This window comes from Paracoccus sp. NSM, from assembly GCF_052379855.1.
In the GTDB taxonomy this organism is placed as follows: Bacteria; Pseudomonadota; Alphaproteobacteria; order Rhodobacterales; family Rhodobacteraceae; genus Paracoccus.
The window spans coordinates 1-54,155 of record NZ_JBQTCG010000009.1 but is presented as its reverse complement, the minus strand read 5'-3'; the positions used below and the strand labels follow the sequence as shown (position 1 = coordinate 54,155).

Below are 54,155 nucleotides of genomic sequence, written 5' to 3'. Positions count from 1 at the left end.
AGCGTCGATCTGGCGCGCCATGCCGAGAGCTGGGGCTATCACCGCTTTTGGCTGGCGGAGCATCACAACATGCCGGGCATCGCCTCGGCCGCGACTTCGGTGCTGATCTCGCTGGTCGCGCAGGCGACCGAGCGGATGCGCGTGGGTGCGGGCGGGATCATGCTGCCCAATCACGCGCCGCTGAGCGTGGCCGAGGCTTTCGGCACCCTGGCGACCGTCTTTCCGGGGCGGATCGATCTGGGTCTGGGTCGCGCGCCGGGCGGGGACGGGGCCGTCATCCGTGCCTTGCGCCGCGATCCGTTGGCCGACAGCTTTCCGCAGGACGTGGTCGAGGTGATCTCGTATCTGGGGGACGAGCGGCCCGGCGCCGCCGTTCGTGCGCTGCCCGGAGAGGGGACGCATGTGCCGGTCTGGATCCTGGGCAGCAGCCTTTTTGGGGCGCAATTGGCTGCGCATCTGGGCCTGCCCTATGCTTTTGCCAGCCATTTCGCGCCCGACGATCTAGAGCGCGCGCTGGAGGTCTATCGCGCGCATTTCCGCCCTTCGCGCCATGCGGCGCGGCCTTGCGCGATCATGGCAATCAACGTTTTTGCCGCCGATGATCAGGCCGAGGCCGAGCGGTTGCGGACCACGATGCAGTTGGCCTTTGCCCGGCTTCGCAGCGGGCAACCGGGCAAGCTGCCCCGCCCCGTCGATGATATCGACGCGGCGATCGGCGCGGGGATGCGGCAGGCCGTGGATCGCGCCTTGCGGATCAGCGCGGTGGGGGATGAGGCTGCCGTGCGGCGCCAGCTGGCCGAACTGATTGCGCGGCACCGGCCCGACGAGGTGATCCTGACCGGGCAGATCCATGACCATGCGGCGCGGCTGCGCAGTTTCAAGATCGCGGCCCGGATCCTGTCCGAGATGCCCGCGGCGAAGGCCGCCTAGCCAGCGCAGATCTGCTGGAGCGCGATCCATTGCGGGTCGGTCAGCAGGTTGGCCGGTGCCACATCACCTTGGCGTATCGGGTCGCGCTCGATCAGGGGCAGGACCGATGCGCCGGTGGGATCGATGCTCAGGGCGTAGGGTTCGGATGGCAGGCCGCGATCCCCCACAGCCTGCAGCAGGGCTGGGCTGTCGGGCCGGGGCAGGGCCTGTGACAGGAGTGTCTCGCCATAGCCCTCCATCGCCTCGCGCGGCAATGCTCCGAGGGTCCAGAGCCGCAGCACCGCGCCGAGGCCCGCATGGCGCAGCGCGTCAAGCCGTATCTGCGTCTCGGTTTCTGCCAGCGAGGCGGCGATCAGGTGCACCGCCGGGCCTTCGGGCGCGGGCGCGGCCAGAAGCAGGTCACCCCCCAAGACATAGACCCCGCCGGGCAGCCGCCTGGCGCCGTTCAGCGGGCCGGGAATCACCTTGATGACCGCCTCGGAGCCCACGAGGCGCGGCGCCAGCCAATCCAGCACCGCCTGTCCCGAGGCGCGCGTGCAGACCGCGCCGCCGCTGCGTTCCATATCGGCCAGGACGGCCAGACCGATCTGGCGCGCCTGCGCGGGCGGCGCGATGTTGGCGGCGTGGCGGATCAGCGCGTCGGGCAGCCAGAAGACCGCGCCTGCGATCATCACCGTCGCCGCCAGCAGCGTCAGCACGCTTCGCAGGCGCCCCGGATGGGCGCGATGGGCGGCTATGGCATCCTGCACGCGTTCGATCGCGTCGATCATCAGCGGATCGTCGATTTCGACGATCTCGTCGGGCGTGTCATGGGTGGGGGTATAGATCGCGGGCGTCTGGCCGGGATTGAGCCTGGCGACGGCGGGCAGCGACCAATGCGTCAGGGGGCGGTCGGATTTCGGGTCGGAGAGCGTCAGCGTCGCCTCGCCGACTGACACGATCACCTCGCGCAGGCGCGCATCGGGCGTCTCGCGCCACGCGCCCTGGGCTTCGAGCCGTTGGAACTGTTTCAGCGCTGTCATCTGTCCCGATCTGCCCTGCCTTCGCCAGACCATAGCGCCGGGTCCGGGGGCGTCAATCGCGCCCCGGCGCCCGGATCGGTGCTGCAAGGGTCAGAGCGCGTCGGCCTCGGCGATGCGCATGCCCTTTTCGCGGGCGAGGCCGCGCATCCGGTCCTGAAGTTTCTCGAAGGCGCGAACTTCGATTTGGCGGATACGCTCGCGCGAGACGCCGTAGCGGGTGGACAGATCCTCAAGCGTCATCGGTTCGTCGCGGAGGCGGCGTTCCATCAGGATGTCGCGCTCGCGTTCGTTCAGCGCATCCATCGCCGCGATCAGCATCTGGCGGCGGGCGTCCAGTTCCTCGGATTCGGCATAGGCGCTGGCCTGGTCGGCATCCTCGTCCTCCAGCCAGTCCTGCCATTGCGCGGCCGATTCGCCGTCGCCCGAACCCACCGTCGCGTTCAACGACGCGTCGCCCCCCGACAGGCGGCGGTTCATGTCGATCACTTCCTGTTCGGTGACGTTCAGGTCATGGGCGATCTGGGCGACGTTCTCGGGGCGCAGATCGCCCTCTTCCAGCGCACCGATGCGGGATTTCGCCTTGCGCAGGTTGAAGAACAGCTTTTTCTGCGCGCTGGTCGTGCCCATCTTCACCAGCGACCAGGACCGCAGGATGTATTCCTGGATCGATGCGCGGATCCACCACATCGCATAGGTGGCCAGACGGAAGCCCTTTTCCGGGTCGAAGCGCTTGACCGCCTGCATCAGGCCGACATTCGCCTCGGAGATGACCTCGGCCTGTGGCAGGCCGTAGCCGCGATAGCCCATGGCGATCTTGGCGGCCAGCCGCAGGTGGCTGGTCACAAGCCGATGCGCGGCCTCGCTGTCCTGGTGATCGGCCCAGGCCTTGGCCAGCATGTATTCTTCCTCGGGTTGGAGGAGGGGGAACTTGCGGATCTCTTGCAGATAGCGGTTCAGCCCCTGTTCTGGGCTGGGCGCCGGAAGGTTGCTGTAACTTGCCATCATTCGGGCCTTTCAAGGATCGAAAAGAACGCCACGGATCGCGCATCGGTTCCCCGACGGCAAGGCCGTGTTCAGGATAGATTGAGCGATTTCGACAGGTTTGTAATCCCAAATCGGCTCACGTTAACGTCAAGCTTCCGACGCCCCCCTCAGCGCAGACAAAAGATCGCCCATGTCCTGCGGCAGCTTGCTGTCAAAGGCCATGTCCTGTCCCGTGACCGGGTGGGTGAAGCCCAGATGCGCCGCGTGCAGTGCCTGACGCGGAAAGGCCGAGACCGCCGCCGCCGCCGCCCCGAGGGCCTTGACCGAGGCCTTGCGCGCCCCGCCATAGACCGGATCGCCGATCAGCCCCAGCCCGGCATGGGCCATATGCACCCGGATCTGGTGCGTGCGCCCGGTTTCCAGCCGGCATTCCACCAGCATGGCCGAAGGCGGCGTGCCGAACGCCTCCAGCAGGCGCGCCCGCGTGACGGCATGGCGGCCCTTGTCGAAATGCACCGCCTGTTTCTGGCGGTCGGTCGGGTGGCGGTCCAGATGGGTGGCGATCCGCAGGACATGGCCGGGTTCGAAGCTGACGCCGCGCGTGCCGCGCAGGCGCGGATCGGCGGGGTCGATCACCCCATGCGCCAGCGCCAGATAGAGGCGACGGGCGCTGTGCGCCTCGAACTGGGCGGCAAGGCCGTGATGGGCGCGGTCGGATTTCGCCACGACCAAGAGGCCCGACGTGTCCTTGTCGATCCGGTGGACGATGCCCGGCCGTCTTTCGCCCCCGATCCCCGACAGCGATTCGCGGCAATGGGCCAGAAGCGCGTTCACCAGCGTCCCCGAGGGACTGCCCGGCGCCGGATGGACGACCATTCCGGCGGGCTTGTCGATCACGATGAGGTCATCATCCTCGTGCGCGATGGTCAGCGGGATCGCCTCGGGGCGGGTCTTGACCTCGGCGGGGGCGGTCAGGGCGATGCGGTATTCCTCGCCCCCCGTCACGCGGGCCTTCACGTCGCGGGCAAGGCCCGACGGGCCGGTGACGGCGCCCTCGATGATCAGGCGCGCAAGGCGCGAACGCGACAGGGCGGCTTCCTCTGGCACAGCCAGCGCAAGCGCCTTATCAAGCCGTTCGGGCGGGTTCTCGGGGATCGTGACGACAAGGATGGACATGGGACGGGACGATAGCGACTGGAAGGCCGAGGCGAAAGCGGTTCCGGAACTGCGCTTTCTCAAGACGCTGGTCACGGGCCTCGCGCTGGTGATGGGGATGGGGATGATCGCGGTGGTGGCGCTGCTATGGCTGCGTCTGGGTCAGCCCGTGCAGGCCGAAATGCCCGAACTGCCCGACGTCGTGCAGCTGCCCGATGGGGCAAGCCCCGCTGCCGTCACCTTTGCCCGCGATTGGCTGGTCGTGGTGACCGAAGCAGGCGAGATCCTGCTATACGACCGCGCAGGGGTGCTGCGCGGCCGGATCGAGGCCGATCAGGCGCCCTGATCGGCGCTGGCGGGCTTTTCCAGCGCGTCCAGCCGGGCCTTCAGCTCGGCATTCTCGGTGCGGGCCTTGATGGCCATTTCGCGCACGGCCTCGAATTCCTCGCGGGTGACGAAATCGCGCTCGGCCAGCCAGCGGTCGATCCAGCCCTTCATGGCGGTCTCGGCCTCGCTGCGCGCGCCCTGCGCCACGCCCATCGCGTTGGTCATCAGCTTCGAGATATCGTCGAAAAAGCGGTTCTGCGTCGTCATGGCTGGCCTCTTGTCCTGAACTTGCCCTCTATATGGTCCGGGGGCGCGCGCGGTTCAATGCGGCTTTCGGTGCCGCCTTGCGGTTGACATGGCGGGGCTGGCCGATAGCGTGCGCCCGAATTCCGAGCCCGAGGCCCCATGATCCCCTTTCCGCAGATATCCCCCGAGATCTTCACGCTGAACCTTGGCGGGCTGTCGCTGTCGCTGCGCTGGTATGCGCTGGCCTATATCGTCGGGCTGATCCTTGGGTGGCGGCTGATCGTGTCGATGATGCGCCGCCCGGCGATCTGGGGCGGCCGCGCGCCTTGCGCGCCCGAGCAGGTTGATGACCTGCTGACCTGGGTGATCCTGGGGGTCATCGTCGGCGGCAGGCTGGGCTTCGTGCTGTTCTACGATCCGGCCTATTACCTGGCCAACCCCGCGCAGATCCCGATGGTCTGGCAGGGCGGGATGAGCTTTCACGGAGGCTTTGCCGGGGTGATCGTCGCATCTTGGCTCTGGGCGCGGCGCAATGGCGTGGCGATCCTGCCCCTGGCCGATGCGATGGCGGTGGTGGCACCCATCGGCATCTTCTTTGGACGGCTGGCGAACTTCATCAATGCCGAGCTGTGGGGCCGCCCGACCGACCTGCCCTGGGGCGTGATCTTTCCCGGCCCCGCCGCGCAGGATTGCCCCGGCATCATCGGCCCCTGCGCCCGCCATCCGAGCCAGCTTTACGAGGCGGGCCTCGAAGGGCTGCTGCTGGGCCTGATCCTTCTGCTGCTGGTCCGCGCAGGCGGGCTGCGCCGTCCCGGTCTGGTCTTTGGCGTGTTCCTTGCGGGCTATGGTCTGGCGCGCATGTTCGTCGAGATCTTCCGCGTGGCCGACGCGCAGTTCATCACGCCCGACAACCCGCTTGGCCATGTGATCGGCGGGCCGGTCATCGGGCTGACGATGGGGCAGGTCCTGTCGTTGCCGATGGTCCTGATCGGGCTGGCGCTGATCTGGCAGGCACGACGCCGCGCGCCTGTGGGCGATCGCGGCGCATGACGCCTCTGGCTGGGATCATCGCGGCGCGCATCCGCGCCACGGGGCCGATCACGTTGGCCGATTACATGCAGATCTGCCTGCTGGACAGCCGCCACGGTTATTACGCGACGCGCGATCCCTTTGGCGCGGCGGGCGATTTCACCACCGCCCCCGAGATCCACCAGCTTTACGGAGAGCTTTGCGGTCTGGCTCTGGCGCAGGCCTGGATGGATCAGGGCCGCCCCGCGCCCTGCCTGCTGGCCGAACCGGGGCCGGGGCGCGGCACGCTGATGGCCGACATGCGCCGCGCGATCCGCGTGGCGCCGGGCATGACCGAGGCGGCCGAGATCGCCCTGATCGAAGCCTCGCCTCATCTGCGGCAGGTCCAGCGCGACCGTCTGGGGCCGGTCCTGCATCTTGACCGGATCGAGGATCTGCCGCCCAAGCCCTTGTTCCTGATGGCGAACGAGTTTCTTGACGCGCTGCCGATCCGGCAGTTTCAGATGACCGCGGACGGTTGGCGCGAACGCATGGTCGGGCTGGGCGGGGATGGCGCTCTGGCGATGGGGCTGGGGCCGGTGGTCGATCTGCCCCGCACGGGCCAGCCCGGCGATATCGTCGAGGATTGCCCCGCCGCCGTCGCCGCGACCGAGGCCATCGCCCGCCATATCGCGCGCCACGGGGGGGCGGCGATCCTTGTCGATTACGGCGGCTGGGACGGGCGTGGCGACACGTTCCAGGCCCTGCGCGGCCATGCGCCCGACGATCCGCTGGCCCATCCGGGCGAGGCCGATCTGACCGCCCATGTGGATTTCGCGCCTCTTGCCGCCGCCGCGATCCGGGCCGGGGCGGTCGCCTCGCGGATGGGGCGTCAGGGCGACTGGCTGCTGACGCTTGGAGCCGAGGCACGGGCGCGGCGGCTGGCGCAGGCGGGCGACGCGGGAGCGATGGTCGCGCTTCGGCGCTTGACCCACGCAGACGAAATGGGTCACCTGTTCAAGACCCTTGCAATCTGGCCGAAAGGGGCGCCTCCGGTCCCCGGCTTCGAGGCGCTGACACGTCATGCAGACGACGCTTGAGATCCTGACCCATCCGCTGCTGTCGCCGGTCCGGCACGGCTTTTTCACGCGCAAGGGGGGGGCCTCGTCGGGGCTGTTCTCGGGGCTGAATTGCGGGCGGCGCTCGACCGATCAGAGCGACATGGTCCAGGTCAACCGCGCCCGCGTGGCCGTGGCGATGGGGGTCCAGCCCGCCTGTCTGGCGACCGTCAAGCAGGTCCATTCCGCCGATGTGGTCACGCTTGGGTCCGGTGATGATCTGGAAAAGGTCAAGGAAATCAATGCCGACGGCATTGTTACCGCGCGGCGCGACGTGGCCATCGCGGTGCTGACCGCCGATTGTCAGCCGATCCTGCTGGCCGACCCGGCGGCGGGCGTGGTGGGCGCCTGCCATGCGGGTTGGCGCGGCGCGCTGGCCGGCGTGATCGAGGCGACGGTCGCTTCCATGCGCGATCTGGGCGCGACCGAGATCCGGGCCGTGATCGGCCCCACGATCAGCCAGCGCAATTACGAGGTGGGCGATGCCTTCATGGACGAGTTTCTGGCCGAAGACCCTGAATCGGAACGCTTCTTCAGCGGCGGCCCCAAGGGCAGCCCGCATTTCGACCTGCCGGGTTTCGGCCTGAAGCGTCTGCGCGAGGCCGGGGTCGAGGCCGAATGGTCGCGCCACTGCACCTATGCCGACCCCGACCGCTTCTTCAGCTATCGCCGCGCCACGCATGAGGGTCAGGTCGATTACGGCCGCCTGATCAGCGCCATCGCGCTCTGACGCGCAACGCCTGCGGGCGTTGCTTCGCGGCACCGCGCAACGGGCAGGGGCTGCAAGGGCGCGAAGGGCCAGCATTTGCCGGGAAAAGGGCCTCACCGGGCGTACACGGCGGATGCACCGGGTGTGCACAGGACGTACACCGCTTGCGAACGCTGTTGCGTGCGCGCGCGCCTCAGCCCGCGTCGCGGGCGCGGTCCTCGACCACCTCGAAGGGGACGGCGGGCTCGGTCTTGGCGGCGCGGATCACCAGCGAGGTCTTGACGCTGGCCACGTTCGGCGCGGCGGTCAGGGAATTGGTCAGGAAGCGCTGAAAGCTGGACAGGTCGGGCGAGATGCATTTGAGGATGAAGTCGATCTCGCCGTTCAGCATGTGGCATTCGCGGACCATCGGCCAATCCTGCACCAGCGATTCGAAGGCCGCCAGGTCGCGTTCGGATTGCGAGGCAAGGCGCACCATCGCAAAGACCTGCACCTCCAGCCCCAGTTCGCGGGCGTCGATGCGGGCGTGATAGCCGCGGATATAGCCCAGCTCCTCGAGCGTGCGGACGCGGCGCAGGCAGGGCGGGGCCGAGATGCCGACCCGTCGCGCCAGTTCCACATTGGTCATCCGGCCATCGGCCTGCAATTCGGCCAGAATCTTGCGGTCGATATCGTCGAGGCGGGCGCCAGCCATTCCGGGCTCTTTCATTCTGATTGTTCGGGCGTGGCCGGACGCTACAATGCGCACCCTCTCTGCGCAATATTCTTTCGCGCGAGGGCCATCCGTTGAAGTCCCGGCCGTAAGGGGCTACCTGATGCACAAACGGGAAACGGGGCGCAAGATGAGTGACGCTGTGCATGTCAAACTTCTGATCGTGGGGTCTGGGCCTGCGGGTTACACGGCGGCGGTCTATGCCGCACGTGCCATGCTGAACCCGATGCTGATCCAGGGGATGCAGCCCGGCGGGCAGCTGACCATCACCACCGAGGTCGAGAACTGGCCCGGCGAGACCGAGATCCAGGGCCCCGAGCTGATGGTGAAGATGGAGGCCCATGCCCGCGCGATGGGTGCCGATATCGTGACCGACATGGTGACGCGGCTGGATCTGGGCCAGCGCCCCTTTGTCGCCGAATGCGACAGCGGGCGGGTGGTCACGGCGGATGCGGTGATCCTGGCCACCGGGGCGCAGGCGCGCTGGCTGGGCCTGCCCTCCGAGGAGAAGTTCAAGGGTTTCGGCGTCAGCGCCTGCGCGACCTGCGACGGCTTCTTCTATCGCAACCGCGAGGTCGTGGTGATCGGCGGCGGCAACACCGCCGTCGAAGAGGCGCTGTTCCTGACCAAGTTCGCCAGCAAGGTGACGCTGGTGCATCGCCGTGACAGCCTGCGTGCGGAAAAGATCCTGCAGGCGCGGCTGTTCAAGAATCCCAAGGTCGATGTGATCTGGAACCACGAACTGGCCGAGGTGACGGGCGTCGATACGCCGATGGGCGTGAGCGGGGTTATCCTGCGCTCGACCGTGGATGGCAGCACGCGGGATCTGGCGGCGGACGGGGTCTTCGTAGCGATCGGCCATGCGCCGGCCAGCGAATTGGTCAAGGACCAGCTGGAGCTGCATAATGGCGGCTATGTGAAGGTCGAGCCGGGCAGCACGCGCACCTCGGTTCCGGGGGTCTTTGCGGCGGGCGATCTGACCGATCATGTCTATCGTCAGGCCGTGACCAGCGCCGGGATGGGCTGCATGGCCGCGCTGGATGCCGAGCATTATCTGGCGGGTCTGGGCGAGGTCGAGCCCGCCCCGCAGGGCGTGGTGGCGACGGTCTGAGGATCGTTCAAATACTAGGCATTCCGGGTTTGAGATTCGGGATCGGCTGCGCCTAGTCTGGGCGCATGAACGATCCTGACCTGTCATATCGCCTTGGGATCAGGGCGCCTGTCCTGATCCTGCCCGAACCGCTCGCGCCAGCGCGGGCAGGTTGTCCCGTATCCTGCCCGCGCTGCGACGATCCGGTTGCAGAATCCGGGTGGCGCGACGGCGCTGCCGCTGCGGGGATCACTGACGTGTGCGAGAGCGTTCGCGCGCGGGCAGTTCGCCCGCATGGTCCAGCGCGCCCGAGGGTGCGGTGTTGCGCGCCGTCGCATCCATCCCGGCCTTGCCGCTATCGGCATCGGGGTCGTTGGGGTGAAGGGGCGCGCCGTCGTCATCCAGATCGCTGTCGCGGCGGCCTTCATTCGCCATCGCCTGCGCTTTGCGGGTCAGCTCGGCCTGATCCTTTTGCCCATGCGCGCCTTCGGTCACGGGATCGCCATGCTCTCCGCCGCGGCGCTCGCGTTCGTCCATCGCGCGGTCCAGCGCCTCGGACAGGAAATCATGCTTGCTGATCGTGCCGTGATTGCTGCTGGCGATGGTCGCACCGGCGGGGGCCTGCTTGCCGCGCGCCTCGCGGCCCTGACGGTCGCCGATGTCGCGGGCGCGATTGCGCCGCTCGCGCAGGCGCGAGATCAGGTCGGCAAGATCGCGGTCGCTCAGCCCGGCCAGCGCGGGATTGCGCGCCATGTCGGCCAGTTCCTGTTCGTCGCGCGACAGGGCGCGCAATTCTGCAGGACTGGGGGCTTCGTGGGGTTGCGGGTCGCGGGTCATGGCGTGCCTCGTTTTTCGGTGACTTGCCCATCAACGGCCCAGACGGGGCGAAGTTCCTGCAAGGCCATGACGCTTTGCGGCCACAGGTCGCGCCGAGGCGTTTTCCCAAGGTTGAATATCGCTTTCGACCGCGCTAGAGCAGACCCGACGCGCGTGGCCCCGCCGGGGCGCGCGCAATTCCTTTATCCGTGGCAAATATCCGAGTCGAAACGATGACCAATCCGAACCACCTGCCGATCCCCGAGCTTTTCGTCTCGGCCGATGCCGCCCTCGCGCTGAAGGACGAGGCGGGCGCGATGCCCAGCTGGGACCTGACCGCGCGCCAGATCTGTGATCTGGAGCTGCTGATGAATGGGGGCTTCAACCCGCTCAAGGGCTTTCTGACCGAGGCCGATTACAACGGCGTGGTCGAGAACATGCGTCTCGAATCGGGTGCGCTGTGGCCGATGCCGATCACGCTGGATGTCAGCGAGAAATTCGCCGAGGGGCTTGAGCCGGGCACCGATATCGCGCTGCGCGATCAGGAAGGCGTCATCCTGGCGATCATGTCCGTCACCGACAAATGGGTGCCGAACAAGGCGCGCGAGGCCGAAAAGGTCTTTGGTGCGGACGATCTGGCCCATCCGGCGGTGAACTACCTGCACAATGTCGCGGGCCCGGTCTATCTGGGCGGCCCGATCAAGGGCCTGCAGGCGCCGACGCATTACGATTTCCGCGGCCGCCGCAACACGCCGAACGAATTGCGCGCGATGTTCAAGAAGCTGAACTGGCAGCGTGTCGTGGTCTTCCAGACCCGCAACCCGCTGCACCGCGCGCACCAGGAGCTGACCTTCCGTGCCGCGCGCGAGGCGCAGGCCAACCTGATGATCCACCCGGTCGTCGGCATGACCAAGCCCGGTGACGTGGACCACTTCACCCGCGTGCGCTGCTACGAGGCGGTGCTGGACAAGTATCCGGCCGCGACCACCACGCTGTCGCTGTTGAACCTGGCGATGCGCATGGCCGGCCCGCGCGAGGCGGTCTGGCACGGCCTGATCCGCAAGAACCACGGCGCCACGCATTTCATCGTCGGCCGCGACCATGCCGGCCCCGGCAAGAACAGCGCGGGCGTCGATTTCTACGGCCCCTATGACGCGCAGGACCTGTTCAAGCAGCATCAGGACGAGATCGGCGTCGAGATGGTCGATTTCAAGCATATGGTCTATGTGCAGGAAAAAGCGCAATATTATCCCGCCAACGAGGTCCCCGAGGGCTGCACCGTGCTGGATATCAGCGGCACCGAACTGCGCCGCCGCCTGCGCGAGGGGCTGGACATTCCCGAATGGTTCAGCTTCCCCGAGGTGGTGACGCAGCTGCGCCGCACCTCTCCCCCGCGCGCGAAGCAGGGCTTCACGGTGTTCTTCACCGGCCTGTCGGGGTCGGGCAAGTCCACCGTCGCCAACGCGCTGATGGTCAAGCTGATGGAGATGGGCGGGCGTCCCGTGTCGCTGCTGGATGGTGACGTGGTCCGCAAGCATCTGTCGAGCGAGCTGGGCTTCTCGAAAGAGCACCGCGACATCAACATCAAGCGGATCGGCTATGTCGCCTCCGAGATCACCAAGAATGGCGGCATCGCGATCTGTGCGCCCATCGCGCCCTATACGGCGACCCGCCGCGCGGTGCGCGAGATGGTCGAGGCCGGCGGCGCCTTTGTCGAGGTGCATGTGGCCACGCCCATCGAGGAATGCGAACGCCGTGACCGCAAGGGCCTCTACAAGCTGGCGCGTGAGGGCAAGATCAAGGAATTCACCGGCATCTCGGACCCTTACGAGGAACCGTCGAATCCCGAACTGCGCATCGACACCAGCAATATCGATGTGGACGGCGCCGCCCATCAGGTGCTGCTGAAGCTGGAAAGCATGGGGCTGATCGGTCTGGAGTGATCCGCGACCGGTTCTGAAAGACGGCCCCGCCCCGGCGGGGCCGTTCCGCATCGGGGGATTGGCATGGCGGGCTGGCGGTCATCGCTTGAGGTTTACGATCTGGCATCCGGCACCTGCCGGGTGATCCTGCGGACGCCGCGCCTGATCGAGGCGCCGAACTGGCACCCGGATGGCTGGTTCCTGGTCAATGGCGAGGGGCGGCTGTGGCGTGCGGATGCGTCAGGGCTGCGCCCGATCCCGATGGATCTGGGCGAGCGCTGCAACAACGATCACGGCTTTCTGCCCGATGGCCGGATCGTGTTCTCGGCCCATGACGGCAGCGGCGCGGGGATGCATCTGCTGGAAGATGGGCGCGCGACACCGTTGGGCCTGCCGCGCCCAAGCTGGTGGCACGGGGCGCATGGGTCGCACCTGACCTATGCCTGCGTGCGCGGCGGCGACCGGGTGGTGCGGATCGAGGTGCTGGACCTTGAGACCGGGCGCGAGAGGGTGCTGACGCCGGGCATGGCGCATCATGACGGGCCGGATTTCTCGGCCTGCGGCGGCTTCGTCTGGTTCAATTCCGACGCGACGGGCCATGCCCAGATCTGGCGGATGCGCGCCGACGGAACCGAGGCCGCGCAGGTCTTTCGCGACGACAGCGTGAACTGGTTTCCCCATCCCTCGCCCTGCGGGGGGCATGTGCTGTATCTGGCCTATCCGCCCGGCACCGAAGGCCATCCCCGCGATCTGGACGTGGCGCTGTGGCTGATGGCGCCGGACGGAGGGAACCGGCGCCGTGTCGTCAGCCTGTTCGGCGGGCAGGGCAGCATCAACGTGCCCTGCTGGGCGCCCGACGGGCGCGCCTTTGCCTTCATGCGCTATGCGCGCCCGGCCTAGTGGACGCTGACCGGCGTCAATTCGTTCTGTCGTGCCAGCATGAAGGCCAGGCTGCGCTGCTGCACAAGGGCCAGACGTTCGCCATCGGTGTCATGAACGGCATACATGGCGTCCACGCCGGGCAATTGGCTGCGAATTTCCTGCGGCAGGGTCGCGGTCGCGATCTTGCGGATATAGACGATGTTGGTCTGGTTTTCGGTGAATGCGATCTTGTCGTCCATCGTGATCCCCTTACTTGCGGCTGATCGGAATGGTCTGAACCACCTGTTCCGGTTGGGTGCGGCGAAGCTCGACATGCAGAAGGCCGTTTTCCATCGAGGCGCCCGTCACCTCGACACCCTCGGCCAGCACGAAGCTGCGCTGAAAGGCGCGGGCGGCGATGCCGCGATGCAGATAGACGCGCTTGTCGTCGGTTTCGGCGTTGCGCCCCCGGATGACCAATTGCCGGTCTTCGGTGGTGACGCTCAGCTCGGCGTCGGAAAAGCCGGCCACGGCCAGGGTGATGCGGAACCCGTCCGGGGCGATATGCTCGATGTTGTAGGGCGGGTAGCCCTCGGCGCCCTTGGCGGCGCGCTCGACCATGCGTTCAAGCTGGTCGAAGCCCAGCAGATAGGGGTGCGACCCCAGGGACATCTTGGTCATCTCAGCCCTCTCGTCAAAGCGACTGTGCATCCGTGGGCCCCGAAAAGGCGGCCCCGTATGAAAGATATGGAAATCCTGTCAGGGATTTGCAAGATGGCCGACAGGGTCGCGGGGATGTCGGTTTCCATTAACAGCGGCGCAATGTCGCGCTATAATGGGTGCCAGAGGTTCCCCCTTGCAGAGACGTTTCCGATGAACATGCAGCATTCGATGAGCCATGAGGATATCCTGCGCGCCCGTCTGGAGGCGCTGCGCTGCGAGCATCGCGACCTCGATCAGGCGATCGCGGCCTTGCAGGAGCAACAACTGACCTCGTCGCTGGCGCTGCAGCGGCTGAAAAAGCAGAAGCTGGCGCTGAAGGACCGGATCGCCCGTCTCGAGGACGAGATCACGCCCGATATCATCGCCTGATTGCGACCGGCCCGCCGTCGCGCTATGCGGGGTCGCAAGGCGGCAAAGGGGCGCGAGCATGGCGGACATCGCAGGACAGGTCGAGGTCGGAATCATCATGGGCAGCCAGTCCGACTGGCCCACCATGCGCGAGGCCGCGCAGGTGCTGGACGAGCTGGGCATCCCCTATGAGGCGCGCATCGTCAGCGCCCATCGCACGCCTGACCGGCTGTGGGATTACGGGCGCGCGGCGGCGGGTCGCGGGCTGAAGGTGATCATCGCCGGGGCAGGGGGCGCGGCCCATCTGCCGGGCATGATGGCCTCGAAGACGCGCATCCCGGTCGTGGGCGTGCCGGTCCAGACCAAGGCTTTGTCCGGGGTCGATTCGCTCTATTCCATCGTGCAGATGCCCAAGGGCTACCCGGTGGCCACGATGGCCATCGGGGCGGCGGGCGCGGCCAATGCCGGGCTGATGGCGGCGGGCATCCTGGCGCTGAACGACCCGGCACTGGCCGAGCGGCTGGACGCCTGGCGGGCGGCCCTGTCGGCCTCGATCCCCGAGGAGCCGCGCGATGAGTGAGGTCCGCACGATCGGCATTCTGGGCGGCGGCCAGCTGGGCCGGATGCTGTCGGCGGCGGCCAGCCGGCTGGGCCTGCGATGCCATATCTATGAACCGGGTGCCGCGCCCGCGGGCGATGTGGCATGGCGCGTGACCACCGCCCCCTATGAGGACGAGGCCGCGCTGCGCGCCTTCGCCGAAAGCGTGGACGTGATCACCTATGAGTTCGAGAACGTGCCGACCAGCGCGCTGGACCTGCTGGAATCGCTGCGCCCGATCCGGCCGGGCAGGCGGGCGCTTGCGGTCTCGCAGGATCGGCTGACGGAAAAGACCTTCCTCAACGAAATCGGGCTGGCCACCGCGCCCTTTGCCGATGTCCCCGATCAGGGCGCGCTTGCCGAGGCGATTGACCGGATCGGGCGTGCCTCGATCCTCAAGACGCGGCGGATGGGCTATGACGGCAAGGGGCAGGTCCGCATCGGTGACGGCCCCGCGGAATGGACCGGCGCGCCCTCGGTGCTGGAGGGCTTCGTCGATTTCTCGGCCGAAATCAGCGTGATCATCGCGCGCGGCGCCGATGGCCAGACCGCCGCCTATGATCCGGGCCTGAACGTCCATGAGGGCGGCATCCTGCGGACCACCACGGTGCCTTGCGGCCTGCCGGCGCGCCTGACGACGGATGCGGTGCTCATCGCCGCGCGCATCGCCAATGCGCTGGACTATGTGGGCGTCCTCGGGGTCGAGCTGTTCGTGACGCCGGGCGGGCTGATCGTAAACGAGATCGCGCCGCGCGTGCATAATTCCGGCCACTGGACGCAGGCGGGCTGCGCGGTCGATCAGTTCGAACAGCATATCCGCGCTGTCGCGGGCCTGCCTCTGGGCGACGGCAAGCGCCACGCCGATGTGGTGATGGAGAACCTGATCGGCGACGACATGGACCGCGTTCCGGACCTGCTGACGCAGCCCCGCACGCAGATCCACCTCTATGGCAAGGGCGAGGCGCGACCGGGCCGCAAGATGGGCCATGTGAACCGGATCACCGGATGATCCGTCTCGCGGTCCGCGCCGCGATCCTCGATGCGGGGCGGGTGCTGGTTGTGAATGCCTATCCCGGCCACGGGTCCGACCTCTGGTGCCTGCCCGGCGGCGGCGTCGATCCCCATGCCTCGCTGCCCGAGAACCTGGCCCGCGAAGTGGCCGAGGAAACCGGCCTCGCCATCGTGGTGGGGGCGCCCTTCCTGATCAACGAATTCCACGATCCCGAACGCGGCTTCCATCAGGTCGAGGTCCATTTCCGCGCCACGCTGACCGCGCCCGCCCGGCTTACGCTGGCAGATCCCGAAGGCATCGTGAACCGCGCCCGATGGGTCACGCGCAAGGAACTGGCTACGCTGCGCCACAAGCCCGACAGCCTCGCAGCAGCCATATGGTCCACCGATGCGGCAGGCTACGATGCCCTCGAACGCATCGTCCCCTAACCCTTCTTCTTCAGAAAAATATCCCCCAGGGGGTCCGGGGGACGGGACGTCCCCCGCCCTCGCGGGACGCAATCACTCGGCGGCCATCTTTCCGGCGGTTTCGGACCCGGCCTTCATGCGGAAGCCGCGCTCCAGCTGGTCGAAGGGCGCCACGGGGTAATCCCCCGAGAAGCAGGCATCGCAATATTGCGGGCATTTCGTGTTGCGGCCGCCGGCCTCGCCCACGGCGCGGTAAAGACCGTCCAGCGAGACGAAGGACAGGCTGTCCACGCCGATCCAGTCGCGCATTTCCTCGGTGGACATGTTCGCGGCCAGCAGCTTTTCGCGGTCGGGCGTGTCCACGCCGTAGAAACAGGGCCAGGCGGTCGGGGGCGAGGCGATGCGGAAATGCACCTCGGCCGCGCCCGCATCCAGGATCATGTCCTTGATCTTGCGGCTGGTGGTGCCGCGCACCACGCTGTCATCGACCAGCACGACCCGCTTTCCGGCGATCAGCGCGCGGTTCACGTTCAGCTTCAGCCGCACGCCCATGTTGCGGATCTGGTCGGTCGGCTCGATGAAGGTGCGGCCCATATACTGGTTGCGGATGATCCCCATTCCGTAGGGGATGCCCGATTCCTGAGCGTAACCGATCGCCGCGGGGGTGCCGCTGTCGGGGACGGGGCAGACCAGATCGGCCTCGACCGGGGCCTCGCGGGCCAGTTCCACGCCGATCTGGCGGCGCGTCTCATAGACTGAACGCCCGCCGATGATCGAATCGGGGCGCGAGAAATAGACATGCTCGAAGATGCAGAACCGCCCGGTGGAGGGGCCGAAGGGGCGCGAGGTCTCGATCTGGCCCTTCGAGATCACGACCATCTCGCCCGGCTCGATCTCGCGCAGGAACTCGGCGCCGATGATGTCCAGCGCGCAGGTTTCCGAGGCCAGGACATAGCCGTCCTCGCCGACCTTGCCCAGAACCAGCGGGCGCACGCCCAGGGGGTCGCGCACACCGATCAGCTTGGTGCGGGTCATGGCGATGACGCTGAAGGCGCCCTCGATCCGGCGCAGCGCGTCCTTCATCCGCTCGGGGATATTTCGTTGGATCGAGCGTGCCATCAGGTGGATGATGCATTCGCTGTCCGATGAGGACTGGAAGATCGAGCCGCGCTCGATCAGCTCGCGCCGCAGGGCGGCGGCGTTCGTGATGTTGCCGTTATGGGCGATGGCGCAGCCGCCCATGTGGAATTCGCCGAAGAAGGGCTGCACGTCGCGGATCGCGGTGTTGGCCTTGGACCCGGCGGTCGAATAGCGCACATGGCCGATGGCCAGCGATCCGGGCAGGGTCGCCATCAGCTCGGGCTTGGTGAAGTTGTCGCGCACATAGCCGAAGCGGTGGGCGCTGTTGAAGCCATGTTCGGGATCGTGGGCGACGATGCCCCCGGCCTCTTGCCCGCGATGCTGAAGCGCATGCAGGCCGAGTGCGACGAAATTCGCCGCATCCGCCACGCCGATGGCGCCGAAGATGCCGCATTCCTCGTGCAGGCGGTCCGAATCGAAGGGATGGGCCAGGAAAGGTTGCATCGGCTTGGGGCCTCGATGGCTGCTAGCTGTCGCCGGACCTTTAGTCCGATTGGCCCCATAAGTCACGCCCTCGCAAGGCTGCGAGGGCGCTTTTTCGTCACAATGCTGTCGCTTTTGCCTATGCCTCAGTTCGAGGCGGGTGCGGGCGTGGTGGTCGGCAGGGGTGCGGCGGGCGCGGTGCAGTCGCGGACCATCTGTTCGTAGCGGTTCACGATCCAGCCGGGCGCGTCCTCGGGGATGGAATCGTCCATCGACAGGCGCATCCGCTCGAACACCTGGGCCGAGCGTGATTGTTCGACCATGGCGACCTGCTGGGTCACCATCACGCGGTCATAGACGATGAAGGCGATGGCCACGAGAAGGATGCCGCGCGCCACACCGAACAGGAAGCCGATCCCCTGATCCACCCCGCCAAGCGCCGAACGCTGCACGACCGAGGAAAACAGCGGCGTGATGATCGAGAAGATCACCAGCGCCAGCGCGAAGACCACGGCGAAGGCCGCGATCGTGGCCAGTTCGCAGCTGTCCGACATGAAGCGGTCAACCACCGGCAGTTGCGCGATCATCGGGCGCACGGTGGGCGCGAAGATGAAGGCCAGCACGGCGGCCGCGATCCAGCCCAGGATCGCCAGCGATTCGCGCACGAAGCCGCGCGACCAGGCGAGGATCGCCGAAAGGATGATGACACCCGCCACCACCGCGTCAATGATCGTGAAACCGTCCATAACCTTGCCCCTGCGCCGGTTGTGCTTGCTTTTCAGGCGGTTCAGCCGGCGCCGAAGACCTCGCCCACAAATCCCGTCAGATCGGCGATGCGCCTTTGCGCCATGCCGCCCTGGCCCTCGACCTTCTGGGCCTCGGGCAAAATCGCTTGTGTGAAACCAAGTTTCTGCGCCTCTTTCAACCGGTTTTCCGCCTGACCCACGGGGCGCAGCGCCCCTGACAGGCTGATTTCACCGAAAAGCACGGCCTCGGGGGGCAGGGCGCTGTCCTCGCGCGCGGACAGCAGCGCGCCCGCGATGGCCAGATCGGCGGCGGGTTCGACGACCTTCATGCCGCCCGCGACGTTCAGGAACACGTCGAGCCCGGCGAAGGGGATGCCGCAGCGGGCTTCCAGCACGGCGAGGATGGTGGACACGCGACCCGAATCAAGCCCCACCACCGTGCGGCGCGGGCTGGCCAGCGTCGAGGGTGCGACAAGGGCCTGCACCTCGGTCAGGACGGGGCGGGTGCCTTCGATGCCCGCAAAGACCGCGCTGCCCGCGATGGGCTGGCCGCGTTCCGACAGGAACAGGGCCGAGGGGTTCGTGACCTCGGAGAGGCCGCTGCCGGTCATCTCGAACACGCCGATCTCGCCCGAGGGGCCGAAGCGGTTCTTGACCGAGCGCAGGATGCGGAACTGGTGGCCGCGCTCGCCCTCGAAATAGAGGACGCAATCGACCATGTGTTCGACCACGCGGGGGCCTGCGATCTGGCCCTCTTTGGTGACATGGCCGACAAGGATCACGGCGACGCCGTGGCGCTTGGCAAAGGTCACAAGCTCGTGCGCGCTGGCGCGGACCTGCGCCACGCTGCCGGGCGCGGCCTCGATCGTGTCGGACCAGAGGGTCTGGATCGAATCGATCACGGCCAGGTCGGGGCGTTCGGCCTCGAGCGTGGTGAGGATGTCGCGCAGGTTGGTCTCCGCACCCAGCCGCATCGGCGCATCCGCCAGGCCCAGCCGCATGGCGCGCATGCGGACCTGTGCGCTGGCCTCTTCGCCCGAGAAATAGATCGCCTGCCGGCCCGTCCGCGACAGGGCGGCGGCGTGCTGAAGCAGCAGCGTCGATTTGCCGATCCCCGGATCGCCGCCCACCAGCAGCGCCGAGCCGGGAACGAGGCCGCCGCCCAGAACGCGGTCGAATTCCTCCATCCCCGAGCGGCTGCGGGGCGGGGGCGGTTCCGAGGTCGAGAGGTTCGACAAGGGCACGACGCGGCCCTTGTGCGCGCCGAGGCCGCGGCCCGGACCCTGCGACAGGGGGGCCTCTTCGATGATGCTGTTCCATTCCCCGCAGGCATCGCAGCGCCCGGCCCATTTCTTGTGGGCCGCGCCGCAGGCGGTGCAGGTGAAGGCCGATGAGGATTTCGCCATGAGGGCTATGTCGCACCCGGCGGCAGGTGTCGCAAGGTGGATATTTGAGTGAAGAAGAAGCCCTCACGCGGTTGTCGGCTTGATCTTCGACGCGGGCGGGGTCAGGGTCCGCGCGAATTATCAGAGGCTTGAGCCCATGGCCGCGACCAGACCATTCTCGCGTTTCGAATTCATGATCGCCTGGCGCTATCTGCGCGCGCGCCGCGCCGAGGGCGGGGTCAGCGTGATGACCTGGATCAGCCTGATCGGGATTGCTCTGGGCGTCATGGCGCTGATCGCGACCCTGGCCGTGCGGGCCGGGTTCCGGGCCGAATTCGTGGACACGATCCTGGGCGCGAATGCCCATACGACCGTTTATATGGCGCCGCAGCGTGTGACGAACGCCTTTACCGACGATGTCTATATCGTGCCGGGCCGGATCGCCGATTACGAGGAGATGGCCGCCCGTCTGGCCGCCGTGCCCGGCGTCACGCGCACCGCCGCCGTCATCAAGGGGCAGGTCATGGCCAGCGCCAATGACGCGTCCAACGTGGCCGAGGTCTTCGGCATCAGCCGCGCCGATCTGGAGGCGATGGAGCGGATCGTGGACCCGGCGACCTCGTCGGGTGATCTGGCGCGGTTCGAGGAGGGGATCGCCATCGGGTCGGGCATCGCGCGCGAGCTGGGGCTGGGCGTGGGCGACCGGGTGCGGCTGATCGCGCCCGAGGGGGCGCGCACGGCCTTTGGCACGACGCCGCGGGTGAATGCCTATGAGGTCGTCTTTGTCTTTTCCGCCGGGCGCTACGATATCGACCGGACGCGGATCTACATGCCGCTGGCCGAGGCGCAGAGCTATTTCAACCGCGAGGGGGTGGCCGACGAGATCGAGATTTTCGTCAGCGATCCCGAGCGGGTAGATGACTGGACATGGCCGCTGCTGGAGGCCGCCGGAGAGGGCGCGCAGGTCTGGAACTGGCGCAATGCCTCGGGGTCGTTTCTGGCCGCGCTGGACATGGAGGATGACGTGATGTTCGTGATCCTGTCGGTTCTGGTGCTGATCGCGTCGATGAACATCACCAGCGGGCTTATCATGCTGGTCAAGAACAAGGGCCGCGATATCGGCATCCTGCGGACGATGGGCCTGACCGAGGGGTCGGTGCTGCGGGTGTTCTTCCTGTGCGGCGCCTTTACCGGCGTGATCGGCACGGCGGCGGGCGTGGTTCTGGGCGTCCTGCTGGCGCTGAACGTCGAGAACATCATGGCGGCGCTGAACGCGCTGACCGGGGGCGGGGCCTGGCAGCCCGAGGTGCGCGGCATCTACCGGCTGCCCGCCGAATTGCGGCTGTGGGATGTCGGGCGGGCGGTCGGCCTGTCGCTGGCCCTGTCCTTCATCGTCACGATCTTTCCCGCGCGCCGTGCCGCGCGGATGAACCCGGTGGAGGCGCTGCGCTATGAGTGAGGTTCTGGCGCTTGAGGGGGTCGGCAAGACATATGGGCTTGGCGGCCCGGCCCCGGTCGAGGTGCTGCGCGGCCTGAGCCTGAGCGTGGCGCGGGGCGAGGTCGTGGCGCTGGTTGCGCCTTCTGGGGCGGGGAAATCCACGCTGCTGCATATCGCGGGCCTGCTGGACACGCCCGATTCCGGGCGCATCCTGCTGAACGGGCGCGACATGACCGGGCTGCCCGACCGCGAGCGCACCCTGGCGCGGCGGCGGGATCTGGGTTTTGTCTATCAGTTCCACCATCTGCTGCCCGAGTTCAGCGCCGCCGAGAACATCGTCCTGCCGCAACTGGCCGAGGGCGTGGCCGCGCGCGAGGCGCGGGCGCGGGCGGATGACCTGCTGGCGCGGGTCGGTCTGAGCCACCGCGCCGACCATCGCCCCGCGCAATTGTCGGGCGGCGAGCAGCAGCGCGTGGCCTTTTGCCGGGCGCTTGCCAACCAGCCCTCTCTGCTGCTGGCGGACGAGCCGACGGGCAACCTGGATCCCGAGACATCGGACCGGGTCTTTGACATGCTGATGGGGCTGGTCCGCGATACGGGCCTCTCGGCGCTGATTGCCACGCATAACCACGCGCTGGCCGCGCGGATGGACCGGGTGATCGGGCTGGGCGTGCCGGGCTGAGGGCGGCTTGCGGGCTTGCCGCAGGGTGGGCTTGCGGGCATCCTGCGGCGGGCAGAAGAACAGGAACGGGGGATAGGATGCGGGCATTCTTTGTGGCTTTGGGAACGGGTCTGGGGCTTGCGGGCCTGATCACCGCCTGCGCGCCCGAGGTCGGGGCCGGCGGGGCGCGGGCCGATTTCGCGGCCTATTGCGCGGCCTGCCACGGCAATGACGGGCGCGGCGACGGACCTCTGGCCGAGGGGATGGAGCCTGCGCCCGCCGATGTCACGCGGGTCATGCGCCGCAATGGCGGCGTGTTCCCCAAGACGCAGGTGATGGGCCATATCGCGGGCTACACGATGGGCCGCAGCGAAAGCCCGATGCCGCAATTCTCGGAATTGCTGGAAGGGCCGCAGGTCATGTTCGACGACGGCTCGGGCCAGACCGTGCCCACGCCCGCGCGGCTGGTCGCGCTGGCCGATTACGTCCAGAGCCTGCAGCGCTGAGCCGATGCGCCGCCTGGCCTTGATGATCGCGCTGGCCCTGCCGGGGGCGGGGTGGGCGGACCCCGTCCATGTCGCGGGCGGGCCGGTCGTGCCGCTGGCGCTGGCGCCTGCCGACGCCCCTGTGACCGCGCCTGCAAGCGGGGCCGAGCGGTTCGGCACGGTGATGAAATACGCTTTGCCCGCTGCCGCCGCGCTTTGCGCGCATCGCGACGACCGGCTGGAGGATTTCGCCTTGCGCGGCATCCTGCAGGCCGGGCTGGTTCTTGGGCTGAAATCGCTGACGGACGGGCAGGCGATCGGGCGGCGGCCGAATGGCGGCGGGCGGGGCTTTCCCTCGGGTCACGCTGCGGCGGCGGGGTTCGGCGCGGCGGATCTGGCGGGCAAGTGCTGGCCCGACGATCCGGCGGCGGGGGCGGCGGTCTATGGCGCGGCGGCGGCCACGGCGGCAAGCCGGATCGGCGCGGGCCAGCATGATGGCCGTCAGGTCGCCGCCGGGGCGCTGATCGGGATCGGCTTCGGGGCGGCCTCGTTCGGGATCGGCGGGCAGGGCGTCGATTTCAGCCTGGGGATGCGGTTCTAGCCGCTGCGGGGCCTCCGGCCTCTATCTGCTTGCAGCACCGGCCTTGCACGACTAGAACGGCGCAAATTTCCGGGCCGCCTCTGCCGGTGGCCCTTTCAGACATGAGGACGATGATGCAGGTCAAGGAAACCCGGAACGAAGGTCTCAAGCGCGGCTACCAGTTCACGCTGCCCGCCGCCGATCTGGCCGCGACGGTCGATGCCAAGCTGAAAGAGGCGCAGCCCGAGGTCGAGATGAAGGGCTTCCGCAAGGGCAAGGTCCCGATGGCCATGCTGAAGAAGCAGTTCGGCCCCCGCGTTCTGGGCGATGCGATGCAGGAAGCCATCGACGGCGCGCTGCGCAACCATCTGGAAACCTCGGGCGACCGTCCCGCGACCCAGCCCAAGGTCGAGATGGAAGGCGGCGAGACCTGGAAGGAAGGCGATGACGTCGTCGTCAACGTCACCTACGAGGCGCTGCCCGCCATCCCCGAGGTCGATCTGACCGCGCTGAGCCTGGAGAAACTGAAGGTCGAGGCCGAGGAGACCGCCGTGACCGAGGCGCTGGAAAACCTGGCGAAATCGGCCCAGAGCTTCGAGGACCGTCGCAAGGGTTCGAAATCCAAGGATGGCGATCAGGTCGTGATCGACTTCAAGGGCTTCGTCGATGGCGAGGCTTTCGAGGGCGGCGAGGCCGAGGATTACCCGCTGGTCCTGGGCTCGAACAGCTTCATCCCCGGTTTCGAGGCGCAGCTGGTCGGCGCCAAGGCCGATGACGAGGTCAAGGTCGAGGTCAAGTTCCCCGAGGAATACGGCGCCGCCCATCTGGCCGGCAAGGACGCGATCTTCGAATGCAAGATCAAGGCCGTGAAGGCCCCCAAGGCCGCCGAGATCGACGACGAACTGGCCAAGAAATTCGGCGCCGAGGATCTCGACGGCCTGAAGAAGCAGATCTCTGACCGTCTGGAGGCCGAATATGCCGGCGCCGCGCGTCAGGTGATGAAGCGCGCCCTGCTGGACCAGCTGGACGCGACCGTCAGCTTCGATCTGCCCGAATCGCTGGTCGAGGCCGAGGCCGAGCAGATCGCCCATCAGCTGTGGCACGAGGAGAACCCCGAGGTTCACGACCACAACCACGGCGCCATCGAGCCCACCGACGAGCACAAGAAACTGGCCGAGCGCCGCGTGCGTCTGGGCCTGCTGCTGGCCGAGATCGGCCAGAAGGCCGAAGTGACCGTCACCGACCAGGAGATGACCCAGGCCGTTCTGCGCGCCGCCCGTCAATATCCGGGTCAGGAGCGCGCCTTCTTCGAGTTCATCCAGCAGAATCAGGGCGCCCAGCAGCAGCTGCGCGCGCCGATCTTCGAGGACAAGGTGATCGACCACATCGCGGCTCAGGCCAAGGTCGAGGAAAAGACCGTGACCAAGGAAGAGCTGGAAAAGGCCGTCGAGAAACTGGACGAGCTTTGATCCTCTGCCGCCTGCGCGGCTGAATGGCGGACGGGGCTGCATCACGCGATGCGGCCCCGTTTTGCGTTCCTGCGGCAGCACGGCGCGGGCTTGGCGCTTGAGTGTCGCAGGCCGGGGCATTACCTGTCGGGCATGAGCGCGAAACTGCATCTGATGAAGCTGTGTGTCGGGGCCGAGGGCCCCGGCGATCTGGCCGCCTGGCAGGCCAGCCATTTCGGCCGCGCGCCCGCGCTGCACGTCACCCGGATGTGGCCCAAGCGCGATGCCGAATTGCTGGCGGGCGGCTCGATCTACTGGGTGTTCAAGGGCGTGATCCTGGCCCGTCAGCGCATCCTGACGCTTGAGCCGGTCGATGGCGGGGACGGAGTGCGGCGCTGCGGGCTGGTTCTGGACCGCGCGCTGGTGCCCGTGGCCGCCGTGCCGCGCAGGCCCTTTCAGGGCTGGCGCTATCTCGAGGCCAAGGACGCCCCGCCCGACCTGCCCGCCTCGCGCGAGGCCGAGGCGCCGCTGCCGCCCGCCGTGGCCGCGGCCCTGGCCGAGATGGGGCTGCGCTGAGGCTTGACGCTGCGCGGGCCTTGGGTTACGCGGATCATGGTCGCGGGTGTAGCTCAATGGTAGAGCAGAAGCTTCCCAAGCTTACGACGAGGGTTCGATTCCCTTCACCCGCTCCAATCCCCCCATTCCTTCGCGCGCCGGGCCTGATGTGAGCGCCTGTCCCGATCTGTGGCTGATGCGTCATGGCGAGACCCGCTGGAACGCCGAGGGCCGTCTGCAAGGCGCGCATGATTCGCCGCTGACCGCGCGCGGGCTGAGGCAGGCCGCGTGGCAGGCGGCGCTGGTCGCGGATCTGCCGGGCCTGCGGCTGGCCAGCCCGCAGGGGCGGGCCGTGGCGACGGCGCGGATCGTCTTTCCGGGCGGCTTCACCCGCGATCCGGCCCTGCGCGAGATCGGTCTGGGCGATGCGGCGGGGCGGCTTATGGCCGATCTGGCGCGCGAAAGACCGGCCCTGTTTCGGGCGGGCGATCTGGGCTGGTATGACGCGCTGCCCGGCGGCGAGGGGCTGGCCGCGCTCGAGGCGCGGATGGCCGCGTTCATGGCACGCCTGACGGGGCCTGCGCTGATCGTCAGCCACGGGATCACGCTGCGGATGATCTGGGCGCTGGTCACGGGGGCAGGGCGGGGGCGCCTGCACGACGCGCCGCTGGACCAGGGCCGGGTTCTGGCGCTGCGGGGCGGCGTGGCGCAGGTGATGCGCCATCCCGAGGATCGCGGTTGATCACGGGCTTGCCATTCCCCGCGCTTTGGGGTTCGATGCGCGCGTCGGCGGATGGCCCGTTAGCTCAGTGGTAGAGCGTCCCGTTTACACCGGGCCGGTCGGGAGTTCGAATCTCTCACGGGCCACCATTTCCGGCAGTTCGGACCCGCACAAGCAAACGTGATGCACGATCCGCAGGTGGGGCCGCGTTTCTGGTTCCGGCGGTTGACCTTGCCCCTGCGGCTGTCCATCTGTTTCATGCCACCTCCGGCATGAAGTCACGGGGCGGTTGCGCCTGTCCAATGGCCCTTGAGCCTCGAGCCTGAGTAATTCGCAGATGTCACGTTTGAAATCCTCGTCCACGCTGGTGTTTCTGGCGATCCTTGCGCTGCTGGTCGTCTGGATCGGCGGCGGCATGCTGAACCGCACGCCGCCAGAACAGCCCGCCCGGGTCGAGCCGCCGCTGCCCAACGTGGCCGCCCATCTCAGCACCGCCGAGCGCATTCAGCCGCGTGTGGTTCTCTATGGCGATATCGTGCCGAACCAGACCTCGATCCTGCGGGCGCGGACGGCGGGCATCGTCGAAGAGGTCGTGCGTCAGGGCGATGCGGTCGAGCAGGGCGCCCAGATCGCGCGGCTGTCGGCCGATGACCGGCAGGCGGGCGTGGCGCGGGCCGAGGCGGAACTGCGCTCGGCCGAGCGCGATTACGAGGCCGCGCGGCAATTGCGCGAGCGCGGCGTGACATCCGAGGCCGAACTGCAATCGCGCTTTGCCGCGCTTGAGGCGGCGCGTGCGGGGCTGCGTGCGGCTGAACTGGAACTGGACAATACGCGGCTTCGCGCGCCGATCACCGGCACGGTCAGCAATGTCATCGCGGAACTGGGCAGCTTTGTGCAATCGGGCGGCGAGGTGCTTGAGATCGTGAACAACGACCCGCTGATCGCCCGGATCGAGGTGCGCCAGAACGAGATCACATCGGTCTCGCTTGGCCAGCGGGCCGAGGTCGCCTTTCAGGGCGGGCACGAGACCGAGGGGCGCATCAGCTTCATCTCGCCCGTGGCCACGCCCGAAACCCGCACCTTCCGCGTCGAGATCGAGATCCCGAACCCCGACAGCGCCATCCCGGCGGGTCTTTCCGCCGAAATCGCGCTGGCCCTGTCCGAGCAGGTCGCGCATCGCATCTCGCCCGCGCTTGTGCGGCTGGACGATGCCGGGCGGATCGGCGTGATGATCGTCGAGCCCGATGGCGAGACGCTGCGTTTCGCGCCCATCGACATCGTGCAGGCCCGCGCCGAGGCGATCTGGGCCACCGGCCTGCCCGAGAGCGTGCAGATCGTGACGATCTCGCAGGGGGCGCTGAATGACGGCCAGCGGGCGCTTGTGTCCGAAACGCCCGAAGAGTTCCGCAACGTGCTGGGCGGCGGCGCCGATGCGTCGGGGCCCGGACAGGCGAACGCCGATCCGGATACGGCCGAGGCGGATGCGGCGGCGGCGCTGATCGGCGCGGTGGACCCCGAGGCGCCCGCGCCCTCGGCCAATAATTGAGGGGGCGGCGATGAACGGGATGATCGCGGCGGCCTTCTCGCGTTCTCGGACCATCGTGCTGGTGATGGTCGCGCTGCTTCTGTCGGGCTTTTACGCCTATGTGACGATCCCCAAGGAATCGATGCCCGAGGTCGATATCCCGATCTTCATCGTGAACGTCACCTATAGCGGCGTCAGCGCCGAGGACGCCGCCAAGCTCTTGGCCGAGCCGATCGAACGGCAGGTCAACGCGCTGGAAGGGCTGCGCCGCATGACGACCAAGGCCAGCGAGGGCTTCGCTTCGGTCCAGCTGGAATTCCGTCCGGGTTTCGATCAGGACACGGCGCTGCAATCGGTCAAGGATGCGGTGGACGATGCCAGCCCGGACATTCCGCCGGGTGCCGACGGCCCCTTCGTGCGCGAGATCGACATGGCGATGTTCCCGATCCTGACAGTCGCGCTGTCGGGGCAGGTGCCCGAACGGGAACTGATCCGTCTGGGACGCCAGCTTGCCGACCGGATCGAGACGGTCAGCGGCGTCTTGCAGGCCGACCTGACCGGCGACCGCGAGGATCAGCTTGAGGTTCTGATCGACCCTCTGGCGATGGAGACCTACGGCATCTCGCCCGGGCAGCTGTCGCAGGCGGTGCAGGCCAACAACCAGCTGATCGCGGTGGGCAGCTTCGATACCGGCGCGGGGCGTCTGGGCGTGTCGATCCCCGGCACGGTCGTGCGGCTGGACGAAATCATGTCGATCCCGGTTCTGGTCAACGGCCCGACCGTCCTGCGCGTGCAGGACGTGGCCGAGGTGCGCCAGACCTTCAAGGACCCGATCAGCTATGCCCGCATCGACGGCCAGCCCGCCCTGGCCATCGACGTTCGCAAATCCGCGGGCGCCAACGTGATCGACACGGTCGAGGCCGTCCGCGCCGAGGTGGACCGCACCATCGGCGGCTGGCCCGGTCAGGTGCAGGTCGATTTCATGAACGACCAGTCGGTCGAGATGCGCGACCTGCTGTCAGACCTTCAGAACAACGTCATCGCCGCGGTGGTGCTGGTGATGCTGGTGACGGTGCTGTTTCTGGGCACGCGCGCATCGCTGCTGGTGGCGGTGGCGATCCCTGGCTCGTTCCTGGGCGGGATCCTGATCATCTGGACGCTCGGCTTCACGCTGAACGTGATCGTGCTGTTCGCGCTGATCCTTGTCGTGGGGATGCTGGTCGATGGCGCCATCGTGGTGGTGGAACTGGGCGAGCGCCTGATCGCCAAGGGCCACAACAAGTTCGACGCCTTCCGCATGGCCGCGCAGCGCATGGCCTGGCCCATCACGGCCTCGACCGCGACCACGCTGGCGGTGTTCTTTCCGCTGCTGTTCTGGCCGGGGCTGGCGGGGCAGTTCATGTTCTATCTGCCCGCCACGATGATCGCCACGCTGCTGATGTCGCTGGCCATGGCGCTGATCTTCGTGCCGGTCGCGGGGACGGTTCTGGGCGGGGGCGGTGACGGCAACCTGTCCCCCGATCAGGCCGAGGTGCCTTCGGTGATGAACCGCTTTTCCGGCTGGACCATCGCGCGGCCGGGTGCCTCGCTCGGGCTGGCGATCCTGGGGTTGCTGGCGGTGTTCTACGCCTATTCGATGCTGGGCCGGGGGGTGGATTTCTTCCCCGCGACCGATGCCGAACGCGCGCAGGTGCAGATCACCGCGAACGGCAACCTGTCGGTACAGGAGTCCGACCAGCTTGTGCAACTGGTCGAGCACCGTCTGATCGGGCTGGAGGGGATCGACAGCGTCTATTCCCGCACCATCGGTTCGGTCGAGGAACGGGTGCGTGGCAACATGTCCTCGGACGTGATCGGCCAGATCCAGGTCGAGTTCACCGATTGGCAGACCCGCCGCCGCTCAGGCGAGATCATCGACGAGATGCGCGCCCTGACCGCCAGCCTGCCCGGTCTGGGCATCCAGGTCGAGGCCGCCTCGGCCGGGCCGGGTGCCTCGCGCCCGGTGCAGATCGAGGTTTCGGCCCGCGACCGCGCGACCTTGCAGGCAGCCGCCGAAGCGATCGAGCAGCTGATGATCGAGGCGGGCACCTTCGTCGATATCGCCAATGACACGCCGCGCCCCAATCCCGAGATCCGGCTGGTCGTGGACCGCGAGGAATCGGCGCGCTACGGCGTGGACATGGACACGATCGGCACCGCCGTGCGGCTGCTGACCAATGGCGTGAGCCTTGGCACCTATCTGCCCGACTTCGCCGATGACGAGGTGGACATCACCCTGCGCTACCCGCCCGAACAGCGCAATTTCGAGAACCTCGCCAATCTGCGGGTGAACGTCGCCTCGGGGCAGGTGCCGATCTCGAACGTGGTGCAGATCATCCCCGCCCCCGCGCCCGCCGCGATCACCCGCGTCGCCGCGCGAGAGACCCAGACGCTCAGCGCGGATCTGGCGCCGGGCAGCACCCTGAACGTCGAACTGGAACGCATCGGCGCGGCCATTGCGGACCTTGGTCTGCCCGACAGCGTCCAGATCACCTTCGGTGGCGAGATCGAGGACCAGCAGGAGGCGATGACCTTCCTTGTCGGCGCCTTCCTCGTGGCGCTGTTCCTGATGTTCACGATCCTGCTGATCCAGATGAACAGCTTCTATCAGGCCTTCCTGATCCTGACCGCGATCATCTTCTCGATCGCGGGGGTGTTCCTGGGCCTGATGATCCGGCAGGAGCCTTTCTCGATCGTGATGAGCGGCATCGGCATCATGGCCTTGGCCGGGGTGGTGGTGAACAACAACATCGTCCTGATCGACGCCTATAACGAGCATCGCGGCAACGGGCTGGACCCCGACCGCGCCGCCCGCCGCGCCGCGGCCGAGCGTTTCCGCCCGGTGATCCTGACCGCGACGACGACGGTGATCGGGCTGATGCCGATGGTGCTGGGCATGACGATCGACTTTGCGGGGCGCGATCTCTATTTCGGGGCGCCTTCGGGGCAGTTCTGGATCCAGCTTTCGACCGGCATCGCGGGCGGTCTGGTCGTGGCGACGGCGGTGACGCTTCTGCTGACTCCGACGCTGCTGGCCTGGGACGGGCGGCGGCGCCTGCGCCGCGCCGCGCGGGCCGATGCGCGGCGTCAGCGCCGGGGCGGTGCGATGCAGCCCGCCGAATAGGGCCGCAACGAAAAGGGCCGCCCCTAGGGCGGCCCTGTCCGTTTCCGGGTGAGTGCCTTACTGGAAGGCGCGGTCCGTGACGGCGGTGGTGAAGGCGCCTTCGGGCGCGGCCGAGATGACCGGGTCCGAGCCGCCCGACAGCAGCGTATCGACCGTGCGCTGGTAATCGGCCTGATCCAGCGTGCCGTTCGAGCCTTCCAGCAGTTTGGCGATCTCGCCCATCATGCGGGTCTGATGCTCAAGCGTCTGGGCGCCGGTTTCGTCGTTTTCAATCACGATCTCGGCGGCCTGTTCGGGATTGGCGGCGGCGAATTCCCAGCCCTTCATGCTGGCCCGGACAAAGCGCGCCAGCTTGTCCACCATTTCTTCATCGGACAGCGCGGGTTCCAGAACGTAAAGCCCGTCCTCCAGCGTGGCGACGCCCTGATCCTCGTATTTGAAGGTCACAAGATCCTCGGGCGCGATGCCTGCGTCGATCACCTGCCAATATTCGTTATAGGTCATCGTGCTGATGCAGGCGGCCTGCTTTTGCAGCAGCGGATCGACGTTGAAGCCCTGTTTCAGCACCGTCACGCCATCGGCCCCGCCCTCGGTCGAGAGACCAAGCGTGTTCATCCAGGACAGGAACGGATATTCGTTCCCCGAGAACCAGACGCCAAGCGTCTTGCCCGCGAAATCGGTCTGGGGGTTCTCGATCCCGCTTTCCTTGAGGCAGGTCAGCATCATCCCCGAGGATTTGAACGGCTGCGCTATGTTCACCAGCGGCAGGCCGCGTTCGCGCGCGGCCAGGGCTGCGGGCATCCATTCGACGATGACATCGGCCCCGCCACCGGCCAGAACCTGCGTCGGCGCGATGTCCGGGCCGCCGGGCAGGATGGTGACGTTCAGGCCCTCTTCGTCGTAGAAGCCCTGATCCAGCGCGACGTAATAGCCCGCGAACTGGGCCTGCGTCACCCATTTCAGTTGCAGCGTCAGATCGTCGGCCTTGGCCGCCCCCGCCATCAGCGCCAGCCCTGCGGCCGAAATCATCAGTCGTTTCATCTGCGTCCTCTCCTGTTGGTGGGCTTGCGCCCGATCAGCCGCGCTGCGACGGGTGCCAGAAGGTCACCTTCTTTTCGATCAGCGCGACAATTCCGTAGAACAACGTCCCGGCAAGGGCCGCCACGACAATCTCGGCCCAGACCAGCGGCAGGTCCAGCCGCCCGACCGCGGTCGAGATGCGAAAGCCCATGCCGCGCGTGGGGCTGCCGAAAAACTCGGCAACGATGGCGCCGATCAGGGCCAGCGTGGTGGTGATCTTCAAGCCGTTGAACAGAAAGGGCATCGCGGCGGGCAGGCGCAGTTTCCACAAGGCGGGCCAATAGGGCGCGGCCCAGCTTGCCATCAGGTCGCGCTGCATCGGCTCGGTCGCCTTGAGGCCCGCGACCATGTTCACGAGGATCGGGAAGAACACCATCACCACCACGACGGCGGCCTTGGATTGCCAGTCGAAGCCGAACCACATGACAAGGATCGGCGCGATTCCCACAATGGGCAGGGCCGAGACGAAATTGCCGATGGGCAGCAGGCCGCGTTGCAGGAACGGGCTGCGGTCGATGGCGATTGCGGTCGCCACGGCGGCGGCGGCGCCGATCACCCAGCCCGACAGCGCGCCCTTCAGGATCGTCTGCACGAAGTCGGTCCAGAGGATCGAGCGGTTGGCCACGAAGCTGTCCGCGATCAGGCTGGGCGCGGGCAGGATGACGGTCGGCACCTGATAGATGCGGACGGTCATTTCCCACAGCAGGATGATCGTCGCCCCGAAGATCACCGCGACGGCGGTGCGGGTCGCGCGCGTGCCAAAGCGCGCCAGCCACAGGTTCAGCGCCAGCCCCGCGATCCAGACGCCAAAGATCGGAAGCGCGCTCATCGGGCCAGCCCCATGCGTTTGAGGATCGCCCGTTCCAGCAGGCCGACGATGGCGACCAGCGTGGCGGCCAGGATCGCGGCTGCGAACAGCGCCGACCAGATCTGCACCGTCTGCCCGTAATAGCTGCCCGAAAGCAGCCGCGCGCCCAGGCCCGCCGTGGCCCCTGCGGGCAATTCGCCGACGATGGTGCCGACAAGGGCTGCGGCGATGGCCACCTTGAGGCTGGCGAACAGATAGGGCAGCGACGAGGGCAGGCGCAGGTGCCAGAAGGTGCGGCCTTGGCCCGCGCTCCAGCTGCGCATCTGGTCAAGCTGCATCCCGTCGGGCGTGCGCAGGCCCTTGACCATGCCGACGAGCACCGGAAAGAACGACAGCCAGGCCGCGATGATCGCCTTGGGCAAAAGCCCCGTGACCCCGACCGAGGCCAGAACCACGATCACCATCGGCGCAATGGCCAGGATCGGCACCGTCTGGCTGGCCACGGCCCAGGGCATCACCGACTGGTCCATCGCGCGGCTATGCACGATGCCGATGGCCAGCACGATCCCCGCAACGGTGCCGATGGCAAAGCCCGCCAGCGTGGCCGACAGCGTGACCCAGCCATGCCAGACCAGCGACCGGCGCGAGGTGATGGCCTGCCCGGCCACCCCCTGCCACAGCCCCTCGGCCACCTGATGGGGCGCGGGCAGGACGGGCCGGTCCTGAGACAATGTGCGCGACACAAGGTCGGGCAGGCTCAGTTCGATGCCCGCGCGGGCGGCCTGATCGCGTTCCCATTGCGCGTTCATGCGGATCGCGCCCAGATACCAGATGCCGATGATGATCAGCAGCACGGTCAGGATCGGCACCAGATTGCCGCGCCCGGCGCGGCGCCACGCCTCAATCATGGGCATGACCCTCGCGCAGGCCCTCGCGGACCTCATGGGCCAGCGCGATGAATTCAGGTGTGTCGCGGATGTCCAGCGGACGCTCGGCGGGCAGGGTGCTTTCGATCACCCGCGTGATCCGGCCCGGACGGGGCGACATGACCACGATGCGCGTGGACAGATAGACCGCCTCGGGGATCGAGTGCGTGACGAAGCCGATCGTCTTGCCCGTCTTGCGCCACAATTCCAGAAGCGCCTCGTTCAGGCGGTCGCGCACGATCTCGTCCAGCGCGCCGAAGGGCTCGTCCATCAGCAGGATGTCGGCGTCGAAGGCCAGCGCGCGCGCGATGCTGGCCCGCTGCTGCATGCCCCCCGAAAGCTGCCAGGGGAACTTGCCCCCGAAACCCGACAGTTCGACCAGATCCAGCACGCGGGCGATCCGCTCGGCCCGTTCGGCGCGCGAAAAACCCATGATCTCCAGCGGCAGCGAGATGTTGCCCGCAATCGTCCGCCAGGGATAAAGCCCCGGTGCCTGAAAGACATAGCCATAGGCCCGCGCGCGCCGCGCGGCGTCCGGCTCCATCCCGTTCACGCTGAGACTGCCGCCCGTCGGCGTCTCAAGCGCGGCGATGCTGCGCAGGAACGTCGTCTTGCCGCAGCCCGAAGGCCCGATGAAGCTGACGAATTCGCCGCGCCCGATGGACAGGTCCACATCCTTGAGGGCATGGACCGGACCATCCGCGGTCTGGAAGGTCAGGCTGACGCCGCGCGCCTCGATGACCGGGGCGGCAGAGGTGGCGGCGGCGTTCCGGGGCAGGGGGCTGGCGTCCAACTCAGACCCCCGTCGCCGGAATGCCGGTCCGCTCGACCGGGCGGGGCGCGGTCAGTTCCTTCCAGGCCGACAGCGCCCGGTTCACCGCCGGACGCGGCGCGCGGCCCACGAACTCGCCATGCCCCTCGCGGCTTTCGACCTTGCCCTCGGTCACGGCGACGACGCCCCGCGTCAGAGTGAACCGCGGCAGGCCCTTGACGCGCTGGCCCTCAAAGACGTTGTAATCAATGGCCGATTGCTGCGCGCCGGCGGTGATGACCTTCTCGGCCTCGGGGTCCCAGACGACCAGATCGGCATCCGCGCCGACCAGAACGGCGCCCTTCTTCGGATACATGTTCAGGATCTTGGCGATATTGGTCGAGGTCACGGCCACGAATTCGTTGGGCGTCAGCCGCCCCGTCCCGACCCCATGCGTCCAGAGCATCGGCATCCGGTCCTCAAGCCCGCCGGTGCCGTTCGGGATCTTGGTGAAATCGCCGATGCCGAACCGCTTCTGCTCGCTGGTAAAGGCGCAGTGATCGGTCGCCACGACCGACAGGCTGCCCGATTGCAGCCCCGCCCACAGACTGTCCTGATGCGCCTTGTTGCGGAAGGGCGGAGACATGACGCGGCGGGCGGCGTGATCCCAGTCGGGGTGGAAATACTCGCTCTCGTCCAGGGTCAGGTGCTGGATCAGCGGCTCGCCCCAGACGCGCTTGCCTTGCGCCCGCGCCCGGCGGATCGCCTCATGCGCCTCCTCGCAGCTGACATGCACGATGTAAAGCGGCACACCCGCCATGTCGGCCACCATGATGGCGCGGTTCGCGGCCTCGCCCTCGACCTGCGGCGGGCGCGAATAGGCATGGGCCTCGGGGCCGCAATTCCCCTCGGCCAGCAGCCGCGCCGACAGCTCGGCCACGACATCGCCGTTCTCGGCATGGACCATCGCCAACCCGCCCAGATCGCCCACACGGCGGAAGCTGGCGAACAATTCGTCATCATTCACCATCAGGGCACCCTTGTAGGCCATGAAGTGCTTGAAGCTGGTGATGCCCCGATCCACGACGGCCTGCATCTCGTCAAAGACCTGCTCGCCCCACCAGGTGACGGCCATGTGATAGCTGTAATCGCAATGCGCGCGGCTGACCTTGTTGTCCCACATATGCAACGCGTCCAGCAGACCCTGACCGGGCGAGGGCAACGCAAAGTCCACCACCATCGTGGTCCCGCCCGCCAGCGCCGCCCGCGTGCCGCTTTCGAAATCATCGGCCGAATAGGTGCCCATGAAGGGCATCTCCAGATGCGTGTGGGGATCGATCCCGCCGGGCATCACATAGCAACCCGAGGCATCCAGCACCCGGTCGCCCACCAACGCCTGACCGATGGCCGCGATCCGGCCCGCCTCGATCAGCACATCCGCTTCATATGTCAGATCCGCCGTGACGATGGTGCCGCCCCTGATGACCGTGCTCATGGCTTCCCTCTTCTTCTTCATCCAAATATCCCGGGGGTCCGGGGGCTGGCCCCCGGCGACTGCGTCTCAGCGAATGATCTCGGCCGTGTCCAGCACGGCATGAAGCAGCACGTCACAGCCCGCCTTTGCCCATTCCGGCGTGATCGCCTCGGCCTCGTTATGGCTCAGCCCGTCCTCGCACGGACACATGATCATGACCGTCGGCGCCACGCGATTGATCCAGCAGGCGTCGTGACCGGCGCCCGAGACGATATCCATATGGCTCAGCCCCAGCCCCTCGGCGGCGCGGCGAACGCTGGCCACAAGGCTGGGATCGAAGGTCACGGGATCGAAATGTCCAACTGGCTCGATCTCGATGCCCAGACCCAGTTCCGAGGCGATAGCAGCAGCTTCCCCCTCAAGCCGCGATCGCATCGAGGTCAGCTTGCCCAGATCGGGCGACCGGAAATCGATGGTGAAGACCGCCTTGCCGGGGATCACGTTGCGGCTGTTTGGCCAGACATTCGCCTGACCCACCGCGCCCACGGCATCGGGCTGGTGGTCCATGGCGATCCGGTGCACGGCCTCGATGATCCGCGCCATGCCAAGCCCCGCATTGACCCGCATCCCCATCGGCGTCGAGCCGGTATGCGCGTCCTTGCCCGTCAGCGTGACCTCAAGCCACCACAGGCCCTGGCCATGCGTCACGACGCCGATCTGCTTGCCCTCGGCCTCCAGGATCGGGCCCTGTTCGATATGGTATTCGAACATGGCGTGGATGCGGCGATCTCCCGGCGCCTCGTCGCCGCGCCAGCCGATCCGGTCCAGTTCATCCCCGAAGCGCTTGCCCTCGGCGTCGGTGCGGCTGTTGGCGTAATCCTCGTCATGCACGCCCGCAAAGACGCCCGAGGCCAGCATGGCCGGCGCGAAACGGGTGCCTTCCTCGTTGGTCCAGTTCACCACCACGATGGGCCGTCGGGTGCGGATGCCCAGATCGCGGATCGTGCGGATCACTTCCAGCCCCGCCAGCACCCCCAGCACACCGTCATATCTGCCGCCGGTGGGCTGCGTGTCCAGATGGCTGCCGATGTAGACCGGGTCCAGATCGGGATCGGTCCCCTCGTGGCGCATGAACATGTTGCCCATCCGGTCCAGGCCCATGCTCATCCCCGCATCCTCGCACCAGCGGCGGAAGAGGGCGCGCCCCTCGGCATCGGCATCGGTCAGGGTCTGGCGGTTGCAGCCTCCGGCGATGCCCGGTCCCACCTGCGCCATCTGCTCAAGGCTGTCCCACAGCCTTGAACCATCCACCGTCAGATTGGCAGCCGCCATCACGGCGCTCTCGTCGCTCATGTCCTTGTCCTTCCTGTCGGGCCGCCCCGTTCTGCCGCGGGGTCGGCTTGATGGGTTCAGCGCCTTACGCGGCGGCTTTCAGCACATCGCCAAGCGTGCCGATCAGATGGTCGATCTGCGCCTCGCTGATGATGAGGGGCGGCGACATGGCGATGATATCGCCGGTCACGCGGATCAGGATTCCGGCCTCGAAGGCCTTGATGAAGACATCAAAGGCGCGCTTGCCCGGCTGGCCCTCGATCGGGGCCAGCTCCACCGCGCCGATCAGGCCCATGTTTCGGATGTCGATGACATGCGGATGATCGGCCAGACTGTGGATCGCCTCTTGCCAATAGGTCTCGAGGCTGGCGGCGCGGGTCAGCAGCCCTTCCTCGGCATAGGTGTCCAGCGTGGCGATGGCGGCCGCGCAGCTGATCGGGTTGCCGGAATAGGTGTAGCCGTGGAACAGCTCGATGATGTGCTCGGGGCCCTGCATGAAGGCGTCGTGGATCTGGGCCGTGGCCAGGACCGCGCCCATCGGGATGACGCCGTTTGTCAGGCCCTTGGCGCAGGTGATCATGTCGGGGACAACGCCGAAGTGCTGCGCGGCAAAGGGGCTGCCAAGGCGGCCGAAACCGGTGATGACCTCGTCGAAGATCAACAGGATGCCGTGTTTCTTCGTGATCGCGCGCAGCTTTTCCAGATAGCCCTTGGGCGGCATCAGCACGCCGGTCGATCCCGCCATCGGCTCGACGATGACGGCGGCGATGGTCTCGGCGCCGTGCAGCGCCACGATGCGTTCGAGATCGTCGGCCAGGTTCGCCCCATGTTCGGGCTGGCCCTTGGTCATGCGGTTCTCGGGCAGATGCGTGTGGGGCAGGTGATCGACGCCCGCCAGCAGCGTGCCGAAATGGCGGCGGTTGTTCACGATCCCGCCGACCGAGATGCCGCCGAAGCCCACGCCGTGATAGCCGCGCTCGCGCCCGATCAGGCGCGTCCGGGCCGCGTCGCCCCGCGCGCGGTGATAGGCCAGCGCGATCTTCAGCGCGGTATCCACCGCCTCGCTGCCCGAGTTGCAGTAAAAGACGTGATCCATCCCCTCGGGGGCGATGTCCACTAGCCGGTTGGCCAGTTCAAAGGCCAGCGGGTGGCCCATCTGGAAGGCGGGGGCATAGTCCAACTCGCCGATCTGGGCCTGGACGGCCTCGGTGATGCGGGGGCGGCAATGGCCCGCGTTGCAGCACCACAGGCCCGCCGTCCCGTCCAGGATCTGGCGGCCATCGGCGGCGGTGTAGTGCATGTCCTTCGACGCGACCAGCATCCGCGGCGCCGACTTGAACTGGCGGTTCGCGGTGAAGGGCATCCAGAAGGCGCGCAGGTCATTCGGGGCGGGCTTGCGGTCGAGCGGCATGGGTGACGTCCTCACGGAATATTGACCAAACGGTCAGGATCAGGCTAGCACGGGTCCAGTGCCAGTCAAGCGCCGTGATGGGGCGCAGGGCCGATACAGGGACGCTGCCGGTTTTCCGAGCATGCCAGAAGGATCGAGGCGATGACAGAGGCTGCACCGGCCACAATGACGCGAATCCAGCAGAAGAATCGCGATCTGATCCTCGAGGGGGCCCTTACGGCCTTTTCGGCCAATGGCTTTCGCGGGGCGACGATCGACCAGATCGCCAAGGCGGCGGGGCTGTCCAAGCCGAACGTGCTGTATTACTTCGCCTCGAAGGACGAGATCCACAAGACGCTGCTGACCACGCTGCTTGAGATGTGGCTGGACCCGTTGCGGCGGCTGGACCCCGAGGGCGACCCCTTGGCCGAAGTGCTGGCCTATATCCGTGCCAAGCTGATGATGTCTCGGGATTTTCCGCGCGAAAGCCGACTTTTCGCCTACGAGATCCTGCAAGGCGCCCCCCACCTGACCGAGGTTCTGGGCGCTGGACTGCGCCAGATCGTCGATGACAGCGCGGCGATTCTGGCACGCTGGATGGATCAGGGACGGCTGCGCCGCGTCGATCCGCATCACCTGATCTTCTCGATCTGGGCGCTGACGCAGCATTACGCGGATTTCGACGCGCAGGTCCGGGCGGTTCTGGGCGCCTCGCGCGACCCCATCGCCGAGGCCGAGGGCTTTGCCGAAGACCTCTATCGCCGGTTGCTTGCGCCCTGATCAGGCGGGCTGGTTCTTGCCCAGCAATTCGGCAGCGGCCATGATCATGGTCAGGTTCTCATGCGCCGAGGCGATGAAATCGGGTCGTTCCCCCGAGGCCCAGTCCTTGGTTGCGGCATTGGTCGCGGCGACGATGGCGGCGGCCAGAATCTCGATCAGGCGCGGGTCCGAGCCGGGCAGGCGGCGATGCAGCAGGTTGCGCATCTGCGCGCGCCGGGCCAGCATCGCGCTGTTGCGCAGGGCCTCCAGCTTGGCATCGGTCTCGCTGAGGCGCAGCAGGTGGCCGATCATCTCGCGCTCGTCCAGGTAGCGGGACAGATGCGCCTCGATCAGGCGGGCCAGATCGTCGATCAGCCGCCCGCGGCCCGCGACGAAAGCCTCTCCGGCCTCGGCGGGATAATCGGGCGGCGGGCCCATCAGGGCCGCTTCCTTGTAGGGGTAGTAATTGAAGAAGGTGCGCGTGCTGATCCCCGCCTCGCGGGCAATCGCCTCGGTCGTGACATTGGCAAGGCCGTCGCGCACCGCCAGCGAAACGGCGGCAAACTGGATCTTCTTGGCCGTCTTGAGGCGTCGGGCTTCCTGGGGGCTCATGCCGTTCCGTTCGATCTGTCGATGTCGCCCTAGGTTGCGGTGTAGCGCCGGGCGCCGCAAGAGCGAAATGTGAATATGATCAACGAAGCCGCCCGCCGCTGGCGGGGGCTTCCTGGCATGGAAGGGGGACTGGCCGGGATCAGCTGCCCCAGGTGCGGACCGGGCCGCAATCCATGTGCACGAAGTTCGAGCGCGTGTAGCGACCCACCCCACCTGCGCGGCAGGCCACGGCGGCCTGATACATCTGCGCGACCGAACGCGACTTCAGGCGCAGGTCGGCGGCCTTGCCCGTCGTGTGCAGCGAGTTCTGCGCCACGCCGCTCGATTGACGGCGCAGCATCGCATTCGTGCGCGGCGAGCGGTAGCCCGACAGCATCATGTAGGGTTCGTTGGTCTGCATCAGCCTGGCCGAAGCCGCCGCCACGTCGATGGTGCGCGGGTCCACACCGATCACTTCACCGGTGCGCCAGTCGCGCATGAAGATGTTGATCTCGTTCAGGGCCTCGCGGACATACTTGCCGTCGATCCAGTAGACGGTGTCGATGCTTTCGCCGGTCCGGCCGTTATACATCCGCACCCGGCGCATGTCGCCCGCATTGCCGCGCAGAAAACCGAAGGCGTTGGCCATGACCGGAGCGGCCACAACGCTGGTCGCCGCAAAGACACCAAGAATGCCGCGACGAGAGATAAGGTCCATAGTCATGTCAGATCGCCTGTCCTGCATCGTTCTTTGGTTCCCACGCATGGCGCGGCACGTCCGGGTTGTACCCCCGCTGTGCTAACAATATGTCAAATTCCGGTGTGGAGCGAAACGGATTCTGGCCTGCGAACGTTGCATCGTGCAAATTGGGCGGGTTCTTGCCGATCTTCGACACCTGTTACCGAACCGCATCTGTCTGTGGCCGGTCCGCCACAAGACCCGGTTTCGCCAGACCGGTCAACCGCTTGGCGGTGACATCGGGTTGCGTCGGAGGGTAACGTCCATACATGGTCTGAGGGTCCGCGATGGTGGTGCGTCTGTTTCTGAAATCCGTGCCGTTGCTGGTCGCGGCAATGCTGGCCGGGCCTGCATCGGCGCAGATCGGTCACGGCAGCGCGACCTCGGTCAGTGTGGCGAACGCGCCGCGCCTGCACTTCACCCCTGACGAGATGGCCTTGGCCAACGCGGTCGCGGGCGATCCTGATCTGGCGGCCTTTTACGGGCGTCACGGATTGCGGCCGGTCTTTCTGGGCGAATCGGGGGCGCCCCGGCGCGAGGCCCTGCGTCAGGCGATCGCCGAGGCGCCGCGCCATGCCATTCCCTCGGCCCGCTATGCCCCCCATCTTCTGGGCGCGTCCGAGGGGATCGAGGCGGAACTGGCCCATGCCCGCACCCTGTCGCGCCTTCTGTCGGACCTGTCGGGCGGCGTGCTGCGCCCCTCGCGCGTCGATGACGAGATCAAGCGCGAGGGAGGCGGCCGCGATGTGCCGGGCCTGATGGCGCGCTTCGTGGGCTCGTCCGACCCTGCGCGTGTGATCGCCTCGGCGGCGCCCGATCACCCGGCCTATCGCGCCCTGCAGCAAGCGCTGGCGGGCGGGGCGGACCTGGACATCCCCCATCACCTGCCGCGCGTGCCCGAAGGCCTGTGGAGGATCGGCGCGCGCGGGGCCGACCTGCCCCTGATGCGCGCCCGGCTTGAGGCGATGGGCCTTGCCACGCCGGGTGCCGAGCCCATGCTTTACGACGCCGAACTGGCCCTGTCCGTCCAGCGCTTTCAAGAGGCTGCGGGCCTGCCCGCAGACGGCATTGCAGGGCAGCAGACGATCCGTGCGCTGAATGGCGAGGCGCCCTCGGGTCAGGACGGACGCCAACGCGCCATCGCCGTCGCGCTGGAGCGGCTGCGCTGGATGGGTGGCCATGACCTGAACCAGCGCCATGTCTGGGTGAACATCCCCGAATACAGCACCACCATCGTCGAGAACGGCGCCGAGGTCTTTCGCACCCGCAGCGTCGTGGGCAAACATGCCGACCAGATGCGGACGCCCGAGTTTTCCGACATGCTGTCCCATGTCGTCGTGAACCCGACCTGGACGGTCCCGCCGGGCATGTTGCAGCGCATCTACCTGCCCGAACTGCGCGCGAACCGGTACGCCTTTCCGCATCTGGACGTGATCGACCGCCGCGGCAATGTCGTTCCGCGCGAGGCGCTGGACCTGTCGGGCGGCTTTCCCTATCGCCTGCGCCAGAAGCCAAGCGACGACAATGCGCTTGGCATCGTCAAGTTCATCTTCCCCAACCCCTGGAACATCTATCTGCACGACACCCCGAACAAGAGCTTGTTCGGCAACCGGATGCGTGCGGCCTCGAACGGGTGCATCCGGATCGGGGACCCGGTCGATCTGGCCCATCAGCTGCTGTCGCGCCAGACCGACGACCCGGCCGCGATGTTCCGCCGCGCGCGCGACGGCGGGCGCGAGCAATGGCTGACCATGCGGCCTGCGATCCCGGTGCATCTGGTCTATTTCACCGCCTGGCCCGACGATCAGGGGCGGGTGCGCCTGTTCGACGACGTCTATGGCCGCGATGCCCGCATCTGGAACGCGCTGCAGGACGCCACGCAGGGCTGACGCTGCCGCATGCCAGCAGACTGGCGCGACGCGGCCAAACAGGCTAAGCCGCGTCCGGAAAGGGGGCGACATGCCGATCACCATCCGCGACCTGGCCCAGTCCCTCGGCGCCCGCGCCTGGGGCGAGCTTGACCTGAACGTCACCGGCGCCGCCGAACCCGCCGCCGCAGGCGCCGCCTCGGGCGGGATCATCGCGCTGGCCATGGCGCCGCGCTATGCCGAGGCGCTGGCCCCCGGCGCCATGGCGATCCTGGCCGAGGGGATGGAGCCTGAACCGCTTGGCCTGCGCGCCGCGATCTTCGCGCCCCGGCCCCGGCTGGTCATGGCCGGGCTGACGCAGGCCTTCGACCCCGGCCCCGACATCGCGCCCGGCATCCATGCCAGCGCGGTCATCGACCCTTCGGCGCAGATCGGCGAGGGCGCGTCCATCGGACCCTTCGTCGTGATCGGGGCAGGCGTGGTCATCGGCGCAGGCGCCCGGATCGGCGCCCATGCCAGCATCGCGCGGGGCAGCCGCATCGGAGACGACGCGCTCATCCACGCGGGCGTGCGCATCGCCCATGGCGTCACGGCAGGCGACCGGCTGATCGTGCAACCCGGCGCAGTGATCGGCGGCGACGGCTTTTCGTTCGTCACCCCTGAGGAATCCGGCATCGAGGAAATCCGCCGCAGCCTTGGCCAGCGCGACGCGATCAAGGCGCAGCACTGGACGCGCATCCATTCGCTTGGCGGGGTCGAGATCGGTGACGATGTCGAGATCGGTGCCAATGCCACGATCGACCGGGGCACGATCCGCGCCACGCAGGTCGGATCGGGCACCAAGATCGACAATCTGGCGCATCTTGGCCACAACGTGGTTGTGGGCCGCGACTGCCTGATCTGCGGACAGGTGGGCATTGCGGGCTCGTCGCGGATCGGCGACCGGGTGGTGCTGGCCGGACAGGTCGGCGTCAGTGACAATATCGAAATCGGCGACGACGTGATTGCCGGGGGCGCGACCAAGATCTTCACCCGCGTGCCCTCTGGCCGGGTGATCCTGGGCAATCCCGCCGTGAAGATGGAAACGCAGATGGAGATCCAGAAGGCCATGCGCCGTCTGCCGCGTTTCGCAGAACAGCTTTCAAAACTTCAGCAATCCGTTACACGACTGTTGGAAAAGGGCTGATCAGGAGGCCATATGACCGACGACATCAAGAACCGCATCCGTGCCATCATCGCCGAACAGGCCATGCTTGACCCCGACCAGGTGACAGACGAGGCGACGCCTCAGGATCTGGGCATCGACAGCCTGGGCCTGGTCGAATCGATCTTCGCCATCGAGGAGGAGTTCGACATCTCGATCCCCTTCAACGCCAACGAACCCGAGAAATCGGATTTCGACATCTCGTCCATGGGCACGATCATCGCGGCGGTCGAACGGCTGGTGGCGGAAAAGGGCTGATGGCGGGCAAGGACAAGACCCCGCCCGCCGATATCGAGGCGCTGGCCGATGCGGGCCTTGCGGCGCCTGCGGTGCAGGGGACGGGCGGGCTGACCGCGCGGTCGGGTCTGCGGCGTGTGGTCATCACCGGGGCCGGCACGATCAACGCCCTTGGCGCCGACGTGGCCTCGACGCTGGAGGCGTTCCGCGAGGGACGTTCGGGCATCACCCAGCTGCAGTTCCGCGATGTCGAGCGGCTGTCGATCCAGATCGGCGCGCAGGTCCATGACTGGCAGCCCGAGCAATATTTCAACCGCCAGCAGATCCTGCTTTACGACAAGTTCACCCAATTCACCCTGTTGGCCGCCAAGCAGGCGGTCGAGCAATCGGGCCTGCATTTCGAGGGCGCGCTCGGCTTCCGGTCCGGTGTAGTGCTGGGCACGGCGGGGGGCGGGCTGAACACCTGGGACGAAAACTACCGCGCCGTCTATGAGGAAGGGAAGAACCGCGTTCACCCCTTCGTCGTCCCCAAGCTGATGAACAATGCCGCCGCCAGCCATGTCAGCATGGAGTTCGGCCTGCGCGGCCCGTCCTTCACCGTCGCCACCGCCTGCGCCAGCAGCAATCACGCGATGGGGCTGGCCTTCCAGATGGTGCGCTCGGGTGCGGCCGAGGTGATGCTGGCGGGCGGCTCCGAGGCGATGCTGTGCTTCGGCGGCGTCAAGGCCTGGGAGGGGCTTCGCGTCATGTCCAAGGATGCCTGCCGCCCCTTCAGCGCCAACCGCAACGGCATGGTCCAGGGCGAGGGTGCGGGCGTCTTCGTCTTCGAGGAATACGACCATGCCCGCGCGCGAGGCGCCGACATCCTGGCCGAGGTGGTGGGCTTTGCCATGTCCTCGGACGCGCAGGACATCGTCATGCCCTCGGCCCAGGGGGCGGAACGCGCGATCACCGGCGCGATGCAGGATGCCGGGCTGAACCGCGACGAGATCGGCTATATCAACGCGCATGGCACCGGCACGGCCGCCAATGACAAGACCGAATGCGCCGCCGTCGCCCATGCTTTCGGCCATCACGCCGACCGCCTGATGATCAGCTCGACCAAGTCGATGCACGGCCATCTGATCGGCGGGACCGGTGCGGTCGAGCTTCTGGCCTGCATCATGGCGCTGCGCGAGGGCGTGATCGCGCCGACCATCGGCTATGAAGAGCCCGATCCCGAATGCGCGCTGGACGTCGTGCCGAACGTCGCGCGCGAGGCGCGGGTCAACGCGGTCCTTTCGAACGCCTTCGCCTTTGGCGGGCTGAACGCGGTGATCGCGCTGCGCCGCGTCTGACGCGTCCGGCATGGAAAAGCCCCCCGCATCGGGCGATGCGGGGGGCTTTTTTCGTCTGGCGGTGCCTTGTTACTCGGCGGGCGCTTCTTCGGGCGCGTCGGCCGGTTCCTCGGCTTCTGTCCCCGCATCCTCGGCGGCGGGGGCTTCCGGCTCGGCCTCGACATAGGCGGACAGTGCGTCGAAGGCGGCGGTGAAGCCCGAAAGCGAGGCCGCCAGGCTCACCGGCTGCGCCGGATCGCCACCAAACGGCAGAAGCTGTATCGTGGCGCGGGTGCCGCGCTTCATTGCGGCGACCTCTTCGGCGGTGAAGCCCATCTGCGACACGCAGCCGACCTGGGTGCAGACGCCGAACGGATAGCCGCGCGCCTCGCCATTGTCGATCTGAAGGCCCAGACCGTTCAGCAGGTCGGTCTCGAGCGGGGCGATCAGGCGCGCACCGGCCGCCAACTCGCCGTTCAGCAGCGGAAAGACCGACAGTTCGGCGACGGCGTTATCCTCGCCATCGACCAGCAGCTTGTACATCTCGCAGGGGTCTTTGGGCTGTTCGGTGCGGATGCAGCGGATCACCCAATCCTGATGTTCGGACAGCGCGTAATAGGTGCCAGGGCGGGGCGCGCCATCCGCCTCGGCCGCCTGTTCCGAGGCGGTGGCCTCGGCGGTCGTTTCCGCAGGGGTCTCTGTCGTGGTCTCGGTCGCGGTTTCGGCAGCGGTTTCGGCAGGCGTGTCGGTCGCGGGCGCATCCTGCGCGAAGGCGGGCATGGCGGCCAGCGCCAGAGCGGCAAGCAGCGCCGTCGTCGTTTTCTGCATGATCTTTCTTCCTCTGATCAAAGCCTTGAGCATGGCCTATCACGCCGCAAGCCCGATGTCAGGCAGCACGTCATGCCATCGGCATCACCTTGCCTTGAAAGCCTGCTCAGGCGGGCAGGCCGGCATCCGTGAAGATCAGGCCACGCTGGCGCAGGGTCACGGCAAGCTGTTCGGCGGTAAAGACGCCGTTCAGCGTCAGCACGACACGGCCATCGACCGCCACGCTGGTGATCCTGGTCTCGTCATCGGCGCTGATGGTGACCGCGGGTGGGCTGGTCTCATCGAATTCGGCATAGAGTGTCAGGCTGTCCTCGGCCGGGTCGAAATCGGTGAGCTGTGCCGCCTCGCCGCGCACGTCATAAACCATCCGGAACGAATCGGCCCCGCTGCCGCCCGACACGATGTCGTCGGGCGAGAACAGCAACTGGTCGTCGCCCGCATCGCCGAACAGCTGCTCGGCCCCACCGCGCGCCCAGTTCACCTCGGCATCCAGTCGGTCCGAGCCGATGACGTCATTGCCCGGCCCGCCATAGATCACGTCAGTGCCGCCGCCGCCTGCCAGACTGTCATCGCCGGTGCCGCCAAAGATCGTGTCGTTGCCGGTATTGCCCTCCAGCCGGTCATCGCCCGCAAAGCCGCTGATCACGTCGGCGCCGCCGAGACCCAGCAGGATGTCGTCGCCGTCCGTGCCGTCCATCCGGTCATCGTCGTTGGTGCCGGTCAGGTTCAGGCCCGGCGTCGTGTTGTCGGTGTCATCGTCGCTGCTGAACGGATCCGTGGCCAGGAAGACCGTAAGGCCCCCGAAAATCAAAGCATTGGCGATGAACGCCCACTCATAGACCATGATGCGACACCCTTTTACGCGCAGAGCTTGCTGCTGCTGTCGTTCAATTGAGCAAATATGCGCGATCCGTCAAATGATTCCGGCGCCCCACGGCAAAGGTTGTTTGCAAAGGAAAATGGCGGCCCGGTATGGCCGCCATTCGTCACATCGATGAAGCGAAAGCTCAGTTCGCCGGGGCCGGGGCCGGGGCCGTCTCGCCGGGCATCGGCTGCATGGCCGGGTCGCCCGCCGGATCATTGGCCGGGACCATGGCCGGATCGGAGCCCGTTGGGGCCATGTCGCCCGAAGGTGCAGTCTCGCGGTCACGGAACACATATTCCGGGGCGGCGTCAGCCTCTTCGCGGGTCAGGCTGGCGGTGATCTCGCGGGCGTCGTAGTTGATGGTCATCTCTTCCCAGGGCAGGGCGATGTCCTTCTGGCCGATCCCGAGGAAGCCGCCCACGCCGATGATCGCCGCCTTCAGTTCGCCCGTCTCGCCGTCGAGGATCAGGTCCTTGATCGAGCCGATATCCGTCCCGTCCGGGGCTTGGACATTGGTGCCGGTGATCCAGTCAAGGCGCAGTTCGTTCGGGTCCTGCTGCTGAACGACCTTTTCGCTGGCGGCCGCTGCGGCCATGTCAGCCTCGACATCGCTTTCCATCGCCGCGTCGTCGGTCATGGGATCGGCCATGGGATCGGCGCCGGACGCGGCCATCGGGTCAGCTGCCGGATCGGCCGTCATGGTCGCATCACCGGCGGGCTGCATGGCCGGATCGTCGGCGGGGACGGTGGTGTCCTGCGCGAAGGCCGCAACCGAGAAGGGCAGGGCCAGAACGGTGGTCAGCATGAGCTTGCGCATGGTGTATCCTCCTGAAAACAAAAGCGCCCGTCGGGCTGCTATTGTGGATACAATTCCATGGCCGGGCTGCTGGTTCCCGGCCCATGACGCGCGATGTGCGATCGGCGGAAGCCTGCCGCCGACCGCGAGGGCCTCAGTCCTCGCCGCGGAAGGGCTGGACGTATTGCAGAGCCATGTCCCAGGGGAAGAAGATCCAGGTGTCCTGGCTGACCTCGGTCACGTAGCTGGCGACCATCGGCTTGCCCTTGGGCTTGGCATAGACGGTGGCCAGGTGCGCCTTGGGATACATCTGGCGGATCAGTTCCAGCGTGCGGCCGCTATCGACCAGATCATCGACGACCAGAATCCCCTCGCCATCGCCCATCAGGTCGGCATCGGGGCTTTTCAGCACCTCGAGCTGGCCTTGACCGGCCGCCGCGCCCACGCCCTTGTAGGACCGGATCGAGATCGTGTCGATCGTGCGGATGTCCAGTTCGCGCGCGACGATCATCGCGGGGACAAGGCCGCCGCGCGTCACGGCGACGACGGCCCGCCATTCGGTTCCGTCCAGGCGCCAGGCCAGGGCGCGGGCATCGCGGTGCAGCTGGTCCCAGCTGACATGAAAGCCTTTCTCGTGGGGCAGGCGGTCGTTCACAATCTTCTCTCCTTCAGAGGCGCAGGATCAGCGAGAGGCCAAGCGCCAGAATGGCCAGACCCGCCGCCCGGTCGATCCAGAATTTCGATGCAAGATAGCGCCGCCGCAGCAGGGGCAGGGCCATCAGGCTGGCCAATGCGGTATAGAAGAACAATTCGACCGACAAGGCCACCACATAGATGGCCCCCTTGTCGGCAAGGTTCAGCACCGCCGGAAAGATCGACAAGAGCACCGCCGAATAGAACAGCGCGGGCTTGGGATTGGCGAGGTTCAGCATCACGCCCGCGGCAAAGCCCATCCCGCCACCGGCGGGATCGGGCAGCGGGTCAGCCGCATGGCGCCACATCTGCGCCCCGATCCAGACCAGATAGGCGCCCCCCGCCATCGTCATGGCCGTCAGCGTCCAGGGCGCGACCCGGAACAGGGCCGTCAGCCCCAGCAGCGCGAAAAGGCACCAGATCGAGGCGCCGAGCGCCAGCCCCCAGCCATAGGCCAGCGCATGGCGGCGGCCCAGGGCAAAGGCGCCCTGGCTGACGGCGATCACGCCGGGGCCGGGCGACAGGATCGCCACCGACAGGGTCGCCACGAAAACGGCCATTTCGGCAGTGGTGATCTGAAGCATCGCGCGGCTCCGGTTGGCCCCTTGGGGGCTAGTCCTTCTTGACCACGGCGGCGATGTCGGGCGCGTCCACGGCCTTCATGCCGACGACGTGATAGCCCGCATCGACGTGATGCACCTCGCCGGTGACGCCGCTGCCCAGATCCGACAGCAGGTAGAGGGCCGACTTGCCCACATCCTCGGTCGTGACGTTGCGGCGCAGCGGCGAGTTCAGCTCGTTCCACTTCATGATGTAGCGGAAATCGCCGATGCCGCTGGCGGCCAGCGTCTTGATCGGGCCTGCGCTGATCGCGTTCACGCGGATGCCGTCCTTGCCGAAATCCTCGGCCAGATAGCGCACGCTGGCTTCCAGTGCGGCCTTGGCGACGCCCATGACGTTGTAATGGGGCATCACGCGTTCTGCGCCGTAATAGGTCAGCGTCAGCATGGACCCGCCCGCCGACATCATCGCGGCGGCGCGGCGCGCAACGGCGGTGAAGGAATAGACCGAGATGTCCATCGTCATCATGAAATTGTCGCGCGTCGTTTCGGCATAGCGGCCGCGAAGCTGCTCCTTGTCGGAAAAGCCGATGGCGTGGACGATGAAGTCGATGCTGTCCCACTTTTCGGCAAGGCCAGCGAAAAGCGCGTCGATCGTGGCCTCGTCCGAGACATCGCAAGGCAGGACGATGTCCGAACCCAGCTGCGCCGCCAGCGGCTCGACCCGCTTTTTCAGCGCCTCGCCCTGATAGCTGAAGGCCAGTTCGGCGCCCTGATCGGCCAGCGCCTTGGCGATGCCCCAGGCGATCGACTTGTCATTCGCCAGCCCCATGATAAGGCCGCGCTTGCCTGACATCAGGCCGCACCCCTGCTCGCTTGACATTGCCTGTCCCTCGCGGTTTCAACACTTTACGACGTTGTGATTAGGCCAATCATGGCATGGCTTCAAGCGCGCAGGATGCAACCCATGGATGATCGGACCGGAATATTCGCAGGCGATGACCCCTTTGCCATCGCACGCGCCTGGCTGGCCGAGGCCGAAGCGACTGAGCCGAACGACCCCAATGCCATCGCGCTGGCCAGCGTCGATCCCGAGGGTATGCCCGATGTGCGCATGGTTCTCTTGAAGGATATCGACGGGGCGGGGCTGGACGGGTCCTTTGTCTTTTACACCAATTACGAAAGCGCCAAGGGTCGCCAGATCGAGGCCAGCGGCAAGGCAGCCTTCGTGCTGCACTGGAAATCCCTGCGCCGCCAGATCCGCGTGCGCGGCACCGTCACCCGCGAGGACGGTCCCCAGGCCGACGCCTATTACGCCAGCCGCGCCCTGCAGAGCCGGATCGGGGCCTGGGCCTCGCGCCAGTCGCAGCCTCTGGCCAGCCGGGGCGCCCTGATGGCCGAGGCGGCAAAAATGGGTCTGCGGCTTGGAACAAATCCCCCTCGTCCTGCGTTCTGGGGCGGTTACAGGATAAAGCCGGAGCGCATCGAGTTCTGGGCCGATGGCGCTTTCAGGCTGCATGACCGATTTGTCTGGGAGCGTGGTGGCGACACGGGTTGGCGGGTTCAGCGCCTCTCACCATAAGTTGACCCGGTTGCTGCCCCGAGGTTACGCTGAGATTCCATACGGAGGGAGTCAGTTGCCTCATTCGGCTGTTGCGGAATGGAGCGAGGGCCTCTAACTTTGCGTGGAATGCAATCCGGGCAGGAATATGGGAACAGCATGCCAGACGACGTGTCCTTGAAGCGTGTGACCGGTTTGGTCAAGTGGTTCGACCCCACCAAGGGGTATGGCTTCATCCTGGATCAGGATGGCGGGCCCGACATCCTGCTGCATGCGAATGTCCTGCGGAATTTCGGTCGTGGCTCGGTCGCGGACCAGTCGCGCATCGTCGTGATGGTGCAGGAAACCCAGAGAGGCCTTCAGGCGGCCGAGATCGTGCTGATCGAGCCGCCGGCGACCGATGGCACGCCGCCGATCGCCGATCTGGACATCGCCGTCATCGAACACCTTGACACTCTGCCCCTGCGACCCGCCCGGGTGAAGTGGTTCGACAAAGCCAAGGGCTTCGGTTTTGCGAATATCTACGGTCATCCCGACGACGTTTTCGTCCATATCGAAGTCGTGCGCCATTCCGGTTTTGCCGACCTTGTCATAGGCGAGGCGGTCTGTCTGCGCGTGATCGAGGGCCCGCGAGGGCTGATGGCCGCGCAGGTCGCGTCTTGGGACGCCGCGGTCAGCGCGCCCGACAAGGGCGTGCCCATCGAACGGGGCGAGGATCGCGGCGATTATCTTGCACATGTGGCCGAATAGGGCGGGTCTTTTCGCCGCTTTTCTGGTCCTCGTCGCGGCAGCCGGGGCAGGGGCTCAGGATGCCCCCCGCGTTGAATGCCGCGATGATATGGCGGTCTTCGCCACGGGCGCCGATGCGCCGCTGGTCTTCGAGGTCGAGATTGCCGACACGCCCGAGACACGCGCTCGTGGTCTGATGTTCCGGACCGAGCTGCCCGAGCAGGGCGGCATGATGTTCATCTACGAACGCCCCCAGCCTGTCAGCTTCTGGATGCGGAACACGCTGATCCCGCTGGACCTCATCTTCATCGACGAGAGCGGCACCGTCCGCCATATCCATCCGCAAGCCCGCCCCCTGGACGAGACGCCCATTCCGGGCGCCGCCGCGGGCGATCCCCGCCCGGAACGCCTGATGGTCCTCGAGATCGCTGGTGGCGAATCCGCGCGCCTCGGCCTTGGCCGCAATGCTGTTCTGGCGCATCCCCGACTGGATCAGGACAAGGCCGCCTGGCCCTGCCGCTAGGGTCATTGCCGCCGGGGAGCGGGCGGCGCGAAAAAAATCACCGCGACGCGTTTTTTCCGCTTGCAGCCCCCGCCGGCTTTGCCTAATTACCGCCTCACGCAGACGGCAAGCGCCGGAAGCGAAACAGAAAGTGGCCCGTTCGTCTATCGGTTAGGACGCCAGGTTTTCAACCTGGAAAGAGGGGTTCGATTCCCCTACGGGCTGCCATTTTCCCGAAATACCTATGTTTTTCAGCCGGTTCCGGGGCAAGACTGTCCCACCGCCCGGACGGGTCGCAAAAGGTGGGACACTTTTCGCCGTCTCGCGCGGCTGAGTTAGCCTTGCGAGCGCACTGGCGGCACGCAGTTTCTGGGACGCCCCCTTCGTGTAGCGCGTGACCTCCTTCGAGGTCTGATGACCCGTGATCGCCATGATTTCGAATTCGCTGCAGCCGAGCTCGGCCAGTCGGGCGGCCGCCGCCTTTCGCAACCCGTGGACCGAGCAATGACCGAGGCCTGCCGCATCGCACCACTTGCGGAACCGGTTGCCGAATCCGGCTGCCGTGAAGGGTTTGCCGTATTCGCTCATCAGGAATGTTGTGTCGCCCACCCGGTCATCCGCGAGGTAGCGCTGCAATTCGGGGATGATCGGGATTTCCAGCGTGATCGGATGGCGATTGCGACCCTTGTGCTGGGTGAAGCCGATCCAAAGGACACCCTCCTCATCCTCGCGGACGTCCTTCCATCCGAACCGCACTAGGTCGGACCGGCGCTGGCCGGTGTAGAGCGCGAGCGCCAGCGCAAGGCGCGCCATGCTCCCTAAAGGGTGGGCCTTCTCGTAGGCCTCGATCTCGTCGAGGGACCAGGAGTGGTAGCCCTCGGCATTGGTGGTCAGGTACTCGACCTGGGCCGCCGGGTTGGTGTCATGCAGATCGTAGCGTACCGCGAAGCGGAACAGCTGCCGCATGGTCTTGATCATGGTGTTCGCCGCCGCCGGCGTCTTCATCATCTCGTCGCGACGTATTCGCAGATGGCGCGGCAGGAGCTTGGCGTAGGGCTTCTCGCCGTCACCATGGTTCTGGCAGAACCGCTCGAGGATCGACCGACGCGTCCGACGGGTAGATGCGTCGAGTTGCCGGTACATGGGTGACTTGAAATACTGGACACACAGCCAGCCCAGCGTTCCGGGCCGCCCGATCTGGCTCTTCTCCTTGGCCTTCTTCTTCTGCTTGTAGGCCTCGCCCGACTCCGCACGCTGGTAGTCGATCAGGAACTCACGCGAGCCGACGGGACCACCCAACCGGATCTTGGGATGCCCAGCGCGGCGATAGTAGATGCGGACATTGCCATGGCGGTCGGTGTCCTCGACCACGTATTTCAACCGCATCATTTTCATCAGGGCATAGCCTTCACAAATCCCAGGGGTTGTCCTCCACAGCGCCGCCGCCTTCCAGAAGATCGAAGGCGCGATCCACCTGACGGCGATCCCAGACACGGCGCCCGTCGATGCGCTTGGGGGCTGGCATGCGCCCGTCTGCCACCATCGCGTCGAACTTCGAGACGCCTACACCAATGTACTCCGCCGCCTCCCCTCTGCAAAGGCCGCGCCGCTCCGGTGGTTGGCAGTACCGGCTATCTGCCGATTTTTGTTCCATGATTCAGCATCCGGCCTGCAGTCACTTGTCCGTCCAGCCTGCGCACATGAGGTCGCCCCGTCTAGGCCTTCCAGCCCGGCGTAGTACGAAGACCGGCCCCGTCGCGCTAAGAGCGAGAGGTCCCGTCAGGTCCCGTGACGGGTTTGGAGGCGAGGGAGAGGCCCTGCGTCGCCCGTCTCGGGAGATGACCGATGGATGTGCAGGTTCTGGATGGCGGCCGCGACGTGACCGGCGGCTACAAGGTGGATGTGTCGCGAGGCGAGCGCGTGGGGCGGGTGTCGTCGGAATGGTTCAACCGGCCCGATGACGAGCGCTTCCTGTCGCTCGACGACCTCTTTGCCTCGGTCAAGGGCCGGGCCGAGCGCAGCCGCACCCGCACCGTGGAGAGCGCCGCGATCCGGGTGGAGGCAAGCCGCGACAACCCCGAGCGGCTGGGCCTCGTCCTGCCTGGCACGGATGCGCCCGTCGCGCCGACGCATTGGTCGTTTGGCCAGCTATCGAGCCTCGTCGGCGCGCCCGCGGCCTATTTGCGTCAGCTGCCCGCGCCGCTCGCGGGGATCAACCTGCAGTACGGGCTGACCAACCATCGGGCCGAGCAGATCAAGACGCTCGAGACCGAGGACGGCCGCACGGAACTGCGCGCCGTGACCGGACCCGATTACGGCCGCATCTACGACCACGAACTGGTCTCGGCCGTCGGCCGCATCGCCGGGAACGGCACCGGCGATACCCGCTGGAAGGTGCCGGGCGTGCTGGACTGGTCGACCGGCATCTACAACCCGCAGGTCGACATCACGCGCGACACGACGACCCTTTATGCGTCCGACCGCGACGTGTTCCTGTTCCTCGTCGACGACCTCAACCCCATCGAGGCCGGGCGCCTGCCCGACGGCGCGCCCGACCTCTACTTCCGCGGCTTCTACGCCTGGAACTCCGAGGTCGGGGCCAAGACGCTCGGCATCGCCAGCTTCTACCTGCGGGCGGTCTGCCAGAACCGCAACCTGTGGGGCGTCGAGGACTTCCAGGAGATCACCATCCGGCACTCGAAATACGCTGCTTCCCGCTTCGCGCATGAGGCTGCCCCGGCCCTGACCCGCTTCGCCGAGTCCTCACCTGCGCCCTTCATCGACGGCATCCGCGCCGCGCGCGAGAAGGTGGTCGCGCGGGGGGGGGGGTAATCCCCCCGAAAGCAAGGGGCTGCATAAGTAGAATTTTCTCGGCAAGATGGACGAGG

General features: G+C 67.0%; 57 protein-coding genes, 3 tRNA genes and 2 pseudogenes (1 of these 62 running past the window's edge). 34 read left to right on the top strand and 28 right to left on the bottom strand.

Going from position 1 to position 54,155, the window contains the following annotated elements; translation table 11 throughout:
• A protein-coding gene (locus tag ACTZWU_RS12945; RefSeq protein ID WP_444737831.1) for an LLM class flavin-dependent oxidoreductase crosses the window boundary here: on the top strand, nt 1–930 show its 3' portion. 69 nt of this gene lie to the left of the window's left edge; the window shows 930 of its 999 coding nt (coding positions 70–999); the start codon falls outside the window, past its left edge; the stop codon is at nt 928–930.
• Here ACTZWU_RS12945 and ACTZWU_RS12940 read toward each other — a convergent pair.
• The 3 genes from ACTZWU_RS12940 to ACTZWU_RS12930 form a co-directional block, all read right to left on the bottom strand.
• Nucleotides 927–1,952 carry a hypothetical protein gene (locus ACTZWU_RS12940; protein ID WP_444737777.1) on the bottom strand — a complete coding sequence of 342 codons (1,026 nt, stop codon included), beginning with the start codon at nt 1,950–1,952 and terminating at the stop codon, nt 927–929. The two genes, ACTZWU_RS12945 and ACTZWU_RS12940, sit on opposite strands and share 4 nt — an antisense overlap.
• Nucleotides 1,953–2,042: 90 nt before the next feature.
• The gene (gene rpoH / locus ACTZWU_RS12935) at nt 2,043–2,954 is read right to left on the bottom strand and encodes an RNA polymerase sigma factor RpoH (RefSeq protein ID WP_444737776.1); all 912 of its coding nucleotides are present in this window, start codon (nt 2,952–2,954) and stop codon (nt 2,043–2,045) included.
• A 129-nt stretch (nt 2,955–3,083) separates the two neighbouring features.
• On the bottom strand, nt 3,084–4,112 hold the full coding sequence (locus tag ACTZWU_RS12930) for an RluA family pseudouridine synthase (protein WP_444737775.1): 1,029 nt from the start codon (nt 4,110–4,112) through the stop codon (nt 3,084–3,086).
• Between ACTZWU_RS12930 and ACTZWU_RS12925 the strand changes: the two genes are divergently transcribed.
• Nucleotides 4,111–4,437, top strand: coding sequence for a DUF6476 family protein (locus tag ACTZWU_RS12925; protein WP_444737774.1), 327 nt, complete (start codon nt 4,111–4,113; stop codon nt 4,435–4,437). The genes ACTZWU_RS12930 and ACTZWU_RS12925 overlap by 2 nt on opposite strands.
• On the opposite strand, the gene ACTZWU_RS12920 is transcribed toward ACTZWU_RS12925, so the two are convergent.
• Nucleotides 4,425–4,685, bottom strand: a complete 261-nt coding sequence (locus tag ACTZWU_RS12920; protein WP_444737773.1) for an accessory factor UbiK family protein — start codon at nt 4,683–4,685, stop codon at nt 4,425–4,427. The two genes, ACTZWU_RS12925 and ACTZWU_RS12920, sit on opposite strands and share 13 nt — an antisense overlap.
• A 138-nt stretch (nt 4,686–4,823) precedes the next feature.
• On the opposite strand from ACTZWU_RS12920, the gene lgt reads away from it, so the two are divergent.
• The 3 genes from lgt to pgeF are packed head-to-tail and all read left to right on the top strand — an operon-like array spanning nt 4,824 to nt 7,520.
• Nucleotides 4,824–5,714, top strand: coding sequence for a prolipoprotein diacylglyceryl transferase (gene lgt / locus ACTZWU_RS12915; RefSeq protein ID WP_444737772.1), 891 nt, complete (start codon nt 4,824–4,826; stop codon nt 5,712–5,714).
• Nucleotides 5,711–6,772, top strand: coding sequence for a class I SAM-dependent methyltransferase (locus ACTZWU_RS12910; protein WP_444737771.1), 1,062 nt, complete (start codon nt 5,711–5,713; stop codon nt 6,770–6,772). The genes lgt and ACTZWU_RS12910 overlap by 4 nt, the downstream gene beginning before the upstream one ends.
• Entirely contained in the window at nt 6,756–7,520 is a 765-nt protein-coding gene (pgeF, locus tag ACTZWU_RS12905; protein WP_444737770.1) for a peptidoglycan editing factor PgeF, read from the top strand. Before ACTZWU_RS12910 ends, pgeF begins: the two co-directional genes overlap by 17 nt.
• A 172-nt stretch (nt 7,521–7,692) precedes the next feature.
• On the opposite strand, the gene ACTZWU_RS12900 is transcribed toward pgeF, so the two are convergent.
• Complete coding sequence (locus ACTZWU_RS12900; protein ID WP_444737769.1) at nt 7,693–8,193, bottom strand: Lrp/AsnC family transcriptional regulator; 501 nt, start codon at nt 8,191–8,193, stop codon at nt 7,693–7,695.
• Between the two features lie 148 nt (nt 8,194–8,341).
• Here ACTZWU_RS12900 and trxB point away from each other — a divergent pair, with 148 nt between their 5' ends.
• Nucleotides 8,342–9,322: a thioredoxin-disulfide reductase gene (gene trxB, locus ACTZWU_RS12895; RefSeq protein WP_444737768.1), complete on the top strand. Its 981-nt coding sequence runs from the start codon at nt 8,342–8,344 to the stop codon at nt 9,320–9,322.
• 228 nt (nt 9,323–9,550) lie between these two features.
• Here trxB and ACTZWU_RS12890 read toward each other — a convergent pair whose 3' ends face one another.
• On the bottom strand, nt 9,551–10,138 hold the full coding sequence (locus tag ACTZWU_RS12890) for a hypothetical protein (RefSeq protein ID WP_444737767.1): 588 nt from the start codon (nt 10,136–10,138) through the stop codon (nt 9,551–9,553).
• A gap of 212 nt (nt 10,139–10,350) precedes the next feature.
• Here ACTZWU_RS12890 and ACTZWU_RS12885 point away from each other — a divergent pair, with 212 nt between their 5' ends.
• Both ACTZWU_RS12885 and ACTZWU_RS12880 read left to right on the top strand, forming a co-directional pair.
• A complete protein-coding gene (locus ACTZWU_RS12885; protein ID WP_444737766.1) occupies nt 10,351–12,060 on the top strand; it encodes a bifunctional sulfate adenylyltransferase/adenylylsulfate kinase in 1,710 nt (569 codons plus the stop codon).
• Between the two features lie 63 nt (nt 12,061–12,123).
• Nucleotides 12,124–12,939, top strand: a complete 816-nt coding sequence (locus ACTZWU_RS12880) for a TolB family protein (protein ID WP_444737765.1) — start codon at nt 12,124–12,126, stop codon at nt 12,937–12,939.
• On the opposite strand, the gene ACTZWU_RS12875 is transcribed toward ACTZWU_RS12880, so the two are convergent.
• Together ACTZWU_RS12875 and ACTZWU_RS12870 are read right to left on the bottom strand one after the other, a co-directional pair.
• A complete protein-coding gene (locus ACTZWU_RS12875; protein WP_444737764.1) occupies nt 12,936–13,160 on the bottom strand; it encodes a DUF1150 family protein in 225 nt (74 codons plus the stop codon). The two genes, ACTZWU_RS12880 and ACTZWU_RS12875, sit on opposite strands and share 4 nt — an antisense overlap.
• A 10-nt stretch (nt 13,161–13,170) precedes the next feature.
• Entirely contained in the window at nt 13,171–13,581 is a 411-nt protein-coding gene (locus tag ACTZWU_RS12870; protein WP_444737763.1) for an Hsp20 family protein, read from the bottom strand.
• Between the two features lie 192 nt (nt 13,582–13,773).
• Between ACTZWU_RS12870 and ACTZWU_RS12865 the strand changes: the two genes are divergently transcribed.
• From ACTZWU_RS12865 to ACTZWU_RS12850, 4 genes are read left to right on the top strand one after another with little or no spacing between them, the layout of a single operon-like run.
• A complete protein-coding gene (locus ACTZWU_RS12865; protein WP_219829970.1) occupies nt 13,774–13,992 on the top strand; it encodes a YdcH family protein in 219 nt (72 codons plus the stop codon).
• A 58-nt stretch (nt 13,993–14,050) separates the two neighbouring features.
• The gene (gene purE, locus ACTZWU_RS12860; RefSeq protein WP_444737762.1) at nt 14,051–14,551 is read left to right on the top strand and encodes a 5-(carboxyamino)imidazole ribonucleotide mutase; all 501 of its coding nucleotides are present in this window, start codon (nt 14,051–14,053) and stop codon (nt 14,549–14,551) included.
• Complete coding sequence (locus ACTZWU_RS12855; protein WP_444737761.1) at nt 14,544–15,578, top strand: 5-(carboxyamino)imidazole ribonucleotide synthase; 1,035 nt, start codon at nt 14,544–14,546, stop codon at nt 15,576–15,578. The genes purE and ACTZWU_RS12855 overlap by 8 nt, the downstream gene beginning before the upstream one ends.
• Nucleotides 15,575–16,009, top strand: a complete 435-nt coding sequence (locus ACTZWU_RS12850) for an NUDIX domain-containing protein (protein WP_444737760.1) — start codon at nt 15,575–15,577, stop codon at nt 16,007–16,009. The genes ACTZWU_RS12855 and ACTZWU_RS12850 overlap by 4 nt, the downstream gene beginning before the upstream one ends.
• 72 nt (nt 16,010–16,081) lie before the next feature.
• Here ACTZWU_RS12850 and purF read toward each other — a convergent pair whose 3' ends face one another.
• From purF to radA, 3 genes are all read right to left on the bottom strand, one after another.
• A complete protein-coding gene (purF, locus tag ACTZWU_RS12845; RefSeq protein ID WP_444737759.1) occupies nt 16,082–17,572 on the bottom strand; it encodes an amidophosphoribosyltransferase in 1,491 nt (496 codons plus the stop codon).
• A 125-nt stretch (nt 17,573–17,697) separates the two neighbouring features.
• Nucleotides 17,698–18,297, bottom strand: coding sequence for a CvpA family protein (locus ACTZWU_RS12840; RefSeq protein WP_444737758.1), 600 nt, complete (start codon nt 18,295–18,297; stop codon nt 17,698–17,700).
• Nucleotides 18,298–18,338: 41 nt separating this feature from the next.
• On the bottom strand, nt 18,339–19,703 hold the full coding sequence (gene radA, locus ACTZWU_RS12835) for a DNA repair protein RadA (RefSeq protein ID WP_444737757.1): 1,365 nt from the start codon (nt 19,701–19,703) through the stop codon (nt 18,339–18,341).
• A gap of 136 nt (nt 19,704–19,839) precedes the next feature.
• Here radA and ACTZWU_RS12830 point away from each other — a divergent pair, with 136 nt between their 5' ends.
• The 11 genes from ACTZWU_RS12830 to ACTZWU_RS12780 all read left to right on the top strand — a co-directional run bounded on the left by ACTZWU_RS12830 (nt 19,840) and on the right by ACTZWU_RS12780 (nt 30,258).
• Complete coding sequence (locus ACTZWU_RS12830; RefSeq protein WP_444737756.1) at nt 19,840–21,141, top strand: lipoprotein-releasing ABC transporter permease subunit; 1,302 nt, start codon at nt 19,840–19,842, stop codon at nt 21,139–21,141.
• Complete coding sequence (locus tag ACTZWU_RS12825) at nt 21,134–21,802, top strand: ABC transporter ATP-binding protein (RefSeq protein ID WP_444737755.1); 669 nt, start codon at nt 21,134–21,136, stop codon at nt 21,800–21,802. Before ACTZWU_RS12830 ends, ACTZWU_RS12825 begins: the two co-directional genes overlap by 8 nt.
• A gap of 77 nt (nt 21,803–21,879) precedes the next feature.
• Entirely contained in the window at nt 21,880–22,287 is a 408-nt protein-coding gene (locus ACTZWU_RS12820; protein WP_444737754.1) for a c-type cytochrome, read from the top strand.
• A gap of 4 nt (nt 22,288–22,291) precedes the next feature.
• Entirely contained in the window at nt 22,292–22,867 is a 576-nt protein-coding gene (locus ACTZWU_RS12815; RefSeq protein ID WP_444737753.1) for a phosphatase PAP2 family protein, read from the top strand.
• A 113-nt stretch (nt 22,868–22,980) separates the two neighbouring features.
• Nucleotides 22,981–24,315, top strand: a complete 1,335-nt coding sequence (gene tig / locus ACTZWU_RS12810) for a trigger factor (protein WP_444737752.1) — start codon at nt 22,981–22,983, stop codon at nt 24,313–24,315.
• 132 nt (nt 24,316–24,447) lie between these two features.
• Nucleotides 24,448–24,870, top strand: coding sequence for a DUF1489 family protein (locus ACTZWU_RS12805; protein ID WP_444737830.1), 423 nt, complete (start codon nt 24,448–24,450; stop codon nt 24,868–24,870).
• 42 nt (nt 24,871–24,912) lie between these two features.
• Nucleotides 24,913–24,986: transfer RNA gene (locus ACTZWU_RS12800), tRNA-Gly, on the top strand.
• Between the two features lie 32 nt (nt 24,987–25,018).
• Complete coding sequence (locus ACTZWU_RS12795) at nt 25,019–25,591, top strand: histidine phosphatase family protein (RefSeq protein WP_444737751.1); 573 nt, start codon at nt 25,019–25,021, stop codon at nt 25,589–25,591.
• A gap of 53 nt (nt 25,592–25,644) precedes the next feature.
• Nucleotides 25,645–25,719: transfer RNA gene (locus tag ACTZWU_RS12790), tRNA-Val, on the top strand.
• Nucleotides 25,720–25,907: 188 nt separating this feature from the next.
• Nucleotides 25,908–27,116 carry an efflux RND transporter periplasmic adaptor subunit gene (locus ACTZWU_RS12785; RefSeq protein ID WP_444737750.1) on the top strand — a complete coding sequence of 403 codons (1,209 nt, stop codon included), beginning with the start codon at nt 25,908–25,910 and terminating at the stop codon, nt 27,114–27,116.
• 10 nt (nt 27,117–27,126) lie between these two features.
• Nucleotides 27,127–30,258, top strand: coding sequence for an efflux RND transporter permease subunit (locus ACTZWU_RS12780; RefSeq protein ID WP_444737749.1), 3,132 nt, complete (start codon nt 27,127–27,129; stop codon nt 30,256–30,258).
• Nucleotides 30,259–30,315: 57 nt separating this feature from the next.
• Here ACTZWU_RS12780 and ACTZWU_RS12775 read toward each other — a convergent pair whose 3' ends face one another.
• The 7 genes from ACTZWU_RS12775 to aptA all read right to left on the bottom strand — a co-directional run bounded on the left by ACTZWU_RS12775 (nt 30,316) and on the right by aptA (nt 38,040).
• Nucleotides 30,316–31,299: an ABC transporter substrate-binding protein gene (locus ACTZWU_RS12775; protein WP_444737748.1), complete on the bottom strand. Its 984-nt coding sequence runs from the start codon at nt 31,297–31,299 to the stop codon at nt 30,316–30,318.
• Between the two features lie 34 nt (nt 31,300–31,333).
• The gene (locus ACTZWU_RS12770; RefSeq protein ID WP_444737747.1) at nt 31,334–32,167 is read right to left on the bottom strand and encodes an ABC transporter permease; all 834 of its coding nucleotides are present in this window, start codon (nt 32,165–32,167) and stop codon (nt 31,334–31,336) included.
• Nucleotides 32,164–33,054 carry an ABC transporter permease gene (locus ACTZWU_RS12765; protein ID WP_444737746.1) on the bottom strand — a complete coding sequence of 297 codons (891 nt, stop codon included), beginning with the start codon at nt 33,052–33,054 and terminating at the stop codon, nt 32,164–32,166. Before ACTZWU_RS12765 ends, ACTZWU_RS12770 begins: the two co-directional genes overlap by 4 nt.
• The gene (locus tag ACTZWU_RS12760) at nt 33,047–33,865 is read right to left on the bottom strand and encodes an ABC transporter ATP-binding protein (protein ID WP_444737745.1); all 819 of its coding nucleotides are present in this window, start codon (nt 33,863–33,865) and stop codon (nt 33,047–33,049) included. Before ACTZWU_RS12760 ends, ACTZWU_RS12765 begins: the two co-directional genes overlap by 8 nt.
• 1 nt (nt 33,866) lies before the next feature.
• Nucleotides 33,867–35,318: a dihydropyrimidinase gene (hydA, locus tag ACTZWU_RS12755; RefSeq protein WP_444737744.1), complete on the bottom strand. Its 1,452-nt coding sequence runs from the start codon at nt 35,316–35,318 to the stop codon at nt 33,867–33,869.
• A gap of 66 nt (nt 35,319–35,384) precedes the next feature.
• On the bottom strand, nt 35,385–36,650 hold the full coding sequence (locus ACTZWU_RS12750; protein ID WP_444737743.1) for a Zn-dependent hydrolase: 1,266 nt from the start codon (nt 36,648–36,650) through the stop codon (nt 35,385–35,387).
• A gap of 64 nt (nt 36,651–36,714) precedes the next feature.
• Nucleotides 36,715–38,040 (bottom strand): omega-aminotransferase AptA, encoded by a 1,326-nt coding sequence (gene aptA, locus ACTZWU_RS12745; protein WP_444737742.1) that lies wholly within the window; start codon nt 38,038–38,040, stop codon nt 36,715–36,717.
• 141 nt (nt 38,041–38,181) lie between these two features.
• On the opposite strand from aptA, the gene ACTZWU_RS12740 reads away from it, so the two are divergent.
• On the top strand, nt 38,182–38,799 hold the full coding sequence (locus tag ACTZWU_RS12740) for a TetR family transcriptional regulator C-terminal domain-containing protein (protein WP_444737741.1): 618 nt from the start codon (nt 38,182–38,184) through the stop codon (nt 38,797–38,799).
• Here the strand turns inward: ACTZWU_RS12740 and ACTZWU_RS12735 are convergent, their stop codons facing one another.
• Both ACTZWU_RS12735 and ACTZWU_RS12730 read right to left on the bottom strand, forming a co-directional pair.
• Entirely contained in the window at nt 38,800–39,390 is a 591-nt protein-coding gene (locus ACTZWU_RS12735; protein ID WP_444737740.1) for a TetR/AcrR family transcriptional regulator, read from the bottom strand.
• 139 nt (nt 39,391–39,529) lie between these two features.
• Entirely contained in the window at nt 39,530–40,093 is a 564-nt protein-coding gene (locus ACTZWU_RS12730; protein ID WP_444737739.1) for a YcbK family protein, read from the bottom strand.
• Between the two features lie 302 nt (nt 40,094–40,395).
• On the opposite strand from ACTZWU_RS12730, the gene ACTZWU_RS12725 reads away from it, so the two are divergent.
• From ACTZWU_RS12725 to ACTZWU_RS12710, 4 genes are all read left to right on the top strand, one after another.
• Complete coding sequence (locus ACTZWU_RS12725) at nt 40,396–41,997, top strand: L,D-transpeptidase family protein (protein ID WP_444737738.1); 1,602 nt, start codon at nt 40,396–40,398, stop codon at nt 41,995–41,997.
• Between the two features lie 70 nt (nt 41,998–42,067).
• A complete protein-coding gene (gene lpxD, locus ACTZWU_RS12720) occupies nt 42,068–43,162 on the top strand; it encodes a UDP-3-O-(3-hydroxymyristoyl)glucosamine N-acyltransferase (RefSeq protein ID WP_444737737.1) in 1,095 nt (364 codons plus the stop codon).
• Between the two features lie 12 nt (nt 43,163–43,174).
• Complete coding sequence (locus tag ACTZWU_RS12715; protein ID WP_444737736.1) at nt 43,175–43,438, top strand: acyl carrier protein; 264 nt, start codon at nt 43,175–43,177, stop codon at nt 43,436–43,438.
• Nucleotides 43,439–43,545: 107 nt separating this feature from the next.
• The gene (locus tag ACTZWU_RS12710; protein WP_444737829.1) at nt 43,546–44,754 is read left to right on the top strand and encodes a beta-ketoacyl-[acyl-carrier-protein] synthase family protein; all 1,209 of its coding nucleotides are present in this window, start codon (nt 43,546–43,548) and stop codon (nt 44,752–44,754) included.
• Between the two features lie 69 nt (nt 44,755–44,823).
• On the opposite strand, the gene ACTZWU_RS12705 is transcribed toward ACTZWU_RS12710, so the two are convergent.
• The 6 genes from ACTZWU_RS12705 to fabI all read right to left on the bottom strand — a co-directional run bounded on the left by ACTZWU_RS12705 (nt 44,824) and on the right by fabI (nt 49,358).
• The gene (locus tag ACTZWU_RS12705) at nt 44,824–45,561 is read right to left on the bottom strand and encodes an invasion associated locus B family protein (protein ID WP_444737735.1); all 738 of its coding nucleotides are present in this window, start codon (nt 45,559–45,561) and stop codon (nt 44,824–44,826) included.
• A gap of 106 nt (nt 45,562–45,667) precedes the next feature.
• Nucleotides 45,668–46,405 (bottom strand): calcium-binding protein, encoded by a 738-nt coding sequence (locus ACTZWU_RS12700; RefSeq protein WP_444737734.1) that lies wholly within the window; start codon nt 46,403–46,405, stop codon nt 45,668–45,670.
• A 163-nt stretch (nt 46,406–46,568) separates the two neighbouring features.
• Entirely contained in the window at nt 46,569–47,243 is a 675-nt protein-coding gene (locus ACTZWU_RS12695) for a PRC-barrel domain-containing protein (RefSeq protein WP_444737733.1), read from the bottom strand.
• A 133-nt stretch (nt 47,244–47,376) separates the two neighbouring features.
• Complete coding sequence (gene gpt, locus ACTZWU_RS12690) at nt 47,377–47,877, bottom strand: xanthine phosphoribosyltransferase (protein ID WP_444737732.1); 501 nt, start codon at nt 47,875–47,877, stop codon at nt 47,377–47,379.
• 13 nt (nt 47,878–47,890) lie between these two features.
• Nucleotides 47,891–48,499 carry a LysE family translocator gene (locus ACTZWU_RS12685; protein ID WP_444737731.1) on the bottom strand — a complete coding sequence of 203 codons (609 nt, stop codon included), beginning with the start codon at nt 48,497–48,499 and terminating at the stop codon, nt 47,891–47,893.
• Nucleotides 48,500–48,527: 28 nt separating this feature from the next.
• A complete protein-coding gene (gene fabI / locus ACTZWU_RS12680; protein WP_444737730.1) occupies nt 48,528–49,358 on the bottom strand; it encodes an enoyl-ACP reductase FabI in 831 nt (276 codons plus the stop codon).
• A gap of 84 nt (nt 49,359–49,442) precedes the next feature.
• Between fabI and pdxH the strand changes: the two genes are divergently transcribed.
• The 4 genes from pdxH to ACTZWU_RS12660 all read left to right on the top strand — a co-directional run bounded on the left by pdxH (nt 49,443) and on the right by ACTZWU_RS12660 (nt 51,495).
• Nucleotides 49,443–50,057 carry a pyridoxamine 5'-phosphate oxidase gene (pdxH, locus tag ACTZWU_RS12675; protein WP_444737729.1) on the top strand — a complete coding sequence of 205 codons (615 nt, stop codon included), beginning with the start codon at nt 49,443–49,445 and terminating at the stop codon, nt 50,055–50,057.
• A 138-nt stretch (nt 50,058–50,195) separates the two neighbouring features.
• The gene (locus tag ACTZWU_RS12670; protein ID WP_444737728.1) at nt 50,196–50,786 is read left to right on the top strand and encodes a cold-shock protein; all 591 of its coding nucleotides are present in this window, start codon (nt 50,196–50,198) and stop codon (nt 50,784–50,786) included.
• A gap of 88 nt (nt 50,787–50,874) precedes the next feature.
• Nucleotides 50,875–51,288 (top strand): DUF192 domain-containing protein, encoded by a 414-nt coding sequence (locus ACTZWU_RS12665; RefSeq protein WP_444737727.1) that lies wholly within the window; start codon nt 50,875–50,877, stop codon nt 51,286–51,288.
• 132 nt (nt 51,289–51,420) lie between these two features.
• A tRNA-Glu gene (locus tag ACTZWU_RS12660) sits at nt 51,421–51,495 on the top strand.
• A gap of 207 nt (nt 51,496–51,702) precedes the next feature.
• Here the strand turns inward: ACTZWU_RS12660 and ACTZWU_RS12655 are convergent.
• Nucleotides 51,703–52,080, bottom strand: a pseudogene (locus ACTZWU_RS12655) (tyrosine-type recombinase/integrase); the annotation flags it as partial.
• A gap of 54 nt (nt 52,081–52,134) precedes the next feature.
• On the opposite strand from ACTZWU_RS12655, the gene ACTZWU_RS12650 reads away from it, so the two are divergent.
• On the top strand, nt 52,135–52,416 hold the full coding sequence (locus ACTZWU_RS12650) for a hypothetical protein (protein WP_444737726.1): 282 nt from the start codon (nt 52,135–52,137) through the stop codon (nt 52,414–52,416).
• 259 nt (nt 52,417–52,675) lie between these two features.
• Here ACTZWU_RS12650 and ACTZWU_RS12645 read toward each other — a convergent pair whose 3' ends face one another.
• On the bottom strand, nt 52,676–52,921 hold the full coding sequence (locus tag ACTZWU_RS12645; RefSeq protein WP_444737725.1) for a helix-turn-helix transcriptional regulator: 246 nt from the start codon (nt 52,919–52,921) through the stop codon (nt 52,676–52,678).
• Nucleotides 52,922–53,112: 191 nt separating this feature from the next.
• Here ACTZWU_RS12645 and ACTZWU_RS12640 point away from each other — a divergent pair.
• A pseudogene (locus ACTZWU_RS12640) lies at nt 53,113–54,087 on the top strand (DUF932 domain-containing protein); the annotation flags it as partial.
• Nucleotides 54,088–54,155 lie beyond the last annotated feature (68 nt).

Bases quoted from the DNA above. Each gene is read 5' to 3' on its own strand.
- ACTZWU_RS12940 (WP_444737777.1), bottom strand. From the start codon at position 1,952: ATGACAGCGCTGAAACAGTTCCAACGGCTCGAAGCCCAGGGCGCGTGG.
- fabI (WP_444737730.1), bottom strand. From the start codon at position 49,358: ATGTCAAGCGAGCAGGGGTGCGGCCTGATGTCAGGCAAGCGCGGCCTT.
- lgt (WP_444737772.1), top strand. From the start codon at position 4,824: ATGATCCCCTTTCCGCAGATATCCCCCGAGATCTTCACGCTGAACCTT.
- ACTZWU_RS12805 (WP_444737830.1), top strand. From the start codon at position 24,448: ATGAGCGCGAAACTGCATCTGATGAAGCTGTGTGTCGGGGCCGAGGGC.
- ACTZWU_RS12910 (WP_444737771.1), top strand. From the start codon at position 5,711: ATGACGCCTCTGGCTGGGATCATCGCGGCGCGCATCCGCGCCACGGGG.
- ACTZWU_RS12750 (WP_444737743.1), bottom strand. From the start codon at position 36,650: ATGAGCGACGAGAGCGCCGTGATGGCGGCTGCCAATCTGACGGTGGAT.
- ACTZWU_RS12925 (WP_444737774.1), top strand. From the start codon at position 4,111: ATGGGACGGGACGATAGCGACTGGAAGGCCGAGGCGAAAGCGGTTCCG.
- ACTZWU_RS12665 (WP_444737727.1), top strand. From the start codon at position 50,875: ATGGCGGTCTTCGCCACGGGCGCCGATGCGCCGCTGGTCTTCGAGGTC.
- ACTZWU_RS12785 (WP_444737750.1), top strand. From the start codon at position 25,908: ATGTCACGTTTGAAATCCTCGTCCACGCTGGTGTTTCTGGCGATCCTT.
- ACTZWU_RS12685 (WP_444737731.1), bottom strand. From the start codon at position 48,499: ATGCTTCAGATCACCACTGCCGAAATGGCCGTTTTCGTGGCGACCCTG.
- hydA (WP_444737744.1), bottom strand. From the start codon at position 35,318: ATGAGCACGGTCATCAGGGGCGGCACCATCGTCACGGCGGATCTGACA.
- ACTZWU_RS12775 (WP_444737748.1), bottom strand. From the start codon at position 31,299: ATGAAACGACTGATGATTTCGGCCGCAGGGCTGGCGCTGATGGCGGGG.
- trxB (WP_444737768.1), top strand. From the start codon at position 8,342: ATGAGTGACGCTGTGCATGTCAAACTTCTGATCGTGGGGTCTGGGCCT.
- ACTZWU_RS12920 (WP_444737773.1), bottom strand. From the start codon at position 4,685: ATGACGACGCAGAACCGCTTTTTCGACGATATCTCGAAGCTGATGACC.
- ACTZWU_RS12825 (WP_444737755.1), top strand. From the start codon at position 21,134: ATGAGTGAGGTTCTGGCGCTTGAGGGGGTCGGCAAGACATATGGGCTT.
- lpxD (WP_444737737.1), top strand. From the start codon at position 42,068: ATGCCGATCACCATCCGCGACCTGGCCCAGTCCCTCGGCGCCCGCGCC.
- ACTZWU_RS12815 (WP_444737753.1), top strand. From the start codon at position 22,292: ATGCGCCGCCTGGCCTTGATGATCGCGCTGGCCCTGCCGGGGGCGGGG.
- ACTZWU_RS12740 (WP_444737741.1), top strand. From the start codon at position 38,182: ATGACAGAGGCTGCACCGGCCACAATGACGCGAATCCAGCAGAAGAAT.
- ACTZWU_RS12850 (WP_444737760.1), top strand. From the start codon at position 15,575: ATGATCCGTCTCGCGGTCCGCGCCGCGATCCTCGATGCGGGGCGGGTG.
- ACTZWU_RS12875 (WP_444737764.1), bottom strand. From the start codon at position 13,160: ATGGACGACAAGATCGCATTCACCGAAAACCAGACCAACATCGTCTAT.
- ACTZWU_RS12700 (WP_444737734.1), bottom strand. From the start codon at position 46,405: ATGGTCTATGAGTGGGCGTTCATCGCCAATGCTTTGATTTTCGGGGGC.
- ACTZWU_RS12725 (WP_444737738.1), top strand. From the start codon at position 40,396: ATGGTGGTGCGTCTGTTTCTGAAATCCGTGCCGTTGCTGGTCGCGGCA.
- ACTZWU_RS12870 (WP_444737763.1), bottom strand. From the start codon at position 13,581: ATGACCAAGATGTCCCTGGGGTCGCACCCCTATCTGCTGGGCTTCGAC.
- ACTZWU_RS12705 (WP_444737735.1), bottom strand. From the start codon at position 45,561: ATGCAGAAAACGACGACGGCGCTGCTTGCCGCTCTGGCGCTGGCCGCC.
- ACTZWU_RS12735 (WP_444737740.1), bottom strand. From the start codon at position 39,390: ATGAGCCCCCAGGAAGCCCGACGCCTCAAGACGGCCAAGAAGATCCAG.
- pdxH (WP_444737729.1), top strand. From the start codon at position 49,443: ATGGATGATCGGACCGGAATATTCGCAGGCGATGACCCCTTTGCCATC.
- ACTZWU_RS12780 (WP_444737749.1), top strand. From the start codon at position 27,127: ATGAACGGGATGATCGCGGCGGCCTTCTCGCGTTCTCGGACCATCGTG.
- ACTZWU_RS12880 (WP_444737765.1), top strand. From the start codon at position 12,124: ATGGCGGGCTGGCGGTCATCGCTTGAGGTTTACGATCTGGCATCCGGC.
- ACTZWU_RS12885 (WP_444737766.1), top strand. From the start codon at position 10,351: ATGACCAATCCGAACCACCTGCCGATCCCCGAGCTTTTCGTCTCGGCC.
- ACTZWU_RS12670 (WP_444737728.1), top strand. From the start codon at position 50,196: ATGCCAGACGACGTGTCCTTGAAGCGTGTGACCGGTTTGGTCAAGTGG.
- purE (WP_444737762.1), top strand. From the start codon at position 14,051: ATGGCGGACATCGCAGGACAGGTCGAGGTCGGAATCATCATGGGCAGC.
- ACTZWU_RS12930 (WP_444737775.1), bottom strand. From the start codon at position 4,112: ATGTCCATCCTTGTCGTCACGATCCCCGAGAACCCGCCCGAACGGCTT.
- ACTZWU_RS12890 (WP_444737767.1), bottom strand. From the start codon at position 10,138: ATGACCCGCGACCCGCAACCCCACGAAGCCCCCAGTCCTGCAGAATTG.
- ACTZWU_RS12855 (WP_444737761.1), top strand. From the start codon at position 14,544: ATGAGTGAGGTCCGCACGATCGGCATTCTGGGCGGCGGCCAGCTGGGC.
- tig (WP_444737752.1), top strand. From the start codon at position 22,981: ATGCAGGTCAAGGAAACCCGGAACGAAGGTCTCAAGCGCGGCTACCAG.
- ACTZWU_RS12830 (WP_444737756.1), top strand. From the start codon at position 19,840: ATGGCCGCGACCAGACCATTCTCGCGTTTCGAATTCATGATCGCCTGG.
- ACTZWU_RS12695 (WP_444737733.1), bottom strand. From the start codon at position 47,243: ATGCGCAAGCTCATGCTGACCACCGTTCTGGCCCTGCCCTTCTCGGTT.
- ACTZWU_RS12765 (WP_444737746.1), bottom strand. From the start codon at position 33,054: ATGATTGAGGCGTGGCGCCGCGCCGGGCGCGGCAATCTGGTGCCGATC.
- ACTZWU_RS12715 (WP_444737736.1), top strand. From the start codon at position 43,175: ATGACCGACGACATCAAGAACCGCATCCGTGCCATCATCGCCGAACAG.
- ACTZWU_RS12840 (WP_444737758.1), bottom strand. From the start codon at position 18,297: ATGGACGGTTTCACGATCATTGACGCGGTGGTGGCGGGTGTCATCATC.
- aptA (WP_444737742.1), bottom strand. From the start codon at position 38,040: ATGCCGCTCGACCGCAAGCCCGCCCCGAATGACCTGCGCGCCTTCTGG.
- ACTZWU_RS12900 (WP_444737769.1), bottom strand. From the start codon at position 8,193: ATGGCTGGCGCCCGCCTCGACGATATCGACCGCAAGATTCTGGCCGAA.
- radA (WP_444737757.1), bottom strand. From the start codon at position 19,703: ATGGCGAAATCCTCATCGGCCTTCACCTGCACCGCCTGCGGCGCGGCC.
- pgeF (WP_444737770.1), top strand. From the start codon at position 6,756: ATGCAGACGACGCTTGAGATCCTGACCCATCCGCTGCTGTCGCCGGTC.
- ACTZWU_RS12645 (WP_444737725.1), bottom strand. From the start codon at position 52,921: ATGGAACAAAAATCGGCAGATAGCCGGTACTGCCAACCACCGGAGCGG.
- purF (WP_444737759.1), bottom strand. From the start codon at position 17,572: ATGCAACCTTTCCTGGCCCATCCCTTCGATTCGGACCGCCTGCACGAG.
- ACTZWU_RS12730 (WP_444737739.1), bottom strand. From the start codon at position 40,093: ATGACTATGGACCTTATCTCTCGTCGCGGCATTCTTGGTGTCTTTGCG.
- ACTZWU_RS12865 (WP_219829970.1), top strand. From the start codon at position 13,774: ATGAACATGCAGCATTCGATGAGCCATGAGGATATCCTGCGCGCCCGT.
- ACTZWU_RS12770 (WP_444737747.1), bottom strand. From the start codon at position 32,167: ATGAGCGCGCTTCCGATCTTTGGCGTCTGGATCGCGGGGCTGGCGCTG.
- rpoH (WP_444737776.1), bottom strand. From the start codon at position 2,954: ATGGCAAGTTACAGCAACCTTCCGGCGCCCAGCCCAGAACAGGGGCTG.
- ACTZWU_RS12820 (WP_444737754.1), top strand. From the start codon at position 21,880: ATGCGGGCATTCTTTGTGGCTTTGGGAACGGGTCTGGGGCTTGCGGGC.